General features: G+C 74.2%; 43 protein-coding genes and 1 riboswitch (1 of these 44 running past the window's edge). Of the genes, 28 read left to right on the top strand and 15 right to left on the bottom strand.

The features are described from left to right. Both WDV06_RS03780 and cobN read right to left on the bottom strand, forming a co-directional pair. Window positions 1-1,546: terpene synthase family protein (locus tag WDV06_RS03780; RefSeq protein WP_395508152.1), on the bottom strand; the 1,546-nt coding region annotated here is incomplete at its 3' end. A gap of 150 nt (window positions 1,547-1,696) precedes the next feature. Beyond that, window positions 1,697-5,317 (bottom strand): cobaltochelatase subunit CobN, encoded by a 3,621-nt coding sequence (gene cobN, locus WDV06_RS03785; protein ID WP_395508153.1) that lies wholly within the window; start codon window positions 5,315-5,317, stop codon window positions 1,697-1,699. 53 nt (window positions 5,318-5,370) lie between these two features. Further along, a riboswitch (cobalamin riboswitch) is annotated at window positions 5,371-5,449 on the bottom strand. 335 nt (window positions 5,450-5,784) lie between these two features. Here cobN and WDV06_RS03790 point away from each other — a divergent pair. Genes WDV06_RS03790 through WDV06_RS03800 form a run of 3 tightly spaced genes read left to right on the top strand, consistent with a single transcriptional unit; the run spans window position 5,785 to window position 9,211 of the window. Next, the gene (locus WDV06_RS03790) at window positions 5,785-7,044 is read left to right on the top strand and encodes a cobalamin biosynthesis protein CobG (RefSeq protein WP_395508154.1); all 1,260 of its coding nucleotides are present in this window, start codon (window positions 5,785-5,787) and stop codon (window positions 7,042-7,044) included. Then, window positions 7,041-7,688, top strand: coding sequence for a precorrin-8X methylmutase (locus WDV06_RS03795; RefSeq protein WP_395508155.1), 648 nt, complete (start codon window positions 7,041-7,043; stop codon window positions 7,686-7,688). Before WDV06_RS03790 ends, WDV06_RS03795 begins: the two co-directional genes overlap by 4 nt. Next, entirely contained in the window at window positions 7,685-9,211 is a 1,527-nt protein-coding gene (locus WDV06_RS03800; protein WP_395508156.1) for a precorrin-2 C(20)-methyltransferase, read from the top strand. Before WDV06_RS03795 ends, WDV06_RS03800 begins: the two co-directional genes overlap by 4 nt. Before the next feature lie 81 nt (window positions 9,212-9,292). Here WDV06_RS03800 and WDV06_RS03805 read toward each other — a convergent pair whose 3' ends face one another. The 4 genes from WDV06_RS03805 to cbiE all read right to left on the bottom strand — a co-directional run bounded on the left by WDV06_RS03805 (window position 9,293) and on the right by cbiE (window position 12,716). Continuing rightward, window positions 9,293-9,811 carry a hypothetical protein gene (locus WDV06_RS03805; protein WP_395508157.1) on the bottom strand — a complete coding sequence of 173 codons (519 nt, stop codon included), beginning with the start codon at window positions 9,809-9,811 and terminating at the stop codon, window positions 9,293-9,295. Between the two features lie 93 nt (window positions 9,812-9,904). Beyond that, the gene (locus WDV06_RS03810) at window positions 9,905-10,693 is read right to left on the bottom strand and encodes a cobalt-precorrin-6A reductase (protein WP_395508158.1); all 789 of its coding nucleotides are present in this window, start codon (window positions 10,691-10,693) and stop codon (window positions 9,905-9,907) included. Next, window positions 10,683-11,432, bottom strand: a complete 750-nt coding sequence (gene cobM, locus WDV06_RS03815; RefSeq protein WP_395508159.1) for a precorrin-4 C(11)-methyltransferase — start codon at window positions 11,430-11,432, stop codon at window positions 10,683-10,685. The genes WDV06_RS03810 and cobM overlap by 11 nt, the downstream gene beginning before the upstream one ends. A gap of 27 nt (window positions 11,433-11,459) precedes the next feature. Then, window positions 11,460-12,716, bottom strand: coding sequence for a precorrin-6y C5,15-methyltransferase (decarboxylating) subunit CbiE (cbiE, locus tag WDV06_RS03820; protein WP_395508160.1), 1,257 nt, complete (start codon window positions 12,714-12,716; stop codon window positions 11,460-11,462). Window positions 12,717-12,959: 243 nt separating this feature from the next. Here cbiE and WDV06_RS03825 point away from each other — a divergent pair, with 243 nt between their 5' ends. Further along, window positions 12,960-14,441 (top strand): FAD-dependent oxidoreductase, encoded by a 1,482-nt coding sequence (locus tag WDV06_RS03825; RefSeq protein WP_395508161.1) that lies wholly within the window; start codon window positions 12,960-12,962, stop codon window positions 14,439-14,441. 48 nt (window positions 14,442-14,489) lie between these two features. Here WDV06_RS03825 and WDV06_RS03830 read toward each other — a convergent pair whose 3' ends face one another. Continuing rightward, a complete protein-coding gene (locus WDV06_RS03830; protein WP_395508162.1) occupies window positions 14,490-15,386 on the bottom strand; it encodes a trypsin-like serine peptidase in 897 nt (298 codons plus the stop codon). A 194-nt stretch (window positions 15,387-15,580) separates the two neighbouring features. On the opposite strand from WDV06_RS03830, the gene WDV06_RS03835 reads away from it, so the two are divergent. Further along, window positions 15,581-16,609, top strand: coding sequence for a phosphatidylinositol-specific phospholipase C domain-containing protein (locus WDV06_RS03835; RefSeq protein ID WP_395508163.1), 1,029 nt, complete (start codon window positions 15,581-15,583; stop codon window positions 16,607-16,609). A gap of 72 nt (window positions 16,610-16,681) precedes the next feature. On the opposite strand, the gene WDV06_RS03840 is transcribed toward WDV06_RS03835, so the two are convergent. Next, window positions 16,682-18,952, bottom strand: a complete 2,271-nt coding sequence (locus WDV06_RS03840) for an immune inhibitor A domain-containing protein (protein ID WP_395508164.1) — start codon at window positions 18,950-18,952, stop codon at window positions 16,682-16,684. A 429-nt stretch (window positions 18,953-19,381) separates the two neighbouring features. Between WDV06_RS03840 and WDV06_RS03845 the strand changes: the two genes are divergently transcribed. The 11 genes from WDV06_RS03845 to WDV06_RS03895 all read left to right on the top strand — a co-directional run bounded on the left by WDV06_RS03845 (window position 19,382) and on the right by WDV06_RS03895 (window position 35,536). Continuing rightward, a complete protein-coding gene (locus WDV06_RS03845) occupies window positions 19,382-20,506 on the top strand; it encodes an AMP-binding protein (RefSeq protein ID WP_395508165.1) in 1,125 nt (374 codons plus the stop codon). Between the two features lie 52 nt (window positions 20,507-20,558). Next, a complete protein-coding gene (locus tag WDV06_RS03850; protein WP_395508166.1) occupies window positions 20,559-21,227 on the top strand; it encodes an O-methyltransferase in 669 nt (222 codons plus the stop codon). Window positions 21,228-21,330: 103 nt separating this feature from the next. After that, on the top strand, window positions 21,331-22,587 hold the full coding sequence (locus WDV06_RS03855) for an RBBP9/YdeN family alpha/beta hydrolase (protein WP_395508167.1): 1,257 nt from the start codon (window positions 21,331-21,333) through the stop codon (window positions 22,585-22,587). Continuing rightward, entirely contained in the window at window positions 22,584-24,659 is a 2,076-nt protein-coding gene (locus tag WDV06_RS03860; RefSeq protein WP_395508168.1) for a VMAP-C domain-containing protein, read from the top strand. The genes WDV06_RS03855 and WDV06_RS03860 overlap by 4 nt, the downstream gene beginning before the upstream one ends. 53 nt (window positions 24,660-24,712) lie before the next feature. Next, entirely contained in the window at window positions 24,713-25,777 is a 1,065-nt protein-coding gene (locus tag WDV06_RS03865) for an AAA family ATPase (RefSeq protein WP_395508169.1), read from the top strand. After that, window positions 25,774-29,913 (top strand): SAV_2336 N-terminal domain-related protein, encoded by a 4,140-nt coding sequence (locus tag WDV06_RS03870; protein WP_395508170.1) that lies wholly within the window; start codon window positions 25,774-25,776, stop codon window positions 29,911-29,913. Before WDV06_RS03865 ends, WDV06_RS03870 begins: the two co-directional genes overlap by 4 nt. Before the next feature lie 45 nt (window positions 29,914-29,958). After that, window positions 29,959-30,696 (top strand): tyrosine-protein phosphatase, encoded by a 738-nt coding sequence (locus tag WDV06_RS03875; protein WP_395508171.1) that lies wholly within the window; start codon window positions 29,959-29,961, stop codon window positions 30,694-30,696. A gap of 356 nt (window positions 30,697-31,052) precedes the next feature. Next, complete coding sequence (gene fusA, locus WDV06_RS03880; protein ID WP_395508172.1) at window positions 31,053-33,116, top strand: elongation factor G; 2,064 nt, start codon at window positions 31,053-31,055, stop codon at window positions 33,114-33,116. Between the two features lie 156 nt (window positions 33,117-33,272). After that, window positions 33,273-34,646 (top strand): MFS transporter, encoded by a 1,374-nt coding sequence (locus WDV06_RS03885; RefSeq protein WP_395508173.1) that lies wholly within the window; start codon window positions 33,273-33,275, stop codon window positions 34,644-34,646. A 151-nt stretch (window positions 34,647-34,797) separates the two neighbouring features. Further along, a complete protein-coding gene (locus WDV06_RS03890) occupies window positions 34,798-35,256 on the top strand; it encodes a CBS domain-containing protein (protein ID WP_395508174.1) in 459 nt (152 codons plus the stop codon). A 43-nt stretch (window positions 35,257-35,299) separates the two neighbouring features. After that, a complete protein-coding gene (locus WDV06_RS03895; protein ID WP_395508175.1) occupies window positions 35,300-35,536 on the top strand; it encodes a DUF6213 family protein in 237 nt (78 codons plus the stop codon). A gap of 54 nt (window positions 35,537-35,590) precedes the next feature. On the opposite strand, the gene WDV06_RS03900 is transcribed toward WDV06_RS03895, so the two are convergent. Both WDV06_RS03900 and WDV06_RS03905 read right to left on the bottom strand, forming a co-directional pair. Further along, the gene (locus WDV06_RS03900) at window positions 35,591-37,015 is read right to left on the bottom strand and encodes an amino acid permease (RefSeq protein WP_395508244.1); all 1,425 of its coding nucleotides are present in this window, start codon (window positions 37,013-37,015) and stop codon (window positions 35,591-35,593) included. A 210-nt stretch (window positions 37,016-37,225) separates the two neighbouring features. Further along, window positions 37,226-38,206 carry a hypothetical protein gene (locus tag WDV06_RS03905; RefSeq protein WP_395508245.1) on the bottom strand — a complete coding sequence of 327 codons (981 nt, stop codon included), beginning with the start codon at window positions 38,204-38,206 and terminating at the stop codon, window positions 37,226-37,228. Window positions 38,207-38,570: 364 nt separating this feature from the next. Here WDV06_RS03905 and WDV06_RS03910 point away from each other — a divergent pair, with 364 nt between their 5' ends. From WDV06_RS03910 to WDV06_RS03930, 5 genes are read left to right on the top strand one after another with little or no spacing between them, the layout of a single operon-like run. Further along, the gene (locus tag WDV06_RS03910; RefSeq protein WP_395508176.1) at window positions 38,571-40,007 is read left to right on the top strand and encodes an FGGY family carbohydrate kinase; all 1,437 of its coding nucleotides are present in this window, start codon (window positions 38,571-38,573) and stop codon (window positions 40,005-40,007) included. Further along, window positions 40,004-41,407 (top strand): FAD-dependent oxidoreductase, encoded by a 1,404-nt coding sequence (locus WDV06_RS03915; RefSeq protein WP_395508177.1) that lies wholly within the window; start codon window positions 40,004-40,006, stop codon window positions 41,405-41,407. The genes WDV06_RS03910 and WDV06_RS03915 overlap by 4 nt, the downstream gene beginning before the upstream one ends. After that, a complete protein-coding gene (locus WDV06_RS03920) occupies window positions 41,404-42,735 on the top strand; it encodes an NAD(P)/FAD-dependent oxidoreductase (RefSeq protein WP_395508178.1) in 1,332 nt (443 codons plus the stop codon). The genes WDV06_RS03915 and WDV06_RS03920 overlap by 4 nt, the downstream gene beginning before the upstream one ends. A gap of 55 nt (window positions 42,736-42,790) precedes the next feature. Next, on the top strand, window positions 42,791-43,897 hold the full coding sequence (locus tag WDV06_RS03925) for a winged helix DNA-binding domain-containing protein (protein WP_395508179.1): 1,107 nt from the start codon (window positions 42,791-42,793) through the stop codon (window positions 43,895-43,897). A gap of 45 nt (window positions 43,898-43,942) precedes the next feature. Then, on the top strand, window positions 43,943-45,637 hold the full coding sequence (locus tag WDV06_RS03930) for an AMP-binding protein (RefSeq protein ID WP_395508180.1): 1,695 nt from the start codon (window positions 43,943-43,945) through the stop codon (window positions 45,635-45,637). 52 nt (window positions 45,638-45,689) lie between these two features. On the opposite strand, the gene WDV06_RS03935 is transcribed toward WDV06_RS03930, so the two are convergent. Together WDV06_RS03935 and WDV06_RS03940 are read right to left on the bottom strand one after the other, a co-directional pair. Next, a complete protein-coding gene (locus tag WDV06_RS03935; protein WP_395508181.1) occupies window positions 45,690-46,178 on the bottom strand; it encodes a glutathione peroxidase in 489 nt (162 codons plus the stop codon). A gap of 105 nt (window positions 46,179-46,283) precedes the next feature. Next, entirely contained in the window at window positions 46,284-47,111 is an 828-nt protein-coding gene (locus WDV06_RS03940; RefSeq protein ID WP_395508182.1) for a hypothetical protein, read from the bottom strand. Window positions 47,112-47,379: 268 nt separating this feature from the next. Between WDV06_RS03940 and gcl the strand changes: the two genes are divergently transcribed. Then, the gene (gcl, locus tag WDV06_RS03945) at window positions 47,380-49,167 is read left to right on the top strand and encodes a glyoxylate carboligase (protein WP_395508183.1); all 1,788 of its coding nucleotides are present in this window, start codon (window positions 47,380-47,382) and stop codon (window positions 49,165-49,167) included. Between the two features lie 1,764 nt (window positions 49,168-50,931). Here the strand turns inward: gcl and WDV06_RS03950 are convergent. The 3 genes from WDV06_RS03950 to WDV06_RS03960 all read right to left on the bottom strand — a co-directional run bounded on the left by WDV06_RS03950 (window position 50,932) and on the right by WDV06_RS03960 (window position 54,432). Further along, complete coding sequence (locus WDV06_RS03950) at window positions 50,932-52,389, bottom strand: catalase (protein ID WP_395508246.1); 1,458 nt, start codon at window positions 52,387-52,389, stop codon at window positions 50,932-50,934. Window positions 52,390-52,623: 234 nt separating this feature from the next. Beyond that, entirely contained in the window at window positions 52,624-53,523 is a 900-nt protein-coding gene (locus WDV06_RS03955) for a 2-hydroxy-3-oxopropionate reductase (protein WP_395508184.1), read from the bottom strand. A gap of 75 nt (window positions 53,524-53,598) precedes the next feature. Beyond that, window positions 53,599-54,432, bottom strand: a complete 834-nt coding sequence (locus WDV06_RS03960; RefSeq protein ID WP_395508185.1) for a TIM barrel protein — start codon at window positions 54,430-54,432, stop codon at window positions 53,599-53,601. Between the two features lie 126 nt (window positions 54,433-54,558). On the opposite strand from WDV06_RS03960, the gene WDV06_RS03965 reads away from it, so the two are divergent. From WDV06_RS03965 to WDV06_RS03990, 6 genes are all read left to right on the top strand, one after another. Next, window positions 54,559-54,810, top strand: a complete 252-nt coding sequence (locus tag WDV06_RS03965) for a thiamine-binding protein (RefSeq protein WP_395508186.1) — start codon at window positions 54,559-54,561, stop codon at window positions 54,808-54,810. Continuing rightward, the gene (locus WDV06_RS03970; RefSeq protein WP_395508187.1) at window positions 54,807-55,217 is read left to right on the top strand and encodes a helix-turn-helix domain-containing protein; all 411 of its coding nucleotides are present in this window, start codon (window positions 54,807-54,809) and stop codon (window positions 55,215-55,217) included. The genes WDV06_RS03965 and WDV06_RS03970 overlap by 4 nt, the downstream gene beginning before the upstream one ends. A 154-nt stretch (window positions 55,218-55,371) precedes the next feature. Continuing rightward, window positions 55,372-55,887, top strand: a complete 516-nt coding sequence (uraD, locus tag WDV06_RS03975; protein ID WP_395508188.1) for a 2-oxo-4-hydroxy-4-carboxy-5-ureidoimidazoline decarboxylase — start codon at window positions 55,372-55,374, stop codon at window positions 55,885-55,887. Between the two features lie 2 nt (window positions 55,888-55,889). Continuing rightward, window positions 55,890-56,279 (top strand): hydroxyisourate hydrolase, encoded by a 390-nt coding sequence (uraH, locus tag WDV06_RS03980; RefSeq protein WP_395508189.1) that lies wholly within the window; start codon window positions 55,890-55,892, stop codon window positions 56,277-56,279. 1 nt (window position 56,280) lies between these two features. After that, a complete protein-coding gene (gene pucL / locus WDV06_RS03985; RefSeq protein ID WP_045947381.1) occupies window positions 56,281-57,204 on the top strand; it encodes a factor-independent urate hydroxylase in 924 nt (307 codons plus the stop codon). 185 nt (window positions 57,205-57,389) lie between these two features. Continuing rightward, a protein-coding gene (locus tag WDV06_RS03990; RefSeq protein WP_395508190.1) for an 8-oxoguanine deaminase crosses the window boundary here: on the top strand, window positions 57,390-57,671 show its 5' end (the start). 1,122 nt of this gene lie beyond the right edge of the window; the window shows 282 of its 1,404 coding nt (coding positions 1-282); its start codon is at window positions 57,390-57,392; its stop codon lies off the right edge, out of view.

Consider the following 57,671-nt stretch of genomic DNA (forward strand, 5'->3'; position numbering starts at 1 on the left):
GGGGGGGGGGGGGGCGGGGGGGGGGGGGGGGGCGGGGGGGGGGGGGGGCGGGGGGGGGGGGGGGGGTATGAGCGGGGGGGGGGGGGGGGGGGGGGGCGGGCCCCCCCACGACGTTCCCGGCCCGCCCGAACACCAGCGGGTAGTAGTCGTCCGCGTACGTCCCCCAGGTCAGCCAGCACGCGCTGAGCAGCAGTTCCCCGGCCGTCGCGTCGGGGTCGATACCCGCCGCGCAGAGGGCGAAGTCGAAGCCGCGCACCTTGTCTTCGGTCCAGATCACCGAGCCCGGGTCGCCGGGTTGCGGAGCCAGCAGCCCCATCCTGCGGGCCCACTCCACCGAACCCTCGCGCGCGTGCGCGAGGTGCGGGCTGAGGGACACCTCGAAGGGCAGGCTCAGCTCGGGGATCACCGAGGGGCCGGTGTGCTCGAAGGGGGTGAAGGAGAAGGAGCGGCCGCGCATCTCCATGGACCGCCGGGTGAAGACCGAGCCCAGGTCGAAGGCGCTGGTACCGAGCCCGCTCGGCAGGAAGGGCAGGGACAGCCGGGCGGTGGGCCTGGCCCCCTCGTTCATGTAGCGGCTGGAGACCATGTGCCACTCGTGCCCGCCGGACTGCCAGTCCTGGAGCCCCTTGACGTAGGCGAGGACGGCCGCGATCTCGTCCGGGGCGAGGGCGTGGTCGGCGAAGAGCGGGGGGAGTTCGGCGAGCGCGGTCTGCTCGAACTGCAGGAGGCGGGAGGTGATCAGGTCGTTGGAGATCTCGGCGGCCTCCTGGGTGGAGCAGCCGAGGAAGGTCTCCAGCACCAGGACGGCGTTCGACAGCTCGCCCTCGTCGGTGACCTCCCGCTGGTAGGAGAAGATGTCGTTGCGGACGTGCACGGCGTCGGAGAAGGCGTCGCGCAGGACGCCCAGCGGCCGCGAGTGCGCCACGCGCGCCGGCACCTCGGCGGCCACGTACTCCACCAGCCCGGCGGACCAGGGCGCCCCGCCCACCTTCCGCCGCATCTCGATGTACTCAAGGGGGTTGGCCACGCGGCCGATGCCGATGTTGGCCAGCTCCCACATGGACTCGTCGAGCAGGTTCTTCGTGGACAGCGAGAACCGCTCCCGCCAGTCGGCCGACATGGCCGGGACGGTCCGCGCCCACAGGTCGGCGAGCCCCGCCTCCACGGGGTTGGCCGCTTCGGGGAAACCTTCCGCCAGGTCCGTCGGCATGAAGGCGGCGAGCCGGTCGAGGTAGGCCCGGGCCCCGTCGCGGTCCTGGGAGCGCTTGAACATCTCCAGGAAATGGTCGTCGAAGAAGAACACCCACACGTACCAGTCGGTGACCAGCGACAGCGCCTCGCCGTCGCAGTCCGGATGCGTGTACGAGCAGAGCAGGGCGTAGTCGTGCGAGTCGAGGTCCCGCTCCTCCCACACCCCGGACCCCTCCAGCATCCCGAGCGCCCGGGCCCACCGCTTGCTGTGGGCCCGGGCCTCCTCCAGGTGGGGGTTCAGCCGCGCCGGATACGGCACGTAGAACTCCGGCAGGTGAAACGGCTGCTGCGTCACGGCGGGGCGGGCCTTTCGTCCGGGTCACGGGGCCCGGCCGACCCGGCCCCCGCACGAGATCAGCACTGCCCTACCCCCGCCACCCCGGGGACATGGCGGATTTCACCCCATCAGGTGAAGCAGGTGAAGCCCGCCGCGTTCCCGGCCGGGCTATTCCGCCTCCGCCTCCAGGTTGCCCTCCGTGTCCAGGTAGACCTGGCGGAGGGATTCGAGGATCTGGGGGTCCGGCTTTTCCCACATGCCGCGGGACTCGGCCTCCAGGAGGCGTTCCGCGATGCCGTGGAGGGCCCAGGGGTTGGCCTCCTCCAGGAAGGCGCGGTTGGTGGGGTCGAGGACGTACGTTTCCGTGAGCTTGTCGTACATCCAGTCCGCCACGACGCCGGTCGTGGCGTCGTAGCCGAAGAGGTAGTCGACCGTCGCCGCGAGTTCGAAGGCGCCCTTGTAGCCGTGGCGGCGCATCGCCTCGATCCACTTGGGGTTGACGACGCGGGCGCGGAAGACGCGGCTGGTCTCTTCCACCAGGGTGCGGGTCTTGACCGTTTCCGGGCGGGTGGAGTCGCCGATGTAGGCCTCGGGGGCCGTGCCGCGCAGGGCGCGGACCGTGGCCACCATGCCGCCGTGGTACTGGAAGTAGTCGTCCGAGTCCGCGATGTCGTGCTCGCGGGTGTCCGTGTTCTTCGCGGCGACCGTGATGCGCTTGTAGGCCGTCTCCATCTCCGTGCGGGCGGGCCGTCCTTCGAGGCCGCGGCCGTAGGCGTAGCCGCCCCAGACCGTGTAGACCTCCGCGAGGTCGGCGTCGGTGCGCCAGTCGCGGGAGTCGATCAGCTGGAGGATGCCCGCGCCGTAGGTGCCCGGGCGGGAGCCGAAGATGCGGGTGGTGGCCTTGCGTTCGTCGCCGTGGGCGGCGAGGTCGGCCTGGGCGTGCGCCCGGACGAAGTTCTCGGTGTGCGGTTCGTCCAGGGAGGCCGCCAGGCGGACCGCGTCGTCGAGGAGGCCGATGACGTGCGGGAACGCGTCGCGGAAGAAGCCCGAGATGCGCAGGGTCACGTCGATTCGGGGGCGGGCGAGTTCGGAGAGGGGGATGGCCTCGATGCCTGTCACGCGGCGCGAGGCCTCGTCCCAGACCGGACGGACGCCGAGGAGGGCCAGGGCCTCCGCCACGTCGTCGCCGGCCGTGCGCATCGCGCTCGTGCCCCAGAGGGACAGGCCGACCGAGGCGGGCCACTCGTCGTCGTGGTCCGCGCGGTAGCGGGCCAGGAGGGAGTCGGCCAGGGCCTGGCCCGTTTCCCACGCGAGGCGGGACGGGACGGCCTTGGGGTCGACGGAGTAGAAGTTGCGGCCCGTCGGGAGGACGTTGACCAGGCCGCGGAGCGGGGAGCCGGACGGGCCGGCCGGGACGAAGCCGCCGTCCAGGGCGCGGACGACGTGGGCGATCTCGTCCGTGGTGCCGGCCAGGCGGGGGACGACCTCGGTCGCGGCGAAGGTGAGGATGTCGGCGACGGCCCGGGGGTGGCCCGCCGCGGTCGAGGCGACCGCCTCCGGGGCCCAGTTCGCGTCCTCCATCGCCTGGACCAGGGCGCGGGCCGTCTCCTCGACGGTGTCGGCCGCGGTGCGGGTGGCCGCCGACTCGTCGAGGCCGAGGGCCTCGCGCAGGCCCGGCAGGGCGGAGGTGCCGCCCCAGATCTGGCGGGCGCGCAGGATCGACAGGACCAGGTTGACCCGGGCCTCACCGGTCGGGGCGCCGCCCAGGACGTGCAGGCCGTCGCGGATCTGGGCGTCCTTGACCTCGCACAGCCAGCCGTCGACGTGGAGGAGGAAGTCGTCGAAGCCGTCGTCGTCCGGGCGCTCCTCCAGGCCCAGGTCGTGGTCGAGCTTCGCGGCCTGGATCAGGGTCCAGATCTGGGCGCGGATCGCGGGGAGCTTGGAGGGGTCCATGGAGCTGATCTGGGCGTACTCGTCCAGGTGCTGCTCCAGGCGGGCGATGTCGCCGTACGACTCGGCGCGCGCCATCGGCGGGACCAGGTGGTCGACCAGGGTCGCGTGCACCCGGCGCTTGGCCTGGGTGCCCTCGCCCGGGTCGTTGACCAGGAAGGGGTAGACCAGGGGCAGGTCGCCGAGGGCCGCGTCGGGGGAGCAGGAGGCGGACAGGCCCGCGTTCTTGCCGGGCAGCCACTCCAGGTTGCCGTGCTTGCCCAGGTGGATCATCGCGTCGGCGCCGAAGCCGCCGTCCGCCGCGGCCGCCTGGATCCAGCGGTACGCGGCCAGGTAGTGGTGCGAGGGCGGCAGGTCCGGGTCGTGGTAGATCGCGATCGGGTTCTCGCCGAAGCCGCGCGGCGGCTGGATCAGGATGAGGAGGTTCCCGCGCCGCAGGGCCGCCAGGACGATGTCGCCCTCGGGGTTGGCGGAGCGGTCCACGAACATGTTGCCCGGGGCCTCGCCCCAGTGCTCCTCGACGCTTTCGCGGAGGGCCGCCGGGAGTTCGGCGAACCAGCGCTTGTAGTCGGCGGCCGGGATGCGGACCGGGTTGCGGGCCAGCTGCTCCTCGGTGAGCCAGTCCTGGTCGTGGCCGCCCGCCTCGATCAGGGCGCGGATCAGCTCGTCGCCGTCACCGGAGACCAGGCCGGGGATCTCCTCCACGGGGCCGAAGTCGTAGCCCTCGGCGATCAGCCGGCGCAGCAGCTCCACGGCGCTGGCCGGGGTGTCGAGGCCGACCGCGTTGCCGATGCGGGAGTGCTTCGTGGGGTACGCGGAGAGGACGAGGGCGATCCGCTTGTCCGCGCGTGCGATGTGGCGCAGGCGGGCGTGGCGCACGGCGATGCCGGCCACGCGCGAGGCGCGCTCCGCGTCGGCCACGTAGGCGGGCAGGCCGTCCTCGTCGATCTCCTTGAAGGAGAACGGCACGGTGATCAGCCGGCCGTCGAACTCGGGCACGGCGACCTGGGTGGCGGCGTCGAGGGGGGACAGGCCCTCGTCGTTCTCCTCCCAGTTGCTGCGGGAGCCGGTCAGGCAGAGGGCCTGGAGGATCGGCACGCCGAGCCCGGCCAGCGCGCCCGCGTCCCAGGACTCGTCGTCCCCGCCCGCGGAGGCGGTGGCGGGGCGGGTGCCGCCGGCGGCCAGGACGGTGGTGACGATGGCGTCCGCCGCCTCCAGGGCCTGGAGCAGCTCCGGCTCCGGGGTGCGCAGGGAGGAGACGTACAGGGGGAGGGGACGGCCGCCCTTGGCCTCGATGGCGTCGCAGAGGGCGTGCACGAAGGCGGTGTTGCCGCTCATCTGGTGGGCGCGGTAGTAGAGCACCGCCACCTGCGGGCCGGTGGCCTCGGTGGCGGGGCGCTCCAGGGGGCCCCAGGTGGGGGAGGCGGCCGGGGGCTCGAAGCCGTGGCCGGTGAGCAGGACCGTGTCGGAGAGGAAACGGGCCAGCTGGTCGAGGTTGGCCGGGCCGCCGTGCGCGAGGTAGCGGTGGGCCTCCGCGGCGATGCCGATCGGGACCGTGGAGGCCTCCATCAGCTGGGCGTCCGGGGCCTGTTCGCCGGTCAGGACCACCACGGGGCGGGTCTGGCCCGGGGCGAGGAGCACGTCGAGGCCGTCCTGCCAGGCGCGCAGGCCGCCGAGGAGGCGTACGACGACCAGTTCGGCGCCGTCGAGCAGGCCGGGGAGGTCGTCGAGGGGGAGGCGGGAGGGGTTCGCGAACCGGTACGGCACGGGGCCGTCGGCGGTGTTCGCGGCGCGGGCGCTGAGCAGATCGGTGTCGGACGTCGACAGCAGCAGGATCATGCGGCGGCAGGCCTTCCTCGGGGTTTCCGCGCCCCGGGCAGTGAGGACAGCGGGAGTTCCTGACTCACCCCGCGGATCGCTCCGCGGGGCTCACAGTGGCGGGACCGCGCCGGAATCGCACCGGGCTTCCTCCCATGTCGCCGTCCTCGGCGGTGACGGGCCGAGTGGTCCGCCGGAAGGTCATCTTAGGTGGCCCTTTCCCTGGCCGGGAGGTGGGGTCGGGGTGGGGCCGGTCCGGTGCGGCGCCGCTGCCGGGGCTCTGCCCGATCCGGGGCCCGGAGGGGGCGGGACGGGCAGACCGGCAGCGGAGTTGTCGGGTGCGGGTCCTTCGCCGGGGCTCTGCCCCGGACCCCGCGCCTCAAACGCCGGCGGGGCCGGATCCGGCCGCGTGGTCCGTCGGGGATCCCCTGGTCGGGGTGGCGACGGACACAGGTCGGGGGCGGGGAATCGTGGGTATGCTCGCGGCCATGCCGCCCCAGCCCCCTTCCGCCGCATCGCGGGACGAACCCGTCATACGTGACCGCGGCGACGCCTGCCCCGGCGCGCTGCGGCTGCACGCCGCCGACGACGGGTACCTGGCGCGCGTCCGCATCCCCGGCGGGCTGCTCACCACCCGGCAGGCCCTCGCGCTCGCGGACGCCGCCGACCGGTTCGGCGACGGCCACCTGGAACTCACCTCCCGCGGCAACGTCCAGCTGCGCGGCCTCGCCGACGGCTGTGGCGACGGGCTGGCGCGGCTGCTGGACGGCGCCGGGCTGCTGCCCGCGCCGTCCCACGAGCGGGTGCGCAACATCGTGGCCACCCCGGAGGCCGGTCCCCGAGTCGTGGACCGGGTCCGGGAACTCGACCGGCTGCTGTGCGCCAGTGCGCGGGCGGCCGACCTGTCCGGGCGGTTCCTGTTCGCCCTCGACGACGGGCGCGGGGACGTGGCCGCCCTCGACCCCGACGTCACCCTCCTCGGCGGAGCGGACGGGCCGGTCCTCGTGCGGCTCGGGAGCGGCGTCGGTGCCGTCGAGGTCGATGCCGGCGATGCCGCGCGGGCCGCGCTGTGCGCCGCCGCGTACTTCCTCGACGCGGCCCGTGCGGCCGGGACCCGGGCCTGGCGGGTCGCCGAGCTGCCCCCTGAACACTCCCTGGACGAGGGCGAGTTCGTGCGCCGCCTGGCGGACGCGGGGATCGCGGCCGGGCGCGTGCCCGAGGTGGAGTGGCCGTACGCCGAACCGCCCCGGCCCGGGCGCGTGGGCGCGGCCGGACTGTGCGCACTGCCCCCGCTCGGCCGGCTGGACTCGGCGCAGTGGCGGGTCCTGGCCGAGGCCGCCGGCGGGGAGGGGGAGCTGCGCGTCACCCCGTGGCGCAGCGTCGTCCTCCCGCGCGCGGCAGCCGACGGCGCCGCGCGCGTCGAGTCGGCCGGCCTCGCGGTCCGGCCCGGCAGCCCCTGGCGGTCCGTCACCGCCTGTACCGGCAGGCCCGGTTGTGCCAAGTCCCTCGCGGACGTACGCGCCGACGCGCGAGCCGTCGTGGAGCGGGCGACCGGCGGCCTGCCCGTGCACTGGTCCGGCTGCGCCCGCCGCTGCGGGCATCCGCGCGGCACCGCCTGGGTGGACCTCGTCGCCACCCCCGACGGCTACGAACTCGATGCGCGGCCCGTCCCGCACGCAGACCTCGCGGCCACCCTCACGGCCGCACGCACCACCCCCATAACAACCGAAGCCGCAGTGAAGAAATGAGCGAGTACACCGTGTTCGAGTACGAGAAGGACGGCGCCGCGATCTACCGCCAGTCCTTTGCCACGATCCGCGCCGAGGCGGACCTCTCCGGGCTGCCCGCCTCCGTCGCGCAGGTCGCGGTGCGCATGATTCACGCCTGCGGCATGACCGACCTCCCCCAGGACCTCGGCTACACCCCCGAGGTCGTCCTGCGGGCCCGCGCCGCCCTGCACGCCGGCGCGCCGATCCTGTGCGACGTCCAGATGGTCGCCAGCGGCGTCACCCGCAAGCGGCTGCCCGCCGGCAACGAGGTGGTCTGCACCCTCTCCGACCCGGCCGTACCGGCCCTCGCGGCGAAGCTGGGCACCACCCGCAGCGCCGCCGCCCTCGAAGTCTGGCGCGACCGCGGGCTCCTGGAGAACTCCGTCATCGCCGTCGGCAACGCCCCGACCGCGCTGTTCCGGCTGCTGGAGATGATCGAGGAGGGCGCTCCGCGCCCCGCCGCCGTCATCGGCGTCCCCGTGGGATTCATCGGGGCCGCCGAGTCCAAGGACGCCCTGGCCGCCCACCCCTCGGGCCTCGACCACCTGATCGTGCGGGGCCGGCGCGGCGGCAGCGCCATCGCGGCCGCCGCGGTCAACGCGATCGCGAGCGAGGAAGAATGAGCGAGGCGCAGCAGCACCAGGACCAGGACCAGGCCCGGGTGAAGGGCAAGCTCTACGGGGTCGGGCTCGGGCCCGGCGACCCGTCCCTGATGACCCTGCGGGCCGTCGAGGTGATCGCGCAGGCGGACGTCGTCGCGTACCACAGCGCCCGCCACGGCCGCTCCATCGCCCGCTCGATCGCCGCGAAGCACCTGCGCGCCGACCATGTCGAGGAGCCGCTGGTCTACCCGGTCACCACCGAGACCACCGACCACCCCGGCGGCTACCAGGGCGCGATGGAGGAGTTCTACGAGGCCTCCGCCGCCCGCCTCGCCGCGCACCTCGACGCCGGCCGGACCGTCGCCGTGCTCGCGGAGGGCGACCCGCTCTTCTACGGCTCCTACATGCACATGCACAAGCGGCTCGCCGACCGCTACGAGGCCGAGGTCATCCCCGGCGTCACCTCGGTCAGCGCCGCCGCCGCCCGGCTCGGCACCCCGCTGGTGGAGGGCGAGGAGGTGCTGACCATCCTGCCCGGCACCCTGCCGGAGGAGGAGCTCACCGCCCGCCTGGCCGCCACCGACTCGGCGGTCGTCATGAAGCTCGGCCGTACCTTCCCCGCCGTCCGGCGGGCCATGGAGGGCAGCGGCCGCCTCGCGGAGGCCCGTTACGTCGAACGCGCCACGATGGAGGGCGAACGCACCGGGGTCCTGGCCGACACCGACCCCGACAGCGTCCCGTACTTCGCCGTCGCCGTCGTGCCCAGCCGGATCGGGAACCCGGGCAGCGTGCCGTCGGGGCCCGGCGAGGTCGCCGTCGTCGGCACCGGCCCGGCCGGACCGCTGTGGCTGACCCCGGAGACGAAGCGGGCGCTGGCCGACGCCGAGGTGCTGGTCGGGTACACCACGTACCTGGACCGGGTGCCGGTCAAGCCGGGCCAGGTGCGGCACGGCTCCGACAACAAGGTGGAGTCCGAGCGCGCCGAGTTCGCCCTCGACCTCGCCCGCCGCGGCAAGCGGGTGGCCGTGGTGTCCGGGGGCGACCCCGGCGTCTTCGCGATGGCCACCGCCGTCCTGGAAGTGGCCGGGCAGGCCCCGTACGCGGACGTGCCCGTACGGGTGCTGCCCGGGGTGACGGCGGCCAACGCGGCGGCCGCCGCGGCCGGCGCCCCGCTGGGCCACGACTACGCCACCGTCTCCCTCTCCGACCGGCTCAAGCCGTGGGAGGTCATCGCGGAGCGGCTGCGCGCGGCCGCCGCGGCCGACCTGGTGCTCGCCCTGTACAACCCGGGCTCGCGCAGCCGGACCTGGCAGGTGGCCCAGGCGAAGGAGCTGCTGCTGGAGCTGCGCGCGCCGCAGACCCCGGTGGTGGTGGCGCGGGACGTGGGCGGGCCGGAGCAGTCGGTGCGGATCGTCACGCTGGGCGAACTGGAGCCGTCCGAGGTGGACATGCGGACGATCCTGCTGATCGGGTCCTCGCAGACCCGGGTGACCGAGCGGGCCGACGGGTCCCGGGTGACGTGGACCCCGCGCCGGTACCCGTGACCGCGCGGGCCGCGCGCTGAGCGCGGCGGCCCGCCCCGGGCACACCCGGTGCGGGCCGCCGCCGCGTCCGGCCGGCGCCGTTCAGCCCGGGCAGCCCGCGTAGGCGTCCGGGCAGCCCTGGACCGTCGACGGGTCGACCATGAGCAGCTGCCACGACAGCACCCCGGCCGGCGGTGAGTCGTCCTGCGGCGCGGGGTCGATGTGCGCGGTCGGCGCCGAACCCGGCGGGAGGTTCAGCCGGGTGACCTCACCGGCCGTGCACGACACGTCGAACGAACGGTCCCCCGGGCCGCCTTCACGGGACAGCAGCAGGGTGACCCGGGAGCTCTCCTCGCTGTCACAGGCGATGTCGAAGCGGTACGGGCGCTCCCCGCCGGTCTCCAGCACCTTCTCCATCCCGGACTTGAGGAAGCCCGTCCCCCGCATCGTCACCCGGGCGCCGTCCGTGACGCCCTTCGCCAGGCTCTCGTCGGCCCGCTGGAGCGCGTCGCTGGGCTCCCAGCCCTTGGCCTCGGGCGCCGCACTCCCACCGCACCCCGCGACGAGCGGCGACACGGCGGCGAGGACCAGGGCGAGGACGAGGGGGTGACGTATCCGCATTCCTCCAGCCTAGTGCTGTGACCGGAAAGGTTCACCGCCTCCCTTTTCCGGCCCGCCACCAGGGGTTCCCGCACACGCGCCCGCCCTGCGACGTCACCGCCGCGTGCCGCCGAGCCAGCGCAGGGCCGCCTCCACCGACTCCGCGCACGCCACACCCCGCGGCACCGGCGGGCGGCGCACGACCAGGACCGGGATCCCCGCCTCGCGGGCCGCGGTGAGCTTGGGTGCCGTCGCCTCGCCGCCGCTGTCCTTGGTGACCAGTACGTCGATGCGGTGACGGGCCATCAGCTCCCGTTCCTCCGCCAGCCCGAACGGGCCGCGTGCCAGCAGCGTCTCCATCCGCGGCGGCACCGGCCCCTGCGGCGGGTCGACCGAACGCACCAGGAACCAGGTGCCGGTGAGGTGCGCGAAGGAGTGCAGGCCCGTCCGGCCGGTGGTCAGGAACGCCCGCCCGCCCAGCGAGGGCAGCACGGCGGCCGCCCCCGCGAGGTCGTCGGCGAAGGTCCAGGCGTCGCCCGGCCCCGGGGTCCAGCCGGGCCGGCGCAGCGCCAGCGTCGGCACGCCCGTGAGCGCCTCCGCCCCGGCCGCGTGGAAGCTCATCCGCTCCGCGAACGGGTGCGTGGCGTCCACCACGTGGGTGACCCCGTGCGCCGTGATCCAGCCCGCCAGCCCCTCGACCCCGCCGAAACCGCCGATCCGGGTCTCGCCCGGCGGGAGCACCGGCGAGCCGACCCGGCCCGCGAGGGAGTTCGTCACCCGGTACGAGGACGCGTACGCGGGCTCCCGTGCCAGCGCCTCCGCCAGCCGGCGGGCCTCGGTCGTACCGCCCAGGATCAGGACGTGCCCCGCCCGGCCCGCCGGGACGGCCGGATCAGCAGACATGCCGGTCGCGCTCGGGGGAGTAGAGGTGGCTGTCGCGGAACTGCTCCGCGCCCAGCGTCCGGCCCACCACGATCACGGCGGTGCGCACCAGCCCCGCCTCCTTCACCTGCCCCGCGATGTCGGAGAGGGTTCCGCGCAGGATCAGCTCGTCGGGACGGCTGGCCATCGCCACCACCGCCACCGGGCACTCGGCCCCGTAGTGCGGCAGCAGTTCGTCCACGACCCGGTCCACGTAGCGGGTGGCCAGGTGCAGCACCAGCAGGGCGCCGCTGCGGCCGAGCGTGGCCAGGTCCTCACCGGGCGGCATCGGCGTGGCCTGCTGGGCGATCCGGGTGAGGATCACGGTCTGGCCGACGGTGGGGACGGTCAGCTCCCGCTTGAGCGAGGCCGCCGCCGCCGCGAACGCCGGCACCCCCGGGACGACGTCGTAGGGGATGCCGGCCGCGTCGAGGCGCCGCATCTGCTCGGCGACGGCGCTGAAGATGGAGGGGTCGCCGGAGTGCAGCCGCGCCACGTCCAGGCCCGCCGCGTGGGCCCGTACGCACTCGGCGATGATCTCGTCGAGGTTCAGCTGCGAGGTGTCGACCAGCCGGGCCCCTTCGGGGCACTCGTCGAGCAGCTCACGCGGGACCAGGCTGCCCGCGTAGAGGCAGACGGGGGCGGCGGCGAGGGTACGGGCACCGCGTACGGTGATCAGGTCGGCGGCGCCGGGGCCCGCGCCGATGAAGTACACGGTCATGTCAGTCTCCTTGGGTCTTCGGCTTCGTCACGGAGTCTCGGTCCGCTGCGGCGGCTTCGTCACGGACCACTGCGTGACGGGCATCGCCTGCCGCCAGCCCGTGAAGCCGCCGACCGGCACGGCGTGCGCGACGGCCAGCTTCACCAGTTCGCCGCCGTGGCGCCGGTGCTGTGCGGCGAGGACCGCCTCCGACTCCAGCGTCACGGTGTTGACGACCAGCCGTCCGCCCGGCGCCAGCGCCGCCCAGGCGGCGTCCAGCAGCCCCGGCGCGGTGAGCCCGCCGCCGATGAACACCGCGTCGGGCGCGGCCAGTCCGTCCAGCGCCGCCGGGGCCGCGCCGACGACCACGCGCAGGCCCGGGACGCCGAGGGCCGCCGCGTTGCGGGTGATGCGTGCCGCCCGCTCGGGGACGCGCTCGACGGCCACGGCGCGGCAGGAGGGGTGCGTGCGCATCCACTCGATGCCGATCGAACCCGAGCCGCCGCCGATGTCCCACAGCAGCTCACCGGGGGCGGGGGCCAGCGCGCAGAGGGTCGCGGCGCGGACGTGGCGCTTGGTCAGCTGGCCGTCGTGCTCGTACGCGGCGTCGGGCAGCCCGGGGGTGGCGCCGAGCCGGGGGACCGCCGTGCCCGGATCCCGCCGGCACTCCACGGCCACCACGTTGAGGGGATCGCCGGGCTCGCGCCGCCAGTCGGCCGCGGTGCCCTCGTACGCGTCCTCGCGCTCGGAGCCGAGCTGTTCGAGGACCCGCATCCGGCTCGGTCCGAAGCCCCTCTCCCGCAGCAGGGCGGCGATCGCGTCCGGGGTCCCCGCTCCGGCGCTCAGCACCAGTACCCGCCGCCCCTCGTGCAGCGCGGCCGCCACCCGGGCCACCGGCCGTCCGACCACGGTCACCACCTCGGTGTCCTCCACCGGCCAGCCCAGCCGGGCGCAGGCGTACGAGACGGAGGAGGGGTGCGGATGGACGTGCAGCGCGTCCGGGCCCAGCTCCTCGGCGAGGGCGCGGCCGATCCCGTAGAACATCGGGTCTCCGCTGGCCAGTACCGCGACCCGACGCCCGGCGTGCTCGGCCATCAGCTTCGGCACGGCGGGGCGCAGCGGGCTCGGCCACGCCACCCGCAGCCCGGCGCAGGCGCCGGCCGGGAGCAGGTCCAGCTGCCGGGGCCCGCCGATCAGCACCTCGGCGCCGGACAGCGCGTCCCGGGCGGCGGCGGTGAGCCCGGTCCAGCCGTCGGCCCCGAGGCCGACGACCGCCACGGCTATGGGGGGTGCTGCGGAGCTCACTGCGGTACCTCGGGAACGGGAGAGGGCGGACGCGCGGGACGGACCCGCAGCTTACTGGGGTGCGGCCCCGCCTCCCGTGCCAGGGGTGACCGGCGACGACGCCCCCCGGCGCGGTGACCGCACACCCGCCGCCACCCCCGGCGGGCCCCGTCCCCCGGCGTGCCCCCGTCCGCCCCCGCCACGCCCCCGTCCGCCCCGGAGGGAACCTGCCCGGGCCCGCGCCGGCCGCACCACACTCGGACGATGGACGACACTCCGGACAACCACCCAGCCGGCTCGGACGACGCCCACACGCGCCCCGGCACGGGCCCCCGCCCCCCGGACGGCGAAGGCAGCGGCCCCGACGACGAGGGCCACGACCACGCGGTGGTCCTCGGCGCCGGACCGGCCGGGCTGCTGACGGCCCGGGTCCTCGCGGGGTACTTCCCCCGCGTGACGGTGCTGGAACGGGACGGACTCCCCGACGACGGCCCCGGCTTCCGGCCCGGCGTACCGCAGTCCCGGCACGTGCACGTCCTGTGGTCGCGCGGCATCGAGGTCATGGAGCGGCTGCTCCCGGGGATCACGGCCGAGCTGACCGGGGCGGGCGCGGTCCTCCTGGAGTCGCCGCGCGACTTCCTCTGGCTGAGCCCGGCCGACTGGTTCCAGCCCGTTCCCGGAGCCAGGATGCTGGTCGGGAGCCGTCAGCTGCTCGACTGGACGCTGCGCCGGGCCGTGCGCCGCGACCGCCGCATCGAGGTGCTGGGAGGCCGGGCCGTGACCGGGCTCGTCGCCGGCCCGGACCGCCGTGCGGTCACCGGGGTGACGCTGCGCGACCGCGCCCCGCTGGCCGCCCGTCTCGTGGTCGACGCCACCGGCCGCACCTCCAAGGCGCCCGCCTGGCTCGCCGCCCTCGGCTATCCGGCCCCCGAGGTCACCCGGTACGACTCCCACCTCGGCTATGCCAGCCGCGCCTACGCCCCGCCCGAAGCCCCGCAGGCCGGGCCGGTGGCGCGCCGCTGGCGGGGGATGTACGTCCAGGGCCGCCCCGAGAGCCCGCGCGGCGGCGTGCTGGTGCCGCAGGAGGACGGCAGCTGGCTGGTCACCCTCCTCGGCAACGGGGAGCACGTCCCGCCCACCAGGGACCCGGAGTTCCTGGAGTTCGCCCGCAGCCTGCGCAGCCCCGCCCTCTACGAGGCCATCCGCGACGCCGAACCGCTGTCCGAACCGACCGGGTTCCGGGCCACCGCCAACGAGTGGCGCCACTACGAGCGGATGGACCGCTGGCCCGAGGGGCTCCTCGTCGTCGGTGACGCCGCCTGCCGCTTCAACCCCGTGTACGGCCACGGCATGAGCGTCGCCGCCGGCGCCGCGCACGCCCTGGACTCGGCCCTGGCCGGCCTGCCCGCCCACCGCGTCCCCGCCGAGGCCCGCGCCCTCCAGCGGCGTACGGCGGAGGCCGCCGCCGTCGCCTGGCAGATCGCCACGAGCGAGGACCTCCGCTACCCCTGGACCGAGGGCCCGCCACCCGACCGGGCGACGCGCGTCCTCCAGCGGTACATGTCCCGCGTGATGGCCGGCGCCAACACGGACCCGGCCATCTCGGGCCCGTTCTTCGGGGTCCTGTCCCTGTCCGCCCCGCCGAACACCCTCCTCGCGCCCGGCACCGTGCTCCGCGTCCTGTCGAAGTGGCGCCTGCCCACCGCCCCCGACGCCCCGCCCTACCCGCCCCACCACGCGGGGTAGGAACCGGCCGTACGGGGCCCGGCCGCCGCGCGGGGTCTGGGCCTGTCGTCAGCCGCGCGCGGCCCGCTCGTACAACGCCCGTACGCGGTCCCCGAAGCAGCTGCTGTACGAGGTGGTCTCGTCCCCGCCGCCGTCCCGTCCGCCGATGACCCCGATCAGGGTGTTCCCGGCGCTCAGCACGGGACCGCCGCTGGTCCCGTTGGGGACGTCCGCGCAGTCGAAGCGCAGCTGGGTCGGCCCGTCGGCCACGGCCGTCCCGGAACAGCCCAGCGGCCGTTCGCTGTCGTTCGGATACCCCACCAGCCGGGCCGGGACCGGCAGCTGCCGGCCGAAGGCGACGGGGTGCGCCCCCGTGACGTCCTCCAGCCGCTGCCCGGGGTGCCCGGCGCGGCGCACCCGTATGAAGGCCACGTCGACATCGGGGTCGGAGTCCCGCACCCAGCGCGGGTCCACGTCGATCCGGGTGGGCACCCACACCCCGTAGGGCGCCTTCCCCTCCTCGTACCCCGGCACGAAGGCCAGGTTGTTCCGGAACCCGCCGGCGTACACGCAGTGGGCGGCGGTGACGACGAGGTCCCCGCCGGCGGAGTGCACCACGCTCCCGGAGCAGTGGTGGTCGTCGTCCCAGTCCGGGCCGGGGGAGAACAGCGCCCCGATCGCGGGCTCCGCGGGCACGTCCCGCGCCTCCAGCGGGTCGGAGGGCTTCCAGTCGCCCTCGGCGAAGCCCCGTACGGGCGGCTCCGCCCGCGGGCCGCCTTCGACGAGCTTCTCCAGGACTCCGGCGGCGGCCTCGTCGGCGAGCGCGGCGTCCTGTACGTACCGCCCCTGCTCGCCGTCCCCCCGGGCGAGGGTCCCCATCCGGCCCAGGCCGAAGGCGACCCCGGCGGCCACCAGGGCGCAGCACACCCCGGCCAGCACGCAGACCCGTACGGCCCTGCCCGTCATCGCGCCACTCCCGCCACCGCCGAGGACCACCCGTCAACCCCCGGAACGGGCGGCGGCCGCCGCGGGTTCCCGGCCGGAACGTGCCCCTCCTCACACCGCACCCCGTACGGCCATCCCCGGGCCTTCCCCTCTTCACCCGACTCCCCTACGCTCCAGGCGCCTTACCCATCGGTAACCAGGGGAGCCACCCACCCATGCCCATCCGCACCCGTCTCCGCGCGGCAGCCGCCCTGCTGACCGCGGCCCTCGCGGCCCTCGCCGTGTCCGCCGGCCCCGCCACGGCCTCGACCGGCGATCTGCGCTACTCCGCGTCCACCGGAGTGGGCGTGCACAACGCCTACGAGAAGACCAAGTACCCCTATCTCGCGGACGCCCTGGACTCGGGCGCCGCGATGCTGGAGCTGGACGTCTGGACCAACTTCTTCGGCAGCGGCTGGCGCGTCTCCCACGACAACCCGTTCGGCAACAACAGCAACTGCGAGAACGCCACCACCCCGGCCCAGCTGCGCACGAAGTCCCGCGACCAGAACCTCGCGGGCTGCCTCTCCGACATCCGCAGCTGGCACGACGCCCACCCCGGGCACCGTCCGATCGTCCTGAAGCTGGAACTGAAGGACGGCTTCGCCGCGAACCTGGGCCGCGGCCCCGCCGCCCTCGACAGCCTCCTCACCGCGAAGCTCGGCGACGCCCTCTACACCCCGGGCCGGCTCGCCGCCGGCCGCCCGGACCTCGACTCGGCCGCCCGCGCCGACGCCTGGCCGACCCGCGCGCAGATGGCGGGCACGTTCCTCGTCGAACTCATCCCCGGCACGGTCGAGGAGGGCAACGCGGCGGACAAGCTCTGGACGGACCGCGAGTACGCCGAGCACCTGCGCACCCACCTCGCCACGGCCGCCGCCTTCCCCGCGGTCCACCGCGCCGAACCGGGCGACCCCCGCAACCGCTACGCGGACCCGGCCCTGCGCCCCTGGTTCGTGGTCTTCGACGGCGACGCGGCAGCCTACGCCTCGGGCACGATCGACACGTCCTGGTACGACCGCAACCACTACCTCCTGATCGCCACGGACGCCCAGAACGTCGCCCCGGCGATCGACGCGGTCCACCCCACCGAGGCCCAGGCCCGCGACCGGGTGGCCCTGATGGCGGGCCACCACGCCTCGATCACCTCCGCGGACTGGTACCCCCTGCCCGCGGTCCTCTCCACCGTCCTGCCCCGCGGCTGAGCCTTCCGGCCGCACGGCGACGGGCGCCCCGCCGGCGAGTTCCCGGCGGGGCGCCCGTGCGCGCGCGGACGGTCAGGGGGCGGACGGGGTCAGCTGGAGGGTGGTGGTCGTGGCCGTTTCGCGCAGCACCTGGAGGCGGGTGCCCGTGTCCGGGACCTTGACGCCGACCTGGGGCAGGTCCGGGGTCCAGTAGGACGTGCGGTGGTCGTCGAAGACGGCGACGCCCGGGCGGGAGGGGACCGTCAGGGTGCTGCCGGTCCTGTGCAGGGTGACGCGGTCGGTGGGGCGAGTGGAGAAGGTCGCGTCGAACGTCTGGGCGCGGGCGTTCGCCAGGGTGCCGTCCGGGAAGCGGAGGGCTTCCGGGCGGGCGTCGACGGGCAGGATGAGGCCCGACCCCGGGTGCGCCTTGGTGGTGTTGTCGCTGTAGGCGGTGTCCCAGAGCCAGAGCAGCACGCCCTGCTGGTAGGGGTAGAACTCGACCCGGTTGTCCGTCGAGGTGAAGTTGTACGGGCCGGTGCGGAGATAGGAGCCGTAGCCCGTGTAGCGGCGGTTCTCCGCGAAGTAGGCGCGAGGGTGGGACTCCGTGCCCGTACGGCCTTCGGTGCGGGACCACTTGAGGGCGGTCCAGCCGTTCGCGCCGGCTTCCGCGCCGTCCGCGAAGAGGGTGCGGCCGTCGCCGTCCGCGGTGACCCGCAGGTCGTCGAAGGTGACGCCCCGGCCGTGCGTGTTGCCGTCCGAGGTGACGCGGAGGCGGAGCCGGTCGGTGTCGGCGGGCAGGGGGACCGAGAGGTCGGTCCAGCCGGCGGAGGTGCCGGAGACGCCCTTCGGGGGGACGGGCGTGCCGTTCACGGTGCCGGGCAGCGGGGTCCAGGTGGCGCCGCCGTCGGAGGAGCCTTCGACCGTCAGGAAGTCGAAGTCCTTCTCCGTGTCGTACCAGAGGCGGGCGGAGAGGGTCGCCGGGCGGTGCGAGAGGTCCACCGGGCGGGTGAGGGTGTTGTCCATGAGGTCACCGGTACCGCTCCACCACTGGCTCGTCCCCTCGTAGGGGTCGGTGAGGTCCGTGCGCGTGGTGGAGGGCGGGAGGTGCACCAGCAGGGCCTGGGGGTCCTGGGTGTGGTAGCCCGAGACGCCCAGCGTGGCGCGGGTCGTGCGGCCCGCGTCGGCCTCCGTGTAGTCGAGCCAGCCCAGCTGGAGCTTGCTCCACGGGTCCAGGTCGCCGGGGAACTGCCCCGTGGTGTTCGGGCCCTTGCCCAGGTAGGAGGCCGAGGACATCAGGGACCAGAAGTTGACGCCGTTGTCCCCGTCCGAGCTGTAGAGGTCGGGCAGGCCCAGGTCGTGGCCGAACTCGTGGGAGAAGAGGCCCGCCCCGCTGTTCTCGCCGCCGGTGAGGTAGTCGCCGGCCCAGATGCCGGTGTCCCCGACGGGGGTGCCGCCCGCCTTGTTGCCCTCCGGGCCCGCGGTGCCCGCCTGGTCCCAGTAGGCGAACCAGCGGTGCGCCCAGATGGCGTCCTTGCCCTGGTCCCCGCCGCCCCAGGTCTGGTCCTTGCCCGCGTGGACGACGACCAGGTGGTCGAGGTAGCCGTCGGGCTCGTTGAAGTTGCCGTCGTGGTCGGCGTCGTAGCGGTCCCACACGTCGTACTGGGCGAGCTCGGCCTTGACGTCCTGCGGGGTGCGGCCCTTGGCGAGCTGGGCGTCGTACCAGGCCTTGGTGGCGTCGCGGACCAGGTCCCAGTTGGTGCGGCACTGGCCGGTCTCGGTGCACTTGTCGGTACCGTAACGGGCTTCGTTGTAGGGCAGCTTGACCCAGTCGGTGACGGTGCCGTCCATGTCGTAGCGCCCGGAGGACTGGAGGTTGTAGTACGCCCGCATGGACGCCGCGCCGGGGTCGTCGGAGAAGAACTGCCGCTGGTAGAAGTCGCGGTCGAAGTCCTTGCGCCAGAGGGTGTGGTTGTCGTCCTTGGGCGGTTTGGCGATCGTGTTGTGCAGGGGGCCGGGGGTGCCGCCGAAGCGGGGGTCCGTCTGGTCGCCGAACTCGGCGAGGATGACGAAGACCTTGTCCTTGCGCTCCTGGGAGAGCTCGACGTACTGGTCGCCGATCCTGGCGGTCCGGGGGGCCGGCCCGGCCCGCCGCGACCCGGCGCCGCCCGCCGCGACGCCCTCCAGCGCCTGGCGGCGCAGGGCCTGGCGCCGGAGTTCGAGGGGGGCGGGCGGCGGGGCCGCCTCCTGTCCGGCCTGCGGGCCGGCGGGGGCCGGGGGCGGCGGGGCGGCCGCCTGGGCGGGCGTGGCGAGGAAGGCGAGAGCGGTGAGCGATATCGCCGCTCCCGCCGCGAGGAGTCTGCGCAACGGGGGTGACCTTTCCGGGAGTTCGGAGAGCGCAGGTAATATTTCACATGTCACAGGTGACGGCTAGAGTGTGTGCGCCGGGACCCGGTGGGGGGTGCGGTGCGGGAGCGGCCGGCCCGGCGTGAGCGCAGGGGCGGAGTCGGGAGAGCGGAGGGGGTCCGGGATGTCGCGCGGCGCGTGCGGGGTGCGCCGGGTGTGGAGTGTGTGGAACGGGTCCCGGCGGAGGGAGGTCCGGGGTGTCGCGCCGCGGGGCGGGGGTGCCCGGCGTGGAGTGCGCGGGCGGGGCCCGGGGAGCGGTGGGTGGTCCCAGGTGGCCTGGGGTGCGCGGTGGGGCCTTCGGGTGCCCGTTTCCTTCCGGGCGCCCCGTCGTTGAGCCTTCAGGGCCCGCCGCGGCCCACCGCAGCCGCACCGTACGAGGGGACCCCGCGCATGTGCCTCGACCCCGCCGGCCCGGTGATCCCCGCACAGGGCTACGCGACCCTCTCCTTCGACACCCTGGCGGAGCGCCTCGGCGCCACCGCCCCGGCCCCGCCCGCCGCAGGCGGCTGGCACCTGCCCTGGGACCGGCTCGCCCCGGCCGACGCCGAGCGTGTCCGCGGCCGGCTCCGGGCCGGGGAGTACGCGTTCGACACCTCCGGCGTCACCGGCGAGCCCGTCCGGCGCGTCCTCTCCGGCGAGCTGCTGCTGGCCGACGCCGCGCACGCCGCCCGCCTGCTGGCCCCGTACGCTCCCGAGGCCGTCGTCAGCTTCGTCCCGCCGCAGCACGCCTACGGCGCCTCGGCCACCGTGATGCTGCCCGCCCTGGCCGGGCTGCCGGTGTGGTTCTGGCCCGGCCCCGACTGCCCGCCGCCGCCCGTCACGGCCCGCCGGGTCGCCGTCGCCGCCATTCCGGCGGCCTTCCGGACCCTGGCCGGCCACCCCCGTTGGACCGCCTCCTTCGAGCGGCTCGTCCTCCTGCACGGCTCCGCCGAACTCCCGCCCGAGGCACGGCAGTTCCGCGAGCACCCCGGCGCCGCCCTGATCGAGCTGCTGGGCTCCACCGAGACGGGCGCCGTCGCGCACCGCACCGGCTGGGACCCGCACGCCCCGTGGACCCTCCTCGACGACGTCGCCTTCAGCGCCCCGAGCGTCGGCGCGGAGGGCCCGCTCACCGTCACCGGCCCGCGCCTGGCCTCCCTCCCCGACGGCGGCCGCCCCGACCACCACGAGATGGACGACCTGGTCCGCCGGCTCGGCGACCGGCTGTTCCTGCGCCTCGGCCGCCGCGCCCACCTGGTCAAGGTCAACGGGGTCCGCCGCGACCTGGGCGCCATCGCCGCCCGGCTGCGCGCCGCGCTCCCCGGCGCGGACGTCGCCTGCGTGCGCGCCGCCGGCCCGCCCGGCGGCGAGGCGTACGACGTCCTCGTCGCCGGGGGCGGCCCGCTGACGGCGGAGGGCGTACGGGCCGCCGCACGCGGCCTCGGCGCCGAGCCCCGGCGGGTGCGCCTGGTCGACCGGATCCCGCGCGGACCGCTCGGCAAACCCCTGGCCCTCCCCGAGGAGCCACCCGCATGACCTCCCGCGCCGCGGCCGCCCCCGCACCGCGACCCGTCGAAGGAGCCGCCCGATGAACCGGTCCCCGGACGAGGTCAAGACCGTCCCCCTCACGCCCGACGTGTACGCGTACCTGGTCGCCCAGGCCGAGCCCCGCACCGCCGTCCAGCAGCGGCTGGCCGAGCGGACCCGCGGGCTCGGCGCCGCCGCGGTCATGCAGGTCCCGCACGAGCAGGCCGTGTTCCTCACCCTGCTGGCCCGGATCACCGCCGCCCGCCGCATCATCGAGGTCGGCACCTTCACCGGCAGCTCCACCCTCGCCCTCGCCACCGGACTCGCCCCCGGCGGACGGGTCCTGACCTGTGACGTCTCCAAGGAGTGGACCGACATCGCCCAGGAGGCCTGGCGGGAGGCCGGGGTCGCGGAGCGGATCGAGCTGCGGCTCGCCCCCGCCCTGGACACCCTCCGCTCCCTGCCGCCCGACCCCGTGACCGACCTCGTCTTCCTCGACGCCGACAAGACCGGCTACCGCGCCTACTGGGAGGAACTGGTGCCGCGCGTCCGCCCCGGCGGCCTGCTCCTCGCCGACAACACGCTCTACGGGGGCGCGGCGGCCGACCCCGGGGCCGAGGGGAACGCGCTGGCCGTCCGCGAGTTCAACGCCCACGTACGGGCCGACGGGAGGGTGGAGTCCGTCCTGCTGCCGGTCGCCGACGGCCTCACCCTCGCCCGCAAACGCTGAACCGGCCCCTCCCGCCACCGACGGAACTCCGCGTTCCCCCTGCCGTCCCGCCCGTGCGGCGCTATCGTGCGGGCGGGCGAGGTCGCGAGGGGGAGGGCCGACGATGCGGTTTCTGTTCGTACACGGCACGGGGGTGCGGCGTGACCGGCACGACGCCCTCTTCGCACTGGTCCGCGAGCGGCTCACCGCCCGCTTCCCCGGCGCCGCCGTCGACTCCTGCTTCTGGGGCGAGCGGTTCGGGGCCGTCCTGGCCTCGGGCGGCCGCTCCGTCCCCGGCCTGAACGCCCCCGGGCGCGCGGACGCGGCGGACACCGAGACCGCCGAGTGGGGACTGCTGCTCGCCGACCCGCTGTGCGAGCTGCGCGTGCTCGCGGAGGCCGGCTGGGACACGGGCGGATCCGCGGAGGGGCCGGACGACGACCCGTTCGCCCCGCCCGGCGTACAGGCCGCCGGGACACGCGTCCTGGAGCTCCTGCACCGCCTGGCCGAAGCCCCGGACGATCCCCACGGCCGGCCCCACGAGCTCGGCGCCCTGCTGGACGGGACCGGCCTCGCCCCCGGCTTCCGCCCGGCCCTGGAGGCCGCCGCCGATTCCGCCGAGGCCGCCCGCGCCGGGGCCCGGGCCGCCGCCGAGCCGCAGGCCCGCGAACTGGCCGTCGCCCTCGCCCGCGCCGTCACCGCCGGGGCCCTCGCCACCGCCGGGGCCGACGCCGACTGCACCGCCGCCGAACGGGACCGGCTCGTCGAACTGCTCACCACCCGCCTGGGCGGCGACGCCCGCGTCCCCGGCGCCCGAGCGGCCGCCTTCCTCGGCCGGCTCGCCCTGCGGGTCTCCACGCAGCCGCTGCTCAACGCCCGGCGGGGCTCCCTCACCGTCGGCGCCACCCCCGCCCTCGGCGACATCCTGCGCTACCAGGCCCGGGGCACCGAGCTACGCGCGTTCCTGCACCAGCGGATCACCGCCGAGCCCGGCCCCACCGTCCTGATCGGCCACAGCCTCGGCGGGATCGCCCTGGTGGACCTCCTCGCCCTGGAGGCCGCCTCCGGCGGACCCGTGCCCGGTGCCGAACTGCTCGTCACCGTCGGCTCGCAGGCCCCGTACCTTCACGAAATCGGCGCCCTCACCGCCCTCCCGCCCGGCAGCTCCCTCCCGTACGGCTTCCCGCGCTGGCTCAATGTCTACGACCGGCAGGACGTGCTCTCCTACCTCGCCGGACCCGTCTTCCCCGGCGACCCGCGCGTCACCGACCACGAGGTCCGCAGCCGCCAGCCCTTCCCGGTCTCCCACAGCGCCTACTGGAAACAGCAGTCCCTCTACGAGCGCATCGAACGGGCGGTGGCCGAGGCGGGCATCGGGTGACCCACCCCGGAACCCGGGCCGACCCCGAACTCCAGCCCCTTCCCCTCGACTTACCCGCAGCCCTGACACCCCGGCGGACCTTCGCGCTCGTCGCCGGGGTCGAACGGTACGAGATCAGCCACCGCTGGAACCTGCGTGGCCCCGCCCGCGACGCCCTGCGCTTCGCCCACTGGCTGACCGGCCCCGGCGAGGTCCCGGCGGCCAACGTGCGGCTGCTGCTCTCCCCGCTCGACGACCCCGACCGGCTGGACTGGACTGCTTCCCCCGCCCTGGCCGAACTGAGACCGGCGTACCGGCCCGCCACCGAGGCGAACGCCAAGTCGGTCCTGCTCGAAGAACTCCCGCAGTGCGACGGCGACCTGCTGTGGATCTTCTGGGCCGGCCACGGCTACCTCGGCGGCGCCGGAGAGCTGATGCTGCCCTGCGCCGACGCCCGGCCCGGCCAGATCCGCCACCTCAACCTCGACTCGGCCCTGCGCTGGTGGAAGACGGACCTGGTCAAGAACCGCCGCTTCCCGCTCCAGGCCGCCCTGGTGGACGCCTGCCGGGTCGACGCCCCCCGCGACACCCGGTGGAACTTCGGCAGCACCGACTACGGCGGCGGCGCCACCGTCCCCGGACGGCGCCAGTTCCGGCTCTACGCCTCCCGCGAGGGCGAAGCCGCCCGGAACGACGCCGAGCGGGGCGCGGGCCGCTTCACCGAGGCGCTGCTCGGCGAACTCGGCGGCCGCTCCGTCCGCGAGGGCGTCACCGGCCTCCCGCAGGCCGCCCGCCGGATCCACCGGACCTTCCAGGACCTGCGCGCCCGCGGCGAGGGCTGGCAGTTGCCCCAGTTCCTCGTCGACCGGGACTGGGACGCGAGCTCCTTCCTCGACGACGGACCCTCCGGGCCGGTGCCGCCGCGGGCCGCCCGCCTCGACCAGACCGGCTGGGACGGCCTCGGCGACCTGTTCGAGGGCCGCGGCCTGCCGCGCTGCGCCTACGAGGCCTACGCCTGGGCGTTCAAGGAGGCCGGCTGCGCCACCCCCGTCCACCACGGACTGCCCGCCGACACCCTCCTCGACGTGGTCGCGGACCTCGACGAGCGCCAGGGCGGCCGCACCGGCATGCCCCTGGCCGTGCCCTTCGTGCACTATCTCGCCGACCGGGCCGCCCGCCCCCGCGGCGCCGCCGGCGGCCTGGGCGACCCCGACTGGTCGGGCCGGCTCGCCGAGTGGGTCCGCGCCACCCGCGCACGCCTCGCCCTGCCCGTGCTGCGCCCGCCGGCCGCTCCCGCCCGCCGGACCGCGCTGCACGTCCGCCTGGAGTCCCCGCCCGGCGGCGAGGACGGCCTGCTCGCCCGGATGTGGCTGCGCGGCGAACACACCCGCCACATCTGGGAGTCGGAGGGCAGCCCGGTCGCGCCGGCCGCCGTACGGGCCGAACTCGTGCGCCGGCTCGCCCTGCTCGCGGCCGGGCCGACGGCGGACGGCGGAGCCGGACAGCCCTACGAGAGCGTCGAGCGGATCGAGTTCCACGTGCCGTACGAGATGCTGGAGACGGACTTCGACCAGTGGCCCGTGCCCCGCGGACCGGCGGGGCGGACCCGCCCCCTCGGCATGCTCTACGAGGTGGTGGTGCGCTGCCCGCAGGAACGCGAGGACACCCGCACGGCCTGGCACGCCAAGTGGCGCTGGATGCACGCCCACGGCGGCCGCCACCCGGACACCGTACGGGTCGTCGAGGACCCGGAGGTCACCGACGCCCTCGGGGTGCAGCTGGGGGCCCGCACCGGCCCCGCCTGCGTCCTCGGCCATGCCTCGGCGGCCCGGACGGAGGCCCTGCTGGAGGCGGTCCTCGAAGGAGGGGTGCCCGCCGCCGTCTGGCAGCGTGGCGGCGGAGCCCCGGCCGGCGGTCTGCCCGCGCGCCTCTCCCCGGAGGCGCTCCCCGGCGCACCGGCGGTGCTCGGGCTGCCCGCCCGCGTGACCGAAGCGCGCCGGGCGGCCGCCGGGGGCGCGGCCGAAGGGGCAGACCGGCTGGTGCTGTTGTGGGACGATCCCGACGACACGATCGACCTCCGCTCCCTGGCCTGACCCCCGCCCGTTCGGCCCGAACGGCCGTACCGACCGCACGACCTGACGCGACGATGGAGGCAGAGGCAGTGGCGAAGGACTGGTGGCTGTACCAGGGCGCTGGACCGGGCGAGGAGCGCCGCGCCCGGATGGAAGCCGGATCGCCGCCGCCCTGGCGGGACTTCACCGGGGACCCCGACCCGGCCTACGGGCCGCCCGGCTGCGCGGGCGAGGCCTGGGAGCGCACCCGGCGGCGCGGGGAGGGCTACGTTCCCGACGAACCCGAGAAGGACGTCGTCAACACCGCCCTCCACCTGCGCCGGCCCCTGCTCATCACCGGCAAGCCCGGCGTCGGCAAGTCCACCCTCGCCTACAGCATCGCCGCCGACCTCGCCCTGGGCCCCGTACTGCACTGGCCCATCACCAGCCGCACCGTCCTGCGCGACGGCCTCTACCTCTACGACGCCATCGGCCGCCTCCAGGAGGCCGGACTCGAACAGGTCCGCCTCCCCGGCACCCCGGCCACGGGCACCCCGGCCGCGCCTTCCATCGCCCGCTACCTGCGCCTCGGCCCGCTCGGCACCGCCCTGCTGCCGCAGCCCAGGCCCCGCGTCCTGCTCATCGACGAGATCGACAAGAGCGACATCGACCTGCCCGGAGACCTCCTCACCGTCTTCGAGGACGGCGGGTTCGTCATCCCCGAACTCGCCCGCCTCGCCAAGGAGGAGCCGACCGTCGCCATCGGCACCGACGACGACCCCGACGCCGGCGTCGCCGTCACCCAGGGCCGGGTGCAGTGCCGCTATTTCCCGGTGGTCGTCCTCACCAGCAACGGCGAACGCGACTTCCCGCCCGCCTTCCTGCGCCGCTGCGTCCGCCTGCACCTGGACGCACCCGGCCCCGAGAAACTCGCGCGCATCGTGCGCGGACGGCTCGGCGTCGACATCACCGGCGCCGACGGGGCCGAGTACCGGGACCTCGTCCGGAGCTTCCTCGAACGCGCCGAGGACGGCGACCTGGCCACCGACCAGCTCCTCAACGCCATCCAACTGCGCCTGGCGGGAGCCTGGTCGGCGCCCGACGACCGCGACCGCTTCCTCGCCACCGTCATGCAGCACCTGACCGGGCCCACCGCGTGATCGAGAGGCTCCTCGCCGCCTTCGCCGAAGGCGCCGAGGACGGCGCCGCCCCGCGCACCGCCGTCGGCGCCGAGGAGATCGCCGACATCCTGTGGCTCGCCGCACGCGTCGACCCCGCCGCCGCCCGCACCCGTACGCCCGCCCCCGCGTCCGACGACGCCTCGGCCTCCCCGCCCGCGCCCGCCCCGCCCGACGCCGCCCCCGGACCGGTTCCCGCCCCCGGCGCCGACGCCGCCCAGCTCTTCCCCGCCACCGCCCGTCCCGGCCCCGCCGCCGGGCCTCCCGGCGGCCGTCGCGGCCGGCGCGGCGTACCCCTGCGCCTGCCGCGCACCGCCTCCCTCGACGACCCGCTCGGCCTGATGCGTTCCCTGCGGCCCGTCGGCCGCCGCTCCATCGGCGGCCCCGGAGAGGAACTCGACGAGCAGCTCACCGTGGAGCGCAGCATCGAGGCCATGGTCCCCACCCCGGTGCTGCGCCCCTCCGAGAGCCGCTGGCTGGACCTGGCCCTCGTCGTCGACAGCCACCCCTCGATGCTGCTGTGGGCCGACCTGGTCGCCGAACTGCGCGGGGTCCTCACCCGCAGCGGCGTCTTCCGCGACGTACGCGCCTGGCAGCTGACCGGAACGGGCCGCGGCGGCACCCCGCGGTTGGCCCGGGGCCCCGGCACCGCACCCCGCAACCCCCTCGAACTCGCCGACCCGGCCGGCCGGCGGCTGATCCTCGTCGTCTCCGACACCGTCGCCGGCGGCTGGCAGGAGGGCCCGCTGCGTGCGGTCCTGCGCCACTGGAGCAGCCACAACGCCGTGGCCGTGCTGAACGTCCTGCCCGAACGGCTGTGGACCCGCGGCGCCGTACGGCCCGTGCCCTTCGCCGTCCGCTCCGACCGGCCCGCCGCCGCCACCCGCTCCTGGCAGCGGGTGCCGGCCGCCCGGCGGGCGCGCGGCGGCGGCCCCGTCGTCCCCGTCGTCGGCCTCGCCTCCGGCAGTCTGGCCCGCCTGGTCCGGGTGGTGTCCGGTGACGGGCGCTGGCGCCGCCTGGCCTGCCTGCGGCTGGACGCGGCCGCGCCGCCGCCCCCGCGGCCGGCCGGCCCGCCGCGCCGGGCCGCCGACCCGATGGAGCTGGTGGAGCGCTTCCGCGCCGGTGCCTCCCCGACCGCCCAGCAGCTGGCCGCGCACCTGGCCGCCGTACCGCTGACCCTGCCCGTGATGACCCTCGTGCGCCGCTCCCTGCTGCGCGGCTCCGAGCACGGCCACCTGGCGGAGGTGGCACTCGGCGGGCTCTTCGCCCCCTGGGACGCGCAGCAGCGTCCGGAGGAGGCCGAGTTCGAGTTCCTGCCGGGCGTACGGGACGTGCTGCTGGGCTCCCAGCTGCGCGGGGACGTGGCGGCGGTACGGGAACTGGTGCGCCGCCGGGTCTGGGAGTTCATGTCACGCCACCGGGGCACCGGCCCCGATTTCTCGGCGACCCGGGTCACCACGGGGCAGGAGGGCCGGCGCCTGGTCCCGGACGAGGCCCTCCCGTTCGCCGAGCGGGGGGCCGACGGGCCCGCCGACGGGAAACGGGGGCCGGACGGGGCAGCCGTCGGCGGGGACCCGGACCCGGGGGAGGAGCAGGCCGGCGGGAAGCCGGACCCGGGGCAGGAGCAGGCCGGCGGTCGGCGTGAGCCCGCCGGGCGGGGCGCGGCCTCCGACGGGGGGCCGGCGAGCCGGGTGGTCCGGGTCCGCTTCGAACCGCTGGCGGAGCCCGCCGCGGTGGGGACCCTGCTCGCGCCGCGGCTGGTGCTCACCGTGGGGGACGTGCCGCGACCGGGGGAGGCGCTCGCCTGGATCCGGTCGGGCGGCAGGGAGGTCCCCTGCAGACCGGTGTGGTGGGACAACGCGAGCCCGCCCGTCCTGCTGCTGGAGAGCGAGGAGGACCTGGCCGGGGACGCGGAGTTCGCCCCGCAGCTGTGGGGGACGCGCCCGGCGGGCGCCGAGGCGCGCCTGCGCGTCGACGGGGTCACGGACGGCGGGCTGCCGGCGCCGCTGACCGGATCCCTGGTCCGCGACGGCGGAGCGGCCAACGGGGAACTCGTCCGTCTCTCCGCCGAACCGGAGGGCTGGACCCACTTCGTCGGCGCCCCCGTCTCCTACGAGGGCTGGCTGCTGGGGGTGGTGCACACCGTCCGGCCCGACCGCCTCGTGTTCCTGTCGGGCGCGGCCCTGCTGGACCAGGTCGCCTTCCGCTCGGTCCTGGACTCCCACCCGCGGGCCTCCGGGTACCGGACGGGCTTCCAGGGCCCGTGGGTGACCGTCGGCGTACGGATGGGCGGGGCGGCGCCGCGCGGCGGCCGGGGCGAACCGGGGCTGCGGCGGCTGCTGTCGCGGCTGACCGCGGACGCCTCCGTCGACGCGGAGCTGGGGGAGGGCCCGCCGGGACCGGACCCGCGGACGGCGTACCTGCTGCTGGATCCGCCGGGCAGCCTCGGCCAGGGCGGGCGGCTGCTCGCCGCCCTGCCCGGGGTCCTGGCCGCCGACGCCCAGCGGGTGCCGGAGGGCACGCAGCCCGCGTTCGCCGTGGTCCTCGGGACCCGGAACGCCGGGACCCTCCCGGGCGACACGGAGGGGCTGCTCCTGCACGACCTCGTCACCGCCCACCTGGGGGAGGCCGGTCCGGGACACGGCGCGCGCCTCCTGCTCGCCCTGACCCGCCCGCTGTACGAGGAGCTCGGCCGGCTGCTCGGCCCGGCCGCCCTGCGCGACCTCGTCCCGCTCGGCGCCGAAGGCGACGCCGGGGGGTGGGCCTACCGGGGCAGCCCCGGGCAGCTGGCCGAGCTGCTGACGGAGGCCGAGGAATCCACGCGGGGGGCGGCGGTCGCCTGGCTGCGCTGCCGCGCCGGCTCCTCGGACGACGAACCGCGGGGCTGCCCGGGCATCCGTCTGGCGGGCCGCCACGCCTGCCTGGCCCATCTGCCGCCCGGGGAGCAGGAGGAGGTGCTGGCCGCTCTGGCCCCCGGCGCACCGCTCGACTTCCGGGGGGTGCCGTTCGGTCCGGGCCTGCTGCGGCGGGTCCTCGACGCGGTACGCGAGCCGGGGACGAGGCGGCTCGCCCTGGGCGCGGTGACCTTCGAGGACGCGCGCTTCGAGGAGGGATGGGAGGAGGCGGAGACCGTCTTCACCGCAGAGGCCGACTTCTCCCGGGCCGTGTTCGAGGGACCGGCGGACTTCACCCGGGCCGCGTTCCGGGGAAGAGCGTCCTTCGAAGGCTCGTCCTTCCACGGGGACGCGCGGTTCACGATCGCCGAGTTCGGCGGGCCGGCGGACTTCCGGCGCGCGGTCTTCACCGGGCGGGCGGACTTCGAAGGGGCGACCTGGGCGGCCGATGTCTCCTTCAGACGCGCCCTCCTGCGGTGGGGAGCCTCTCTGGCCGGGGCCTCGGTGGACGGAGCGTTCGACTTCCGCGACGCCGCCTGCCAGGGCCCGACCGACTTCAGCCGGGCCTTCTTCGCCGGGCAGGTGTCCTGCGAACACGCGGTGTGGGAAGGCGAGTTGTGGGTGTCCGGCGTACGGTTTCTGGCCCCGGCGGCCTTCGACCTGGCCGTGTGCCGGGGGCAGGCGCTCTTCCGGGAGACCTCCTTCGAGGCGCGGACCTCCTTCGCGGGCGCCCGGTTCGAGGGGGGAGCGGAGTTCACCGACACCGACTTCGCGCGGCCGGTGGACTTCGCCCGGGTCCTGTTCACCGGCGAGGCCCGCTGGGAGAAGGTCGGTTGCCTCGACGGGGCCTCCTTCGACCGCGCGGTCTTCTCGGGCCCCCTGCACTGCGCGGACATGACGGTGGGCGGCGCGGGGGCCGACTTCACGGGAGCTCGGTTCCAGGGGTCCGTGCACTTCCTGCGCGCCACGTTCGCGACCGACACGGGATTCGACGGGGCCTCCTTCGACGGCACCGTCTCCGTCGAGGACTCGGTCTTCCGGGCCGGACCGGCCTTCCCCGGCGCGGCCTTCCACGGCCGGGCCGAGTTCACCGGCGTCGAGCTCACCGGACCACCCTCCCTGCCGGACGGCTGGGCGGCGAACCGATCGGACGCGGGACTGTGGCACATCACCTCCCCGCACCCCGCCCACCCCCCGGAGGGCTCCTCCCCCGACGGCCGATGAGGCATCCTGGCGCCACAATCACCCCGCCCGCCACAGGAGTTGTCCGTGACCACGCCGCGCCACGTCCCCTTCACCCGCCTCCACAACTTCCGCGACCTCGGCGGCTACCGCTGCGCCGACGGCCGCACCACCGCATGGGGCCGGCTCTACCGGGCCGACTCCCTCGGCAAGCTGGAGGGCGCCGCCGAGGACTGGGAGCGGTTCCTCGGCCTCGGCATCCGTACCGTCATCGACCTGCGCTACCCCTGGGAGATCGAGGCCAGGGGCCGGATACCCGAGCCGGAGCGCTTCACGTACGCCAACCTGAGCATCGAGCACCGCCCCTACGACCAGGCCGCGATCGACCCCTCCCTCGACCCGTGGCGCTACCTCGCCGACCGCTTCGCCGAAGTCGCCGAGGACGGGACCGAGGAGATCCGCGGGGCGATCGAGCTGATCGCCGACGGTCCCGGCCCCGCCGTCTTCCACTGCACCTCCGGCAAGGACCGCACCGGCCTCCTCGCCGCCCTCGTCCTGACCCTCCTCGGCGTGGACGAGGAGCAGGTCCTGGCGGACTTCGCGCTCACCGAGCTCGCCACCGAACGCCTGACCGCCGACTGGCGCGCCGGCCACCCGGACCGCACCCTGCTCTGGCCCTCCTACGGCCGCGCCCCGGCCACCGTCATGGCCCTGGTCCTCGCCGACCTGACCAGCCGTTACGGCTCCCCCTCCGGCTACCTCGCCGACACCGTCGGCATCACGCCCGCCACCACGGCCCGGCTGCGCGAACGCCTCCTCGTCTGAGGCGGCCCGGGCCCGCGGGAAAATACGGTGCCGTGCCCGGAGCGCCCTGCCTACACTCGCCGTGCGCGCCGCCGAAACGGCCCGCGCGCCTCATGCCGTCGCACGAAGAGAAGGGGAGCAGGGCCATGCGTACGCACACCGCCGCCGCCCTCGTTCCCCCAGCCCGGTACGACGTGATCCCGGTGTCTCGCACCGCGCGGTAGCAGCTGCGCGGCTGTCACCGTACGCCCCCGACGTGTGCCCCTGAGCGGGCATCCGCCGATCGCCCCTGACCCGGTGTCAGGAGCGAACCCGCCACGCGGGGGAATCGCGCCGCCCTCTTCACCCGTTCCACGGCATCCGAAAGGCCCCGGGCCATGCGCACCCGTACCCACGCCCACACCGACACCCACGCCAACCCGCTCACCGCCGTCCGCAACCTGGGCATCCTCGCCCACGTCGACGCCGGCAAGACCACCGTCACCGAACGGATCCTCTTCGCCACCGGCACCATCCACAAGCGCGGCGAGGTCCACGACGGGACGACCGTCACCGACTTCGACGCCCAGGAACGGGCCCGCGGCATCACCATCTTCGCCGCCGCCGTCAGCTGTTCCTGGGCCGGCCACCGGGTCAACCTGATCGACACACCGGGGCACGTCGACTTCGCCGACGAGGTCGAGCGCTCCCTGCGGGTCCTCGACGGAGCCGTCGCGGTGTTCGACGCCGTCGCCGGTGTCGAACCGCAGAGCGAGTCGGTGTGGCGACAGGCGGACCGGCACGGCGTGCCGCGGATCGCGTTCGTCAACAAGCTGGACCGGGCCGGCGCCGACCTCGACGCGGCGGTGGCCTCGATCCGCGACCGGCTCGGCACCGTCCCCCTGGTGGTCCAGCTGCCCGTCGGCCGCGAGGACGCCTTCACCGGTGTCGTCGACCTCCTCGGCATGCGCGCCCTGCTCTGGGGCACGGGCTCGGGCGCGGACTCGTACGAGAGCGCGCCCGTCCCCGAACCGCTGCTGGAGGAGGCGCTGAAGCGCCGCAGGGCCCTGGAGGAGACGGTGGCCGAACTCCACGCCGAGGCCCTGGAGGAGTTCTGCGCCGAGGGCTCCCTCACCGAGGGCACGCTGGCGCGTGCCCTGCGCGAGCTGACCCTCGCCGGGGACGGCGTGGTGGTGCTGTGCGGGTCGGCGTACCGCAACCGCGGGATCGAGCCGCTGCTGGACGCCGTCGTGGCCTACCTGCCGTCGCCGGCGGACATGCCGGCGGTGGGGGGCCGTTCCGCCGATCCGGCGGAGCCGCTGGCGGCCCTCGCCTTCAAGGTGACGGCGACCGCGACCGGGCGGCTGACGTACGTGCGCCTCTACGCGGGCACCCTGCGCAGGGGTGACACCGTACTGGACCCCGGTACGGGCAGGACGGAACGGATCGGGCGGATCCTGCGGGTGCAGGCCGACCGGCACGAGGAGCGGGAGGAGGCGGTGGCCGGTGACATCGTCGCCGTGGTCGGGCCCAAGGCGGCCCGGGCCGGCACCACGCTGTGCGCGCCGGGGGCGCCGCTGCTCCTCGAACCGCCGACCGTGGCCGACCCGGTGGTGTCGGTGGCGGTCGAGGCGGGCCGGAGCACCGACACCGGCCGGCTCGCGGCCGCGCTGGCCCGGATCGCCGAGGAGGACCCCTCGCTGGTGGTCCGTACCGACGCGGAGACCGGGCAGACGGTGCTGTCGGGGCTGGGCGAGCTCCATCTGGAGGTCGCGGTGGAGAAGGTCCGCCGGGACCAGGGGGTGGAGGTCGTCGTGGGCCGGCCCCGGGTGTCCTACCGGGAGACGGTGGTGCGCGGGGTCGCCGGGCTGGTGTACCGGCACGTCAAGCAGGACGGCGGTGCGGGCCAGTTCGCCCATGTGGTGATCGACGTCGAGCCGCTGGGCGAACCCGGTTTCGCCTTCCGTTCGGCCGTCGTCGGGGGCCGGGTCCCGCCGGAGTACGCGCGGGCCGTGGAGGCCGGCTGCCGGGACGCCCTCGCCGAGGGCCCCCTCGGCGGGTACCCGGTGACCGGGCTGCGGGTGACCCTGACCGACGGGGCGACCCACTCCAAGGACTCCTCGGAGCTCGCCTTCCGCGCGGCCGGCCGGTTCGCGCTGCGGGAGGCCCTGCGGGCGAGCGCGCTGGAGCTGCTGGAGCCGGTCGCGGAGGTCACCGTGACCGTCCCGGACGAGTCGGTCGGCGCGGTCCTCGGCGATCTCGCCGCCCGGCGGGGCCGGGTCACGGGCTCGGCGACCCGGGCCGGGACCGCGGCCGTGACGGCGACGGTGCCGCTGGCCGAACTGTTCGGCTACGCGTCCCGCCTGCGCGGCCGCACCCAGGGCCGGGGCACCTTCACCACCCGCCCGGCGGGCCTGGCCCCGGTTCCGGCGGCCGTGGCCTCGACCCTCCTGCCGGGCTAGCCCGCAGCCCCCGCCCCGCACGCCGGGGCGGGGGCCTGGCGGGGCCGGCGGGGGGCCTCCCCCGAAATATCTTGACGTCGAGATAGGTGAGGGGGCAGGCTGCCGTCTGGTATCTCGACATCGAGATACTTTCGGGCGGGGGAAGCGGAGACCGGCATGGGACGGCACGGCACCACGGGGCAGGACGAGGCCCACGGCCCGGGAGTCACCGGCACCCCGGCCGCCGGCCCGGAGGCGGCCCGGGTGCCGGACCCCGGCGCCGAGGGCGACGCCTCCGGCGGCGGGCTGATCGCCCAGCTGCGGCGGCCGCCCGGGGGGCGCGACGCGCGGATCATGCTGCTCGCCCAACTCCTCGACCGCACCGGAACCGGCGTCTGGGCGGCCTCCTCGGTCCTCTTCTTCACCTTCGTCGTCGGCCTCGACGCCGGACGCCTCGGCCTCATGCTCGGCGTCGGCGCCGTCGCGGGCATCGCGGGCTCCCCGATCGCGGGCCACCTCGCCGGCCGGTTCCCGGTACGCCCCCTCCTGATCGCCTGCCACCTGCTGCGGCTCGCCGCCCTCTGCGCGATGCTCGGCGTGAGCCGCTTCGAGCTGCTCCTGCCGCTCGTCGCCCTCACCCACCTCGGCGACCGGGCCGCCAAGACCCTCGAAATGCTCTTCGCCACCCGGGTGGCGGGCGAGCGCCGCGCCACCTACCAGGCCCTGTCGCGCAGCGCCGCCAACGCGGGCTACGCCGTCGGCGCGGGCCTCGCCGCGATCGGCCTCGCCGTCGGCACCCGGGGCGCCTACGAGGTCCTCATCCTCGGCAACGCCCTGTCCTTCCTGGTGGCCTCCGCGCTGGTGTGGCGCACGCGGGAACCTCGGGGCCACCGCCGCCTGGTCACCCCCGCCCGGCCGGCGGAGGGCGGTCCCCCCGCCGGCCGCAGGAGCCCGTGGCGGGACCGGGGCTACCTCCGCTTCGTCCTGCTGGACATGCCGCTCAACCTGGACGACTCGCTCCTCAACGTCGGCCTGCCGCTGTGGCTCGTCCACCACACCGACGCGCCGCACGCCGTCGTCCCGGCCTTCCTGGCCCTCAACACCGTGCTCGTCGTCGTCCTCCAGCTCGCCGTGTCGGCGAGGGTCCGCACCCCGCAGCAGGCGGCCTCGGCCGTCGCCTGGTACGGGTCGTTCCTGTTCGGCGCCTGCGCGCTGCTCGCGCTCACCCCCGCCCACGGCCCCTGGGCGGCCTCCGCCACCCTGCTCGGCGCGGCGGTCCTGGTCACCGCCGCGGAGCTGGTGCGGTCGGTGTGCTCCTGGGAGCTGGCCGTCTCCCTGGCGCCGCACGGGGCCAGGGCCTCCTACCTCGGGGTGGCCGGCATCTCCCCGTCCGCCCAGAAGGCCGTCGGGCCGCTGCTGCTGACCGGCGCCGTCATGGTCACGGGACCGGCCGGCTGGCTGGCGCTCGGCGCCGGTGTGGCGGGCGTGGCCCTGGTCCAGCGCCGGTCCGCGCGGCGCCGGCTGGACGCCGCCCTGACCGCTCCCGCGTGACCGGCGACGGTCCGGCGGACACCGGCGTGCGCCCGCGACCGCGGACGGACACCGGAGGTCCCGCGACCCCGCTCCGCACCGGTACGGCGATTGCGCCGCCACCGGGCGGGTAGCCGCCCCGTGAGGAGCCGTGTCGGCAGTGGGAGGACCCATGGCCCGCAGAGTGCACGAGGTGATGACCGGGAACCCGGTGACCGTCGGGAAGTCGACCACCCTGGCCGAGGCCGCGCGGGTGATGCGGGACGCCGACATCGGGGACGTACTCGTCGTCGACGGCGGCCGGCTCCGCGGCATCCTGACCGACCGGGACATCGTCGTCCGGGCCGTGGCCGACGACCGGGACCCCGCCGAGACGACCGTGCGGGCCGTCTGCACCACCGACCCCGTCACCGTCGGGCCCGACGACGGGGTCGACGCGGCCATCGCCCTCATGCGGCGCAGGGCCCTGCGCCGCCTGCCGGTGGTGACCGGGGACGGCGCCCTGGTCGGGGTGGTCAGCCTGGGCGACCTGGTCGTCGAACAGGACCCGGGGTCGGCGCTCGCGGCGATCGCGGCGGCCGGGCCCGGCAACGGGCACGGGAACGGGCCCGACAACGGGCGCGACAGCTGAGCGGCGCGCCCCCGGGCGCGGCACGAGCGGAGGAGGTGTCGCCATGAACGCGTACGTACCCCTGGTCTCGGTGGCGGACGGCGGGCTGCTGATCCCCGCCGACGAGGTCACCGCGCTGCTGCGCCGGCTCGCGGGCGGCTGGCTTCAGTCGGTGTACGACGAGGAGACGGACCTCGACCCGGGCACCACCCTCGGGCTGGCCGGCGTACTCGTGGAGCTGGCCGACCAGATCGACGCGGAGTGCATCGGCTTCATGCCGCTCGCGGACGGAGCGGACTGACGCCCCGGCGCACGCGGGAGGCGCGCCGGGGCGTCACGCGGGGAAGCGGCCGGATCAGACGATGCCCTCGGCGATGTCCGCCTGCTCGCGGGCCGTGCCGTAGGCGGACGGGGTGCCGTACGAGCGGCGGGCCGCGTACCACCAGACGCTCGCGAGCACCAGGACGACCGCCAGGGCGATCACCGCGTAGTTCATCGAGTCGATCGTCACCGGGGACTTCTGCGGCAGGCAGAACAGGACGGTGACCACGGCCACCCACACGACCGCCGTCCAGCCGATCGGACGGCTCCAGCGGCCCAGGTTCCACGGACCGGGCTCGAACCGGTCGCCGGCGCGCAGCCGCAGGTAGATCGGGATCGCGTACGCCGGGGTGATGCCGATGACGTTGATGGCCGTCACGGCACCGTACGCGGTGGCGGACCAGAGCGAGGGGAGGGCCAGGACACCGGCCACGACGACGGAGAGCCAGACGGCCGGGACCGGGGTCTGGGTGCGGCCGCTGACCTTGCGCCACAGGTCCGAGCCGGGGAGCGCGTTGTCACGGCTGAAGGCGAAGACCATCCGGCTCGCCGCGGCGACCTCGGCGTTGCCGCAGAAGAGCTGCGCCACGATGACCACGAGCAGCAGGGCCTTGGCGCCGCCCGCGCCCAGGGCGTCGAGGAAGATCTGGGCCGGCGGGACGCCGGTGGCGCTGCCCGCGACGGCCGCGTAGTCCTGGATGGCGAAGGTGAGCCCCGCGAGCAGCGCGAACCCGGCGAGCCAGGAGGCCCAGATGGAGCGGACGATGCCCTTGGCCGCGGAGACGGAGGCGTTGGAGGTCTCCTCCGAGAGGTGCGCGGAGGCGTCGTAGCCGGAGAAGGTGTACTGGGCGAGCAGCAGGCCGACGGCGGCCACGTAGAACGGGTTGGCCCAGCCGGTGTCGTTGACGAACTCGGTGAAGACGAACGAGACCGACTGGTGGTGGTCGGGAACGAAGGCCAGGGCGCCGACGATCAGCGCGACGCCGCCCAGGTGCCACCAGACGCTGACCGAGTTGAGCACGCTCACCAGGCGGACGCCGAAGAGGTTGAGCGCGGCGTGCAGCAGCAGGATCGCCAGGAAGATCAGGAAGGTCGAGCCGGGAGTGGGCACGAAACCGAACTGGAGGTTCAGGAAGGCGCCGGTGAACAGGGCCGCGCCGTAGTCGATGCCCGCGATGGCGCCGAGCAGCCCGAGCAGGTTCAGCCAGCCCGTGTACCAGCCCCAGCGGCGACCGCCGAGCCGGTCGGCCATGTAGTAGAGCGCGCCGGAGGTGGGGTAGGCGCTGGTCACCTCGGCCAGGGCGAGCCCCACGCACAGGACGAAGAGGCCCACGCCGGCCCAGCCCCACAGCATCACGGCCGGACCGCCGGTGCCCAGGCCGAAGCCGTACAGGGTCATGCAGCCGGAGAGCACGGATATGACCGAGAAGCTGATGGCGAAGTTTCCGAAGCCGCCCATCCGGCGGGCGAGGACAGGCTGGTAGCCGAGTTCCCTCAGCCGCTCCTCCTCGTCCTTGAGGAGCGGGGCCTTGCGGTCCGGGCGGGCTGCCGGCGTGGTGCGCGACACGGGGATACCTCCGAGGGGGGAACACGGGGACGGGGGAGGGAGGAGCGGGGGGTGTGGTGGTGCGTGGGACCGCCGCGTGGGGGCGCGGCGCGGGGCGGGAGCTCAGGCCCGGTCGGCCAGGCTCCGGGACCTGGCGCGCAGGAAGACCTCTTCGGCGAGGGCCTGGTCCGCGGGGTCGCGGGTCCTCTGGGCCCACGGCGCGGTGGTCCAGTAGCCGCCCATCGCGTCGAAGACGCGGGCCGCCTCGCCGAACTGGTGGGCCCCCCACAGGGCGTGGGCGAGGTGGTTCAGGTCGAGCGGGGAGGCGTGGACGGGGTCGGCGTACGCGAACCAGGCGTTCAGGGCGTGCGTCGCGTCGCGGATGGCGTCCTCAGCGACCCAGTGCAGGTCGAGGGCCCGCTCCTGGCCCCCCTCGCGGCGGTACCGCTCCACGTGGACGTAGAGCGGCAGCAGGTGGACGGCCGACCCCGGCGGGGCGGAACCGGCCGCCCAGCGGGCGAAGTTGACGGCCTCGGCGCGCGGTCCGGCCGTGCCCGTGTGCACGAACTGCAGCATCCGGTGGTAGGCCTCGCGGTTGTACGGGTCCCGTTCGTCGGCCTGCGCGAGGATCCCCCAGGGGCCCGGGGGCAGCATCGGGCCGGGCGGCGGCAGCCGGTGCTCGTCCATCTGCTGGTGCCCGTCGAGGAGGGCGAGGGCGAGCAGACAGACCCACGGCACCGGGTCGGCAGGGCTGATCGCGGCGGTGTTCCGGCAGGCCTGCCAGGCCTCCTGCCACAGTTCGTGCGTCCGGGGATGGCCCGCCCGGTGGGCGCGGACGGCCCGCTCGACGGCCACCCGGGTGTGCATGACGGTGGCGGCGAGGCTGGTGGGCTGCTCGGCCCGCCAGGCCAGGACCACGTCGGAGCCGGCCGCGACGGCCGCGAGGACCTGGGTGCGCTGGGTCCACAGCCCCCAGCTGTCGGTGCGCTCCAGCAGCCGGGCCATCGCCAGCCAGCGCCCCGTACGCAGGTCCTGGACGGCGGCGCGCAGGCCGTCGTCGAGGCCGGCGGGGTGGTAGACGGGCCGGAAGTCGCTGCCGGCCATCACCTCGTCCCGGTCGCGTCGCGGCCGGTCCGGGCTCGTGTTGCGGTCATCGTGGTCATGGGGGTCCTCGGATCGCATGGAGGTACGGGGATGCGTGAACCATGCGCGAACTGTTCGGCGAACCCCCGCCGTTGGACCCACGGACGGCGCCCTTACCGACCGTTGATCGGCGATCACTATAAGACGAGTCCGGCCGACCGCACCCGGAATCTTCTTCGAACGCAAGTTTCAAGCCATTCAAGGGATGTGATGTGGCGTCATTCGTACCCCCGTCCGTCCGGGCGGATCTTGACGGGCGCCCCGCCGCTGGGGAAGGCTTCCGACCGACGATCGATTGACCTGCCGGAACGCGGACGGAGTCGTGATGACGGGCCCCGTGCTCGCAGTGGACCAAGGCACCTCGGGAACCAAGGCCCTCGTCCTGTGCCCGGACCGCGGGGTCATCGGCTCCGCCTCCGCCCCCGTACGCCCCCGCCACCTGCCGGACGGCCGGGTCGAAGTGGACCCGCGTGAACTGCTGCGATCGGTCGTCGACGCCGGACGGGCCGCCCTCGCCGCGGCCGGCGAACCGGCGGTCGCGGTCGGCCTGGCCAACCAGGGCGAGACCGTGCTCGCCTGGGACCCGGCCAACGGCGAGCCGCTGACCGACGCGATCGTCTGGCAGGACCGGCGCGCCGCCGGCCTCTGCACCGAACTCGCCCCGCACGCCGACCTGCTGCGGGAACGCACCGGCCTGCCGCTCGACCCCTACTTCGCCGCACCCAAGATGGCCTGGATCCGCCGCCACCAGACCCGCCGGGGCGTCGTCACGACCAGCGACGCCTGGCTGGTGCACCGCCTGACCGGCGCCTTCGTCACCGACGCGGCGACCGCCGGCCGTACACAGCTGCTCGACCTCGACACCGTCGGCTGGTCGCGGCCGGCGCTCGGCGCCTTCGGACTCGACGGCGAAGCGCTGCCGACGATCGTCGACGCCGACACCCGCGTCGGCACCACCACCGCCTTCGGCCCCGAACTGCCGCTGACCGGGCTGCTCGTCGACCAGCAGGCCGCCCTGCTCGCCCAGAGCGTCACCGTGCCCGGCGCCGCCAAGTGCACCTACGGTACGGGCGCGTTCCTGCTCGCCCAGACCGGCCCCGAGCCCCGCCGCAGCTCCACCGGACTGGTCGGCTGCGTGGCCTGGCGGATCGCCGGCCGCACCAGCTACTGCCTCGACGGCCAGGTGTACACCGCCGCCTCCGCCGTCCGCTGGCTCACCGACCTCGGCGTGATCTCCGGCGCCGAGGACATCGACACCGTGGGCGCGAGCGTCCCCGACTCCGGCGGCGTCACCTTCGTCCCCGCCCTCGCCGGGCTCGCCGCGCCCTGGTGGCGGGGCGACCTGCGCGGCTCCGTGACCGGCCTCGGCCTCGGCACCACCGCCGGCCACCTCGTGCACGCCCTCTGCGACGGCATCGCCGCCCAGGTCGCCGAGCTCGCGGACGCCGCCGCGACCGACCTCGGCGCACCGCTCACCTCCCTGCGCGTCGATGGCGGGCTCACCCGTTCCGCCCTGCTCATGCAGGCCCAGGCCGATCTGCTCGGGATCCCCGTCGAGGTGTCCGCCCTGCCGGACGCCACCGCCCTGGGCGTCGGCGCGGTCGCCCGGCTCGGACTCGACCCCTCCCTCACCGTCCGCGACGCCGTCCCGGAATGGAAGCCCTCCGCCGTCTACGAGCCCAGGGCCGGCGCGGACGAGGCCGCCGAGCGCCGCGCACGGTTCCGCACGGCGGTCGCGGCCCTCCTCGACGGCCCGGCATGAGCGTCACCACCCGGGGCGTCCTGCCCGGAGGCGAGTACGACGTCACGGTCATCGGCGCCGGAGTCGTCGGCTCCGCCATCGCCCGCGAACTGGCCCGGCTCCCCCTGCGGACCGCCCTGGTCGAAGCCCGCGACGATGTCGGCGACGGCACCTCCAAGGCCAACACCGCCATCCTGCACACCGGCTTCGACGCGGTGCCCGGCTCCCTGGAGTCCCGGCTCGTCCGCGAGGGCAGCCGGCTGCTCAGCGCGTACGCCGCCGGAAGCGGCATCCCCGTCGAACCGCTCGGCGCGCTCCTCGTGGCCTGGGACGCGGACCAGCTGGCCGCCCTCCCCGGCCTCGCCGCCAAAGCGGAACGCAACGGCCACCACGACACCCGCATCCTCCCCGCCGAGGAGGTGCGGGCCCGCGAACCGCACCTCGGTCCGGGCGTGCTGGGCGCGCTGGAGGTGCCGGGGGAGTCGGTCATCTGCCCCTGGACCACGACGCTCGCGTACGCCACGCAGGCGGTCCGCGCGGGCGTCGACCTCCACCTGAACTGCCGCGTGGAGTCCGTCGCTCCGGGGGACCCCCACGTCCTGCACACGGAGCGCGGCCCGCTGCGCACCCGCCACCTGGTCAACGCGGCCGGCCTGTACGCGGACCGGGTCGACCGGCTCCTCGGCCACGCGGACTTCACCGTCACCCCCCGGCGCGGCCAGCTGATCGTCTTCGACGAACCGGCGCGCGGCCTCGTCCGCCACATCCTGCTGCCGGTGCCGACCGCGCTCGGCAAAGGGGTCCTGGTGACTCCGACGGTGCACGGCAAGGTGATGCTCGGGCCGACCGCCGAGGACCTGGACGACAAGACCGCCACCGGCTCGACCGCCGAAGGCCTCGCCCAGCTCCGGGAGAAGGGCCGGCGGATCCTGCCCGCGCTCCTCGACGAGGAGGTCACCGCCGTCTACGCGGGCCTGCGGGCCGCCACCGGGTCCGAGGACTACGCCATCCGCGCCCACCCCGCCCAGCGGTACGTCACCGTCGGCGGGATCCGCTCGACGGGCCTGACCGCCTCGATGGCGATCGCGGCGCACGTGGTGGAGCTGCTCGCCGAAGGCGGCCTGCCCGTCTCCGGCGCCCGGGACCCGGAGCCGGTGCGGATGCCGAACCTGGGAGAGGCGTTCCCCCGCCCCTACCGCGACGCCGGGATGATCGCGGCGGACCCGGAGTACGGGCGGATCGTCTGCCACTGCGAGCGCGTGACCGGCGGGGAGATCCGCGACGCCCTCGCCTCCACCATCCCGCCCGCCTCACCCGAGGGCCTGCGCCGCCGCACCCGCGCCCGCGCCGGCCGCTGCCAGGGCTTCCACTGCGGCGCGGCGGTCCGCGCACTGTTCACCCCCGAGGAGCCCCGCGCATGAACGGCCCGGACCACAGGGACGGCCCGGACCGCCCGGACCACCGGGAACGCACGCGCACCACCCCCGGCCGCACGGACGGCACATCGGCCCGGACGGCCCGCGTGGAGCGCACCGTCGACGTACTGGTCGTCGGAGCGGGCCCGGCCGGGCTCGCTCTCGCCGCCCGAGCCGCCCGCGCGGGCGCCGGACGCGTCGAGGTCCTGGAACGCGAGGAGGAGCCGGGCGGCGTACCCCGCCACGTGCACCACGGCGGCTTCGGCAGCCCCCCACTCCCGTGGCTCACCGGCCCGGCGTACGCACGGCGCTCGGTCGCGGCGGCCCTGGACGCCGGCGCCGCGCTCCGCACCGGCGTCACCGCCACCGGCTGGGCCGGACCGCTGACCCTGGAGACCACGAGCCCGTCCGGCCTGGAACGGATCACCGCCCGGGCCGTCGTCCTCGCCACGGGCGCCCGAGAACGCCCCCGCAGCGCCCGCCTGGTCCCCGGCACCCGCCCCGCGGGCGTCCTCACCACGGGGGAACTCCACCGATCCCTCCACCACCCGAACCTCCCCCGGCCCGTCGGCCGCCGGGTCGTCCTGGTCGGAGCCGAACCGGTGGCCCGACACGCGGCACGCACCCTCCGCCGCACGGGCACGCAGGTGGTGGCGATGCTCACGGAACACGCGCGCGCCACCGCCCTGCCGGGGGTCCCGCTCCTCACCGGGACCACGGTGACGGAACTGCACGGCCGGGGCCGCCTCTCGGCCGTCTCCGTCCGCCACCGGGACGGCCGGTCGGGGGTCATCGCCTGCGACACGGTGGTCTTCACCGGTGACTGGATCCCCGAGCACGACCTGGCCCGCCGCGGCGGTATCCCGCTGGCCCCCGCCACCCGCGGCCCCGCCGTCGACGCCGCCTACCGCACCCACACCCCCGGGGTCTTCGCCGTGGGCAACGCCCTCCACGGCATCGAGCCCGCCGCCACCGCCGCCGCCGAGGGCGCCGCCGCCGCACCCCCGCTCCTGGCCCACCTCTCGGGCACCCCCTGGCCCACCCCCGGCCCGCCCCTCCTGACCGGCCCCCCACTGGCCTGGACCACCCCGACCCACCTCACCACCCCCACACCCCGCGGCTCCCTCCTGCTCCGCACGGCGATCCCCCTGACGGCCCCGACCCTCCGGATCCACCAGGACACCCGCCTCCTCTGGCACCACCGCCCCTGGACCCACCTCACCCCAACCCGCTCCCTCCACCTGCCGACCCCCTGGACAACCCGAGTGGACCCGGAGGCCGGCCCGGTAACCCTGACCGTAGAGGGTTACACCTGGAGCCAGTCCGGCTCGTGAAGACGGGAGACGTTTGCGGACAGAAGGTGTCCGCGAGGGGGGTTAGGTTGCGGGCATGGTTTCTGTGGGTAGTTCCGTACTCGACCGCCGCGCGCTGAACCGTGCCACGCTCGCCCGCCAGCTGCTGCTGGACCGGGCCGGGATGTCCGCGCGGGATGCCGTCGCGCACCTGCTCGGCTTGCAGGCGCAGAACGTCAAGCCGCCCTACTTCCAGCTGCACGCCCGGCTCGCCGGGTTCCGGCCCGAGGAGCTGGGGCGGCTGATGGAGGAGCGGGAGGTGGTGCGGATGGTGACCATGCGGTCCACCATTCACACCCACACCGTGGAAGACGCCCGGATCGTGCGACCCCTGGTCCAGGGGGCCCGGGACCGGGAAGTGGGCTACTTCCGGAAAGGGCTCGTGGGCGTCGACCTGGAGGCGCTCGCCGCCCGGGCCCGGGCGTTCGTCGAGGAGGAGCCGCGGACCATGGGGGAGATCCGCGAGGAGCTGCTCCGGGTGTGGCCCGGCGCCGACCCGCAGGCGCTCGCCGTGGCCGCGCGGTGCCTGCTGCCGCTCGTGCAGGTGACCCCGCGCGGGGTGTGGGGGCGCAGCGGGCAGGTGCGGCTGACCACCCTGGACACCTGGGCGGCGGACCGGACCCCGGGGGAGTCCGCGGCGGGAGAGGGGATCGACGCCGTCGTCCTGCGGTACCTCGGCGCCTTCGGGCCCGCCTCCGTCAAGGACATGCAGACCTGGGCGGGGATCACCCGGCTCCGGGAGGTCTTCCAGCGGCTCCGGCCGCGCCTGGTCACCTTCCGCGACGAGAACGGGACCGAGCTGTTCGACCTCCCCGACGCCCCCCGCCCCGACCCCGCCACCCCCGCGCCGCCCCGCTTCCTCCCCGAGTTCGACAACCTGCTCCTCTCGCACGCCGACCGCACCCGCGTCGTCCCCCCGGAGTTCAAGGGGCGCAACACGAACGGCAACCAGAGCCGGCGCGTGGTCCTGGTCGACGGGTTCCTGGCAGGGGTGTGGAGCAGCGAGGCGGACGTGGTCGCCGTCGAGTTGTTCCGGGACACGCCGCGCGAGGTGAAGGAGGAGATCGCCGCCGAAGGGGAGGCGATGCTCGCCGCTCTGGGCGACGGGTCCGGGAAGGTGCGCTTCGGGTCAATCCGAGGCTGACGCCGCCCTGGTGGAGGCCCCGTCCGACGCGGCACGATGCCTCCCATGACCATGACCATGACCGAGAACAGCGGCAGCGACAGCTTCCTGGCCGCGCGGGACTTCCTGCTCGCCCACCGCGGCCAGTACGACTCCGCCCGCGCCGGCTTCACCTGGCCCCGCCCCGAGCGCTTCAACTGGGCGTTCGACTGGTTCGACCGCATCGCGGAGGGCAACGGCGCCGACGCGCTGCGGATCGTCGAGGAGGACGGCACCACCGAAACCGTCACCTTCGACGAGATGCGGCTGCGGTCCGGGTCCGCCGCCACCTGGCTGCGCGGGCAGGGCGTCGCCGCCGGAGACCGGATCCTGGTCATGCTGGGCAACCAGCGCGAGCTGTGGGAGGTGATGCTCGGCGCGATGAAGCTGCGCGCCGTCGTCATCCCCGCCACCCCGCTGCTCGGCCCCTCCGACCTGCGCGACCGCATCGAACGCGGCAACGTCCGCCATGTGATCGCGCGCGTCGCCGACACCCCGAAGTTCGACGAGGTGCCCGGGGACTACACGAGGATCGCCGCCGGTGACGGGGTCCCGGCCGGCTGGCTGAGCCTCGCGGACATGGACGGGGCCGACAGCGCCTTCCGCCCCGACGGGGACACCCCCGCCTCCGACCCGCTGATGCTCTACTTCACCTCGGGCACCACCGCCCGCCCCAAGCTCGTCGAGCACACCCACGCCTCGTACCCCATCGGGCACCTCTCCACCATGTACTGGCTCGGCCTGCGCCCCGGCGACGTCCACCTCAACATCGCCTCGCCCGGCTGGGCCAAGCACGCCTGGTCCAACCTCTTCGCCCCCTGGAACGCGGGCGCGACCGTCTTCGTCCACAACTACACCCGCTTCGACGCGCAGCGGCTCATGGCCGAGATGGACCGCGGCGGGGTCACCACCTTCTGCGCCCCGCCCACCGTCTGGCGGATGCTGATCCAGTCCGACCTCACCGCCCTGCGCCGGCCCCCGCGCGAGGCCGTGGCCGCCGGCGAACCCCTGAACCCCGAGGTCATCGAACGGGTGAAGGAGGCATGGGGCATCACCATCCGCGACGGGTTCGGGCAGACCGAGACCACCCTCCAGGTGGGCAACTTCCCCGGCGCCCCCGTGAAGCCGGGCTCCATGGGCCGCCCCGCGCCCGGCTACGAGATCGTGCTGCTGGACCCCGTCACCGGCAAGGAGTCCCCCGACGAGGGCGAGCTGTGCGTGGACCTGCGCCGCGGCCCCGCCGGGGTGATGACCGGCTACCGCGACGACCCCGAGCGCACCGCCGAGGCCATGGCGGACGGCCTCTACCGCACCGGGGACATCGCCTCGCGCGACGCCGACGGCTACCTCACCTACGTGGGCCGGGCCGACGACGTCTTCAAGGCCTCCGACTACAAGATCAGCCCGTTCGAGCTGGAGAGCGCCCTGCTGGAGCACGAGGCGGTCGCCGAGGCGGCCGTCGTCCCGGCGCCGGACCCGTTGCGGCTCGCCGTGCCGAAGGCGTACATCACCCTCGCCGCCGGCTGGGAGCCCGGGAAGGAGACCGCCCGGCTGCTCTTCGAGCACTCCCGGGCGGTGCTCTCCCCGTACAAGCGGATCCGGCGCATCGAGTTCGCCGAGCTCCCCAAGACCGTGTCCGGGAAGATCCGCCGGGTGGAGCTGCGCGACCTCACGGCCGCCGGCTCCGCCCAGGAGTACGACGAGGCCGACCTGGCGGGGTGAGGTCCGCCCCGGGCGCCCGCACGCAAGCGGGCGCCCGTACGCGGAAACCGGGTCAGGCCGGCAGCTGCGCCTCGATGGCGGCGATGACCTCGGGGGCCTCCGGCTCGGTACGCGGGCGGAAGCGCGCCACGACCTCGCCGGCGGGGGAGATCAGGAACTTCTCGAAGTTCCACTGGATGTCCCCCGCCTCGCCGTCGGCGTCCGGGGTCTTCACCAGCTCCTGGTACAGCGGGTGCCGGTTCTCGCCGTTCACCTCGGACTTCTCCAGCATCGGGAAGGTCACCCCGAAGCCGGCCGCGCAGAAGGTCTGGATGTCCTCCGCGGTCCCGGGCTCCTGGCCGCCGAACTGGTTGCAGGGCACACCGATGACGGTGAAGCCCTTTTCCTCGTACTTGAACTGCAGGCGGGCCAGACCCGAGTACTGGGGGGTGAGCCCGCACTGGGAGGCGGTGTTCACCAGCAGGATGGCCTTGCCGCGGTGGGCCGCCAGGCTGGTGGGCTCGTCGTCCAGGGTGGTCAGCGGGATGTCGTACAGGCTCATCGGGCTCTCCTCGGCTCGGCCCGCATGCGGGGGAGTGGGCATGCGGGCAGTCAGGCATGCGGGCAGGCAACATGATCGAACAACACGTGCGAACAGCCTCCGAGCCTAGGCCCCCCGCCCGACCAACGCGTCCGCCGGGTCGTTGACCGGCTGCGGCATACCCGTGAGGTCCATGACGAACAGCGGTATCCCCAGGTCGTCGGCGCGGCCCCGCGCCTCCTCGGTGTAGCCCGCGAGGGCGAAGTAGACGCTGGTCGCCGAGGCCGTCAGACCGTTCAGCCACACGCACTCCACGGCCCGCAGCCCGGCCGGCGCCGTGGTCGCGTCGACCTGCGCCACCACCCCGGGCGCCCGCAGGTCCACCGCCGCCGAGGGGATGGGCACCCCGTCGGGCTGGCGGACGTCCCGGAAGCCGAGCCAGCGCAGGTAGAGCGCGGCCGTCGCCACCGCGTCCCGCGCGGTACGGATGGTCACGGGCCGGAACGGCGGCCGGGAGGCGGGGCCCCGCCCCGCGCCGGCGGCGCCGCCCCCGGATCCGGCAGCCCGGCCGGCCGGGCGCCCGTCCCCCCCTACGCCGTCCTCCGCGCCCGCCGCGTCCGGCCCGGCGGGACCCGCCATGGACCCGGCCCCGCTCCCGGCCTCCGGGTCCGCGCCGGGCTCCGCCGCGGCCGGCGGCCGGACGGGCACCAGCACCACCGTCCCGCACGCACCGCAGCCGACCTCCGGGTGCGGCCACTCGCTCTCCCGCCCGCAGGCCCCGCAGCGCACCGTCACCCAGCTGTCCTGCCAGGTGCGGTGGGTCAGCGGCAGGGGCGGGGCCGCCAGGTCCAGCGGCGGGGTGACCGGACTCCCGCAGGCGCACGGGAAGACCGGGGAGATGTAGCCGTTCTCGCGCTGGCACGCCGGGCAGCGCACCGGTACCGCTTCCGCCATGAGCCGTGGACCCCCTCCGTCGCTGTGCGTGGGTCCATGCTCCACCACCCGCCACCGCCGGGGCGAGCGAGCCCGCCGAATCCCACCGATTCCCGCCACGGACGCCGCCATTTGTGCAACTCGCCGAATCGGATGCGGCTTTTGGTGGGTTCCGGGGTGCTCCAGCGCCTTGACGTGCGAGAGGCCGACACTTAGCTTGTTTCGTATAGCAGAACAAAAATTCCGGATGCCGGAAAAAGTCTGACCGCCAGACCCGCAGGAGAACCTGATGCCTCGTATGACAGCCGCCGCTGCCGCCGTTGAGATCCTCAAGCTTGAGGGTGTCGAACAGGCGTTCGGCGTGCCCGGTGCCGCGATCAACCCGTTCTACCGCGAGCTCAAGAACGTGGGCGGGATCGCGCACACGCTGGCCCGTCACGTCGAGGGCGCCTCGCACATGGCCGAGGGCTACACCCGTGCCAAGGCGGGCAACATCGGCGTCTGCATCGGTACCTCGGGCCCGGCCGGCACCGACATGATCACCGGCCTGTACTCGGCGATCGCGGACTCGATCCCGATCCTGTGCATCACCGGCCAGGCGCCGGTCTCGAAGCTCCACAAGGAGGACTTCCAGGCCGTCGACATCGCCACGATCGCCAAGCCCGTCACCAAGGCCGCCACCACGGTCCTGGAGGCCGCGCAGGTCCCCGGCGTCTTCCAGCAGGCCTTCCACCTGATGCGCTCCGGCCGTCCTGGCCCGGTCCTGATCGACCTGCCGATCGACGTCCAGCTGACCGAGATCGAGTTCGACCCCGAGACCTACACCCCGCTGCCGGTCTACAAGCCGCAGGCCAGCCGCGCCCAGGCCGAGAAGGCCCTGAGCTTCCTGCTGGAGGCCGAGCGCCCGCTGATCGTCGCCGGCGGCGGCATCATCAACGCCGACGCCTCCGACCTGCTGGTCGAGTTCGCCGAGCTGACGGGCATCCCGGTCATCTCCACCCTGATGGGCTGGGGCACCATCCCGGACGACCACGAGCTGGCCGCCGGCATGGTCGGCGTGCAGACCGCCCACCGCTACGGCAACGCGACCTTCCTGGAGTCGGACACCGTCATCGGCATCGGCAACCGCTGGGCCAACCGCCACACCGGGTACAACCTGGAGGCCTACACCAAGGGCCGCAAGTTCGTCCACGTCGACATCGAGCCCACCCAGCTGGGCAAGATCTTCGCCCCGGACTTCGGCATCGCCTCCGACGCCAAGGCCGCCCTGGAGCTCTTCATCGAGGTCGCCAAGGAGTGGAAGGCCGAGGGCAGGCTGCCGGACTTCTCCGCCTGGGCCGCCTCCGCGCAGGAGCGCAAGGCCACCCTCCAGCGCCGCACGCACTTCGAGAACATCCCCATGAAGCCGCAGCGCGTCTACGAGGAGATGAACAAGGCGTTCGGCCCGGAGACCCGCTACGTCACCACCATCGGCCTCTCGCAGATCGCCGCCGCGCAGTTCCTGCACGTCTACAAGCCGCGCCACTGGGTCAACTGCGGCCAGGCCGGCCCCCTCGGCTGGACCATCCCGGCCGCCATCGGCGCCGCCACCGCGCAGCCCGACGTCCCGGTCGTCGCCCTCTCCGGCGACTACGACTTCCAGTTCATGATCGAGGAGCTGGCGGTCGCCGCCCAGCACAAGGTCCCGTACGTCCACGTCCTCGTGAACAACGCCTACCTCGGCCTGATCCGCCAGGCGCAGGGCGGCCTCGGCATCAACTTCGAGGTCAACCTGGAGTTCGAGAACATCAACACCCCGGAGATCGGCGTCTACGGCGTCGACCACGTCAAGGTCGCCGAGGGCCTGGGCGTCAAGGCCATCCGCGTCACCGACCCGGAGAAGCTGGGCGAGGCCTTCGAGGAGGCCAAGAAGCTGGCGCAGGAGTTCCAGGTCCCGGTCGTCGTCGAGGCCATCCTGGAGCGCGTCACCAACATCGCGATGAGCAAGACGGTCGACATGAGCGACGTCACCGAGTTCGAGGAGCTCGCGACCGAGCCGGGCCACGCCCCGACCGCGATCAAGGCCCTCCAGGTCTGATCGTCCCCGCACGCACACAGCGGCCCCCGCTCCTCCGCCCGGAGGACCGGGGGCCGCTGGGCGTTCGGGGGCTGGTGCGGCCAGCGGCCACACCACCGTCCAGACCAGTGAGTACGAGGCACGGTCCGACGGTGGCCGACACCCCGACGGGGTGAATCCGGGGCGGCGCCAACCACCCGCGGCCCGGGCCCCGGCCCCCGGGCGGCACCCGCGCGGAGGCATGCCCCGCGGCCCTGAGAACGGCCGGCTCCGGTTGCAGGCGGGGCCGGGGGCCGTACGCCCCTCGGACGGCCTCAGGGACGGTTGGGGGGCTCCCCGTCAGTCCCATCGTCCTTCCGCGTCGGGCCGGCCCGTCAAGGGCGCTCCTTCGTCGCGTCGCTACGCGATCGCCTTCGGCGACCCTTGACAGACCGACCCGCCCCGGAAAGCCGAAAGACTGACGGGAAACCCCCAAAGGAACGGGACGGATGTTCCATGGACATGCGGCCGAATCAGCGACCAGGCGAGGTCGTCGGGGCCCGCCTCGCCGGGCATCCGGGCCGCCCCAGCCGCAAGCGGCACCGCCCCCCGCCCCAGATCGCTACGCGCTCCTCTCTTTTCGGCGTCCGGCGGCCCGTGTTGGGCTGGGATGCCCTGCGGGTCGGCTTGTGGTGCGGTCATCAGCCCTGGACGGCGGCTGGACGCCGAGATTTCGGCAGCGCGCAGCGATCTGGGGCGCCTGGGTGCTCCGCAGGACGATCCGTTCGTCCTCTGGCGCGGGTACCAGCCCAAGAAGGCCGCCGGACGCCGGAATTCGAGGAGCGCGTAGCGATCTGACGCGCCTGCCGGGTCCGAATGCCATCCGGTTCGCCCTTTGGTGCGGGTATCAGCCCAAGACGGCCGCCGGACGCCGGAATCTGAGAAGCGCGCAGCGATCCGGTGCGCCTCCCGGCCCCGGAGAACGCTTCCGTCGTCCTTCGGCGCGGGTATCAGCCCCAGACAGCCGCCGGACGCCGAAAGAGAGAAGCGCGTAGCGATCCGGTGCGTGAGAGCGGCCCCGGTGGGGATGGTGGCGGCCCGGAGGCCCGGCGAGGCGGCCCCCGACGACCTCGCCTGGTCGCTGAGTCGGCCGCGTGTCCATGAACATCCGTCCCGTTCCTTTGGGGGTTTCCCGGCAGTCTTCGTTTTTCCGGGGCGGGTCGGTCTGTCAAGGGTCGCCGAAGGCGATCGCGCAGCGACGCGACGAAGGAGCGCCCTTGACGGGCCGGCCCGACGCGGAAGGACGATGGGACTGACGGGAAATCCCCAACCCCTCCCTGAGACCGCCCGGCTCAAGTCCCGCCCCCACCCACCCCACCCCCCAACGACAAAGAGCCGAGTCACGGGACCGTCCGTGACTCGGCTCTCTGGTTGTTACCGCCCGACGGAGCGAGGCTGGCGCGACAGGACGTTCGCACCGCCGGGCGGAGACTGTGAGACTGCTGGGAGGAGTTGTTCTCCTCTCTATAGGGGACCCTGTGCGTGGCCCCTGTAGAGAGGAGTGGCTGGGACCGTGGCGGGCGGGCGACGGGAACTCCGGCGTCGTCTCCCTCAGGTCAAGAGACGGGCCTCGGAACCCATTACCACCGCACTGGCTCGCACGCCCGCCACGGTCCTCACGCGGCGCCAGCCGCATGGACTGGCGCGGTCTGCCCTCACCACGTACCACCCCTCATCCGGGTCCGCGGTGCGGGCTCAGCACCCGGGGCCTGACCTCCCGCCAGGCCCCCGGTACATCTGGGGGGCTCAGGCGTCGCGCAGCGCGCGCACGGCCTCCTCGACGCGGCGGCCGTAGTCGGCGTCCGCGGCGTGGAAGTGAGCCAGGTTCTTCTCGATGACGTCCTCCAGCGTGACCTGCGACAGGCCGCCGGCGATGTTCGCCACCAGACGCTGCTTCTCGGCCTCGGACATCAGGCGGTAGAGCTCGCCGGCCTGGAAGAAGTCGTCGTCCTTGGTGTGGGCCGGGGCCTCGTGGGTGCCCGTGTAGCCGGAGACGGCCTTCGGGGCACCGAGCGCGAGACCGGTCTCGGCCGGACCCTGGTACGAGTTGGGCTCGTAGTTCTTGTCGTGGCGCGAGCCGTTGCGCAGCGCCATGACGCCGTCGCGGCCGTAGTTGTCGGCCTTGGTCGCCTTCGGCGCGTTGACCGGCAGCTGGGTGTGGTTCACACCGAGGCGGTAGCGCTGGGCGTCGGCGTACGCGAAGAGGCGGCCCTGGAGCATCTTGTCCGGCGAGGCGGTGATGCCCGGGACGAAGTTGTTCGGGGAGAACGCGGACTGCTCGACCTCGGCGAAGACGTTGTCCGGGTTGCGGTCGAGGACCAGGCGGCCCACGCGCTGGAGCGGGTAGTCGGCGTGCGGCCACACCTTGGTGAGGTCGAACGGGTTGAAGCGGTAGTCCGCGGCCTCGGCGGCCGGCATGATCTGGACGTAGAGGGTCCAGCTCGGGTTCACGCCGCGCTCGATGGCCTGGAGCAGGTCGGTCTGGTGCGAGTTCGCGTCCTTGCCGACGAGCTCGGCGGCCTGCTCGGCGGAGAGGCAGCGGATTCCCTGGTTCGTCTTGAAGTGGTACTTGACGAAGAAGGCCTCGCCCTGGGCGTTGGTCCACTGGTAGGTGTGGGAGCCGTAGCCGTTCATGTGGCGGTAGGACGCCGGGATGCCGCGGTCACCCATCAGCCAGGTGATCTGGTGCGTCGCCTCGGGGGCGTGCGCCCAGAAGTCCCAGACGTTGTCCGGCTCCTGCTTGCCCGTGAAGGGGTCGCGCTTCTGGGAGTGGATGAAGTCGGGGAACTTGATCGGGTCCTTGATGAAGAACACCGGGGTGTTGTTGCCGACGAGGTCGTAGTTGCCGTCCTCGGTGTAGAACTTCAGTGCGAAGCCGCGCGGGTCGCGGACGGCGTCCGCGCCACCGAGGGAGTCGGCCACGGTGGAGAACCGCAGGAAGGTCTCGGTCTTCTTGCCGACCTCGGAGAGGAACTTGGCCGAGGTGTAGGCGGTGACGTCGTCGGTCACCTCGAAGTAGCCGTACGCGGCCGAGCCGCGGGCGTGCACCACGCGCTCCGGGATGCGCTCACGGTTGAAGCGGGCGAGCTTCTCAAGGAGCTGCTGGTCCTGGATCAGGAGCGGGCCACCGACGCCGGCGGTGGCGGAGTTCTGATTGTCGGCGACCGGGGCGCCGGACTCGGTCGTCAGCGTGCGCTTCGACATGGTGACCTTCCGTACGGGTAACTGCTGACGGAAAGCGTCTTCCGTCATGCGGAACCAGCCTAATTTCGGCGTGAACGCGACGTCAACAGTTTGTTGAAAGAAAGAATGGGGAGGTAATCCGGACGGTGCCGGCGCTTGGGCGCGACAGGACAGGTGTCAGCACCGGCACCATCCGGAAACTCGGGCCCCCGTTCGTGCGGGGGGAGGCGGCCCGGGTGAGCGGGCCGCGGGGGATCAGACCTGGGCGCCGGAGAGGCGCTCGACCGCACGGAGCAGGGCGGAGTGGTCCAGGCCGCCGTCACCCTGGGCGCGCAGGGAGGCGACGAGCTGGGCGACGACCGCGCCGACGGGCAGGGCGGCACCGACGTTGCGGGCGGCGTCGGTGACGATGCCCATGTCCTTGTGGTGCAGGTCGATCCGGAAACCGGGCTTGAAGTCGCGGTTCAGGAAGTTGTCCTTCTTGCGGGTCAGGACCGTGGAGCCGGCCAGACCGCCGTTGAGGACGTCGAGGGCGGCCTCAAGGTTCACGCCGGACTTCTCCAGGAAGACCACGGCCTCGGCGCACGCCTGGATGTTCACCGCGACGATGAGCTGGTTGGCGGCCTTCACCGTCTGGCCGGAGCCGTGCGGACCGCACAGGACGATGACCTTGCCGAGGGCCTCCAGGATGGGCAGGGCCGCGTCGAAGTCGGCCTGCTCGCCACCCACCATGATCGACAGGACGGCCTCGATGGCGCCGGCCTCGCCGCCGGACACCGGGGCGTCGATGACGCGGATGCCCTTCTCGGCGGCGTTCTTCGCCAGGTCGATGGAGGTCTGCGGGGTGATCGACGACATGTCGATGATGAGCGCGCCGGACTTGGCGTTCTCCAGGATGCCGTTCGGGCCGTAGTTGATGGCCTCGACCTGCGGGGAGGCGGGCACCATCGTGATGATGACGTCGGCGTCCGCGACGGCCTCGGCGATCGAGCCGGCGGCGGTGCCGCCGGCGGCGGCCAGACGGTCCAGCTTGTCCTGCTCCAGGGTGAAGCCGGTGACCGAGTAGCCGGCCTTCAGGAGGTTCTCGGACATGGGGGAGCCCATGATGCCGAGGCCGATCCAGGCGATCTTCGGGAGCGCGGTGGGGTTGCTCATGATGAGGTCCTTCTTCTTCAAGCTTCGTACGAAAAGTGCGTGAGGTGCCTGGCTGATCGCCCGGACTTCGTCCTCTTACTTGGCGGCGCGGGCCTCGGCCGGCAGCCAGTCGAAGGACGCTGCGGCGTCGGCGGCCTTGTACTCCAGGCCGACAAAGCCCTGGTAGCCGGCCTTCTTGAGCTGGTCGAGGAGGTCCTCAAGGGGCAGCTCGCCGGTGCCGGGGGCACCGCGTCCGGGCTTGTCCGCGATCTGGACGTGCCCGGTCTTGGCGGCGTACTTTTCGATGACCTCGGAGAGGTCCTCATCGTTCATCGCCAGGTGGTACAGGTCGAGGAGGAACTTGGCGTTGCCGAGGCCGGTGGCCTCGTTCACCTTGTCCACCACCTCGATGCCGGCCGGGGCGCTCACCAGCGGGTAGAGCGGCGACTCGGGCTTGTTGAGGGTCTCGATCAGAAGGATCGCGCCCACGCGGTCCGCGGCCCGCGCCGCGGTGACCAGGTTCTTCAGGGCCAGCTCGTCCTGGACGGCCGGGTCCACGCCTTCGACGCGGTTGCCGTACAGGGCGTTGAGCGCCTTGCAGCCGACCGAGGCGGCGAAGTCCGCCGCGACGTTGATGTTGGCGTTGAAGCGGTCCGACTCCTCGCCGGGCACCGAGACCGCGCCGCGGTCCGGGCCGGGGAGCCGGCCGGCGTAGAAGTTCAGGCCCACCAGCTGGGTCCCGGCGTCCTCAAGGGCCTTCTTGAGGGCGTCCAGCTCCTCCTGGGCGGGGGTGGGGGTCTCGATCCAGGGCCACCACAGCTCGACCGCGGTGAAGCCCGCCGCGGCGGCGGCCGCGGGGCGCTCCAGGAGCGGGAGTTCCGTGAAGAGGATCGAAAGGTTCACATCGAAGCGCTGGTCCGTGTATCCCATGAGGGGTGTGCGCTCCTTCCGTATTGCGGAAGTTAGTTTCTGCTTGATGGAAGACTGCAAGCAGGGCGTCCGACTTGTCAAGTGCCGGCTCCCGGAATCTCACGACTGCCGGGTAGCTTGGGCGGCGTGCGATTGAGAGTGGAGTTCACGACCGAGCCCTTCGACCTCGAAGAGGCCCCCGCCCACGCCGTGGCCGCCCGCGAGGTCATCCAGAAGGCCCAGCTGGACGCGGTCGACGTCGGCCCGTTCGGCAATACCGCCGAGGGCGATTCCGACCCGGTGCTGAAGGCCGTGGCCGCGCTGCTGCGCGACGCGCTGGACGCCGGCGCCACGCGCGTCTCGCTCCAGGTCAACGTGATCGGTGAGGACGGAGCATGACCGAACCCCGCGACCACCCGTTCGTCACCGCGGTCAAGCCGCTGGTGGACGCGATGGGCGGCGAGCTGATGGACCCCGCCCGCGCCGAGCCCGACGACGTCGTGCTGAGCTGGGAGGGCCGTGAGGTGCTGGCCGTGCGGCTGCCGCAGCTCTCCGACTCGCTCGATCACATCCTGGCGGCGCTGGAGCGGCGGCACGGCGTGCCGCTGGCTCAGCTCGACCGCAAGTCCAAGCAGGACGTGGTGCGCATACTGGAGGCGCGGGGTGCCTTCGCCGTGCGACACGGCGTGGAAACGGTCGCGGGTGCCCTGGGCGTCAGCCGATTCACGGTCTACAACTATTTGAACCGGGATTCCGGCGCTCAGAACAGGCCTGCCAAGGCAGTGAAACCGAACAGCCCGGAGTGAGGGACGCTCCACCGACGGTCACGAGCCGCCGCCCAATTCACCCGGGCGGCGGCTTTTGTGTACGCGAAGTTTCAACAAAGTGTTGACGCCGTGTTGTCCAGGGCGTTAGCTATGCGCAGCCCGTCAAAGCAACAACAGGCCACGGAGGCCTACCGTGACTTCGAGCCCGACCCCGGGTCTGACCCGGTTCAACGCCTTGGACGACAGCGAGGCCACGGCCGAGCTGCACGAGGTGTGCGCCAGCGCGGCGTGGGGGAGCAAGATGCTCGCCCAGCGCCCCTTCGCCACCGCCGACTCCCTGTACGCCGCGAACGAGGCCGCCATGGCGGAGCTCACCGCGGACGACCTGGGCGAGGCGATGGGAGGCCACGCGCCGATCGGCCGGCCGAAGCCGGGAGACCCGACCTCCGCCCGCGAGCAGCGTGGCATGGCCGGCGCCTCGGAGGAGCTCAGGAACGAGCTCCTCGAACTGAACCTGGCCTACCAGGAGAAGTTCGGCCACGTGTTCCTCATCTGCGCCACCGGCGCCACCGGTGAGTTCATGCGGGACGCGGTCAAGGTCCGGATCGAGAACACGCCGGAGCAGGAGCGAGAAATCGCGCGCGGTGAACTCGTGAAGATCAACCGGATCCGTCTGACCCGACTCGTCGAGCTCGCAGAAGGAGAGTGAACATGAGCACCGAGACCACCGCGTCGGTGTCCACGCACATTCTGGACACCAGCATCGGCCGCCCCGCCGAGGGCGTCGCCATCTCGCTGTCGGCCCGTACGGGCCTGACCGGCGAGTGGGCGGCCCTGGGCGGCTCCGCCACCGACGCCGACGGGCGCTGCAAGGACCTGCCGGCCCTGCCGGAGGGCACCACACACGTGCGTCTCGATTTCGAGACCGAGACGTACTTCGAAAAGAAGCAAGCCGAGGCGCAGCAGGACGCCCCCCGCGTAAGGGACAGCGGTGCGTTCTTCCCCGAGGTAACCATCACCTTCGCGGTGAACCCGGGCGAGCACTACCACGTACCGCTGCTGCTCAACCCGTTCGGCTACTCCGTTTACCGAGGGAGCTAGCATGGCCACGATTCTGGGCCAGAACCAGTACGGCAAAGCAGAGAACCGCGTCGTCAAGATCACGCGGGACGGCGACACGCACCACATCAAGGACCTGAACGTCTCGGTCGCCCTCTCCGGCGACATGGACGACGTCCACTACTCCGGCTCGAACGCCAACGTCCTCCCGACGGACACCACCAAGAACACGGTGTACGCGTTCGCCAAGGAGTACGGCATCGAGTCCGCCGAGCAGTTCGGCATCCACCTGGCCCGCTGGTTCGTGAACAGCCAGGAGCCGATCCAGCGCGCGCGCATCCGGATCGAGGAGTACGCCTGGGACCGGATCGCCACCTCGGACGCCAACTCCAAGTTCATCGGCTCCGACGAGGTCAACCACTCCTTCGTCCGCAAGGGCATGGAGACCCGCGTCACCCAGATCACGTACGACGGCCAGAACTGGGAGGTCATCTCCGGCCTCAAGGACCTGATCGTCATGAACTCCACGAACTCGGAGTTCTGGGGTTACGTGAAGGACAAGTACACGACCCTGCAGGAGGCGTACGACCGCATCCTGGCCACCCAGGTGTCGGGCCGCTGGCGCTTCAACTGGTCGGACGACGAGCAGCGGATGCCCAACTGGGAGAAGTCGTACGCCGAGACCAAGAAGCACATGCTCCAGGCCTTCGCGGAGACCTACTCCCTGTCGCTGCAGCAGACCCTGTACCAGATGGGTTCGCGCATCATCAACCACCGTTCGGAGATCGACGAGGTCCGCTTCTCGCTCCCGAACAAGCACCACTTCCTGGTCGACCTGGAGCCCTTCGGGCTCAAGAACGACAACGAGGTGTACTTCGCCGCGGACCGTCCCTACGGTCTGATCGAGGCGACGGTCCTCCGCGACGGCGCTGACGCCCGTATCCCCGTGGACATGACCAACCTCTGAGCAGCGCACGCGCGTCCCGGGGCTCCGCAGTGGCCCCGGGGCGACACCCCACAGCTTCCTGAATCGGCACCCGGACGCACCACACGGGGCAGCAGTACTGTCAGCTGTCAGGCCCCCGGCTCCGGCACTCAAATCCCCAGGGCTTTGCCGTGCCCGCACCGCCACTGAAAGCACGAGGAAGTCCCATGGCAGCATCGGCAGCCCATGACGGCGCCGTAGAGCGCATCGTCATCGAGAACTGTGCGATCGCGACCGTCGACGCCAACGACACCGAGTACGCCTCGGGTCACGTCGTCATCGCAGGCAACAGGATCGAGTTCGTCGGCGCGGGCAAAGCCCCCGAGAACCTCGACAACGTCGTCCGCCGCATCGACGGCACCGGGCACCTCGTGACCCCCGGTCTGGTCAACACGCACCACCACTTCTACCAGTGGATCACGCGTGGCCTGGCCACCGACCACAACCTC

The organism is Streptomyces racemochromogenes (assembly GCF_044129415.1).
Classification (GTDB): Bacteria; Actinomycetota; Actinomycetes; order Streptomycetales; family Streptomycetaceae; genus Streptomyces; species Streptomyces racemochromogenes_A.

What these genes read in the sequence shown, in the direction of transcription:
- uraH (WP_395508189.1), top strand. Translation starts at nt 55,890, where the DNA reads ATGAGCACCGAGACCACCGCGTCGGTGTCCACGCACATTCTGGACACC.
- WDV06_RS03850 (WP_395508166.1), top strand. Translation starts at nt 20,559, where the DNA reads ATGAACCGGTCCCCGGACGAGGTCAAGACCGTCCCCCTCACGCCCGAC.
- WDV06_RS03865 (WP_395508169.1), top strand. Translation starts at nt 24,713, where the DNA reads ATGGAGGCAGAGGCAGTGGCGAAGGACTGGTGGCTGTACCAGGGCGCT.
- WDV06_RS03810 (WP_395508158.1), bottom strand. Translation starts at nt 10,693, where the DNA reads ATGTCTGCTGATCCGGCCGTCCCGGCGGGCCGGGCGGGGCACGTCCTG.
- WDV06_RS03955 (WP_395508184.1), bottom strand. Translation starts at nt 53,523, where the DNA reads ATGAGCAACCCCACCGCGCTCCCGAAGATCGCCTGGATCGGCCTCGGC.
- WDV06_RS03920 (WP_395508178.1), top strand. Translation starts at nt 41,404, where the DNA reads ATGAACGGCCCGGACCACAGGGACGGCCCGGACCGCCCGGACCACCGG.
- WDV06_RS03930 (WP_395508180.1), top strand. Translation starts at nt 43,943, where the DNA reads ATGACCATGACCATGACCGAGAACAGCGGCAGCGACAGCTTCCTGGCC.
- WDV06_RS03915 (WP_395508177.1), top strand. Translation starts at nt 40,004, where the DNA reads ATGAGCGTCACCACCCGGGGCGTCCTGCCCGGAGGCGAGTACGACGTC.
- fusA (WP_395508172.1), top strand. Translation starts at nt 31,053, where the DNA reads ATGCGCACCCGTACCCACGCCCACACCGACACCCACGCCAACCCGCTC.
- WDV06_RS03900 (WP_395508244.1), bottom strand. Translation starts at nt 37,015, where the DNA reads ATGGGCGGCTTCGGAAACTTCGCCATCAGCTTCTCGGTCATATCCGTG.
- WDV06_RS03970 (WP_395508187.1), top strand. Translation starts at nt 54,807, where the DNA reads ATGACCGAACCCCGCGACCACCCGTTCGTCACCGCGGTCAAGCCGCTG.
- WDV06_RS03885 (WP_395508173.1), top strand. Translation starts at nt 33,273, where the DNA reads ATGGGACGGCACGGCACCACGGGGCAGGACGAGGCCCACGGCCCGGGA.
- WDV06_RS03805 (WP_395508157.1), bottom strand. Translation starts at nt 9,811, where the DNA reads ATGCGGATACGTCACCCCCTCGTCCTCGCCCTGGTCCTCGCCGCCGTG.
- pucL (WP_045947381.1), top strand. Translation starts at nt 56,281, where the DNA reads ATGGCCACGATTCTGGGCCAGAACCAGTACGGCAAAGCAGAGAACCGC.
- WDV06_RS03960 (WP_395508185.1), bottom strand. Translation starts at nt 54,432, where the DNA reads ATGGGATACACGGACCAGCGCTTCGATGTGAACCTTTCGATCCTCTTC.
- WDV06_RS03890 (WP_395508174.1), top strand. Translation starts at nt 34,798, where the DNA reads ATGGCCCGCAGAGTGCACGAGGTGATGACCGGGAACCCGGTGACCGTC.
- WDV06_RS03790 (WP_395508154.1), top strand. Translation starts at nt 5,785, where the DNA reads ATGCCGCCCCAGCCCCCTTCCGCCGCATCGCGGGACGAACCCGTCATA.
- WDV06_RS03825 (WP_395508161.1), top strand. Translation starts at nt 12,960, where the DNA reads ATGGACGACACTCCGGACAACCACCCAGCCGGCTCGGACGACGCCCAC.
- cobN (WP_395508153.1), bottom strand. Translation starts at nt 5,317, where the DNA reads ATGATCCTGCTGCTGTCGACGTCCGACACCGATCTGCTCAGCGCCCGC.
- WDV06_RS03940 (WP_395508182.1), bottom strand. Translation starts at nt 47,111, where the DNA reads ATGGCGGAAGCGGTACCGGTGCGCTGCCCGGCGTGCCAGCGCGAGAAC.
- WDV06_RS03925 (WP_395508179.1), top strand. Translation starts at nt 42,791, where the DNA reads ATGGTTTCTGTGGGTAGTTCCGTACTCGACCGCCGCGCGCTGAACCGT.
- WDV06_RS03935 (WP_395508181.1), bottom strand. Translation starts at nt 46,178, where the DNA reads ATGAGCCTGTACGACATCCCGCTGACCACCCTGGACGACGAGCCCACC.
- gcl (WP_395508183.1), top strand. Translation starts at nt 47,380, where the DNA reads ATGCCTCGTATGACAGCCGCCGCTGCCGCCGTTGAGATCCTCAAGCTT.
- WDV06_RS03835 (WP_395508163.1), top strand. Translation starts at nt 15,581, where the DNA reads ATGCCCATCCGCACCCGTCTCCGCGCGGCAGCCGCCCTGCTGACCGCG.
- WDV06_RS03855 (WP_395508167.1), top strand. Translation starts at nt 21,331, where the DNA reads ATGCGGTTTCTGTTCGTACACGGCACGGGGGTGCGGCGTGACCGGCAC.
- WDV06_RS03950 (WP_395508246.1), bottom strand. Translation starts at nt 52,389, where the DNA reads ATGTCGAAGCGCACGCTGACGACCGAGTCCGGCGCCCCGGTCGCCGAC.
- WDV06_RS03800 (WP_395508156.1), top strand. Translation starts at nt 7,685, where the DNA reads ATGAGCGAGGCGCAGCAGCACCAGGACCAGGACCAGGCCCGGGTGAAG.
- cobM (WP_395508159.1), bottom strand. Translation starts at nt 11,432, where the DNA reads ATGACCGTGTACTTCATCGGCGCGGGCCCCGGCGCCGCCGACCTGATC.
- WDV06_RS03795 (WP_395508155.1), top strand. Translation starts at nt 7,041, where the DNA reads ATGAGCGAGTACACCGTGTTCGAGTACGAGAAGGACGGCGCCGCGATC.
- WDV06_RS03910 (WP_395508176.1), top strand. Translation starts at nt 38,571, where the DNA reads ATGACGGGCCCCGTGCTCGCAGTGGACCAAGGCACCTCGGGAACCAAG.
- WDV06_RS03905 (WP_395508245.1), bottom strand. Translation starts at nt 38,206, where the DNA reads ATGGCCGGCAGCGACTTCCGGCCCGTCTACCACCCCGCCGGCCTCGAC.
- WDV06_RS03845 (WP_395508165.1), top strand. Translation starts at nt 19,382, where the DNA reads ATGTGCCTCGACCCCGCCGGCCCGGTGATCCCCGCACAGGGCTACGCG.
- WDV06_RS03895 (WP_395508175.1), top strand. Translation starts at nt 35,300, where the DNA reads ATGAACGCGTACGTACCCCTGGTCTCGGTGGCGGACGGCGGGCTGCTG.
- WDV06_RS03830 (WP_395508162.1), bottom strand. Translation starts at nt 15,386, where the DNA reads ATGACGGGCAGGGCCGTACGGGTCTGCGTGCTGGCCGGGGTGTGCTGC.